At 66.1% G+C, this 45,908-nt stretch carries 44 protein-coding genes, 1 tRNA gene and 2 pseudogenes; 33 read left to right on the top strand and 14 right to left on the bottom strand.

Annotated elements, in window-relative coordinates:
* The first annotated feature begins 169 nt into the window (after nucleotides 1–169).
* From CW348_RS15665 to CW348_RS15740, 16 genes and pseudogenes are all read left to right on the top strand, one after another.
* Nucleotides 170–1,630, top strand: coding sequence for an FAD-dependent monooxygenase (locus CW348_RS15665; RefSeq protein WP_011291663.1), 1,461 nt, complete (start codon nucleotides 170–172; stop codon nucleotides 1,628–1,630).
* A 65-nt stretch (nucleotides 1,631–1,695) separates the two neighbouring features.
* A pseudogene (locus CW348_RS15670) lies at nucleotides 1,696–1,893 on the top strand (TcmI family type II polyketide cyclase); the annotation flags it as partial.
* Nucleotides 1,894–2,041: 148 nt separating this feature from the next.
* Nucleotides 2,042–3,304: a beta-ketoacyl synthase gene (locus CW348_RS15675; protein WP_104613092.1), complete on the top strand. Its 1,263-nt coding sequence runs from the start codon at nucleotides 2,042–2,044 to the stop codon at nucleotides 3,302–3,304.
* A complete protein-coding gene (locus CW348_RS15680) occupies nucleotides 3,301–4,509 on the top strand; it encodes a ketosynthase chain-length factor (RefSeq protein WP_011291666.1) in 1,209 nt (402 codons plus the stop codon). Before CW348_RS15675 ends, CW348_RS15680 begins: the two co-directional genes overlap by 4 nt.
* Nucleotides 4,510–4,554: 45 nt before the next feature.
* A complete protein-coding gene (locus CW348_RS15685; RefSeq protein WP_011291667.1) occupies nucleotides 4,555–4,815 on the top strand; it encodes an acyl carrier protein in 261 nt (86 codons plus the stop codon).
* Nucleotides 4,816–4,841: 26 nt separating this feature from the next.
* Complete coding sequence (gene fabG, locus CW348_RS15690; protein ID WP_011291668.1) at nucleotides 4,842–5,627, top strand: 3-oxoacyl-ACP reductase FabG; 786 nt, start codon at nucleotides 4,842–4,844, stop codon at nucleotides 5,625–5,627.
* A gap of 23 nt (nucleotides 5,628–5,650) precedes the next feature.
* Nucleotides 5,651–6,595, top strand: coding sequence for an aromatase/cyclase (locus tag CW348_RS15695; RefSeq protein WP_011291669.1), 945 nt, complete (start codon nucleotides 5,651–5,653; stop codon nucleotides 6,593–6,595).
* Nucleotides 6,596–6,630: 35 nt separating this feature from the next.
* Complete coding sequence (locus CW348_RS15700; RefSeq protein WP_038043592.1) at nucleotides 6,631–8,046, top strand: FAD-dependent monooxygenase; 1,416 nt, start codon at nucleotides 6,631–6,633, stop codon at nucleotides 8,044–8,046.
* On the top strand, nucleotides 8,033–8,800 hold the full coding sequence (locus CW348_RS15705) for an SDR family NAD(P)-dependent oxidoreductase (protein ID WP_011291671.1): 768 nt from the start codon (nucleotides 8,033–8,035) through the stop codon (nucleotides 8,798–8,800). The genes CW348_RS15700 and CW348_RS15705 overlap by 14 nt, the downstream gene beginning before the upstream one ends.
* A 37-nt stretch (nucleotides 8,801–8,837) precedes the next feature.
* A complete protein-coding gene (locus tag CW348_RS15710) occupies nucleotides 8,838–10,016 on the top strand; it encodes a cytochrome P450 (protein ID WP_016188547.1) in 1,179 nt (392 codons plus the stop codon).
* A 28-nt stretch (nucleotides 10,017–10,044) separates the two neighbouring features.
* Nucleotides 10,045–10,239, top strand: a complete 195-nt coding sequence (locus CW348_RS15715) for a ferredoxin (protein WP_011291673.1) — start codon at nucleotides 10,045–10,047, stop codon at nucleotides 10,237–10,239.
* Nucleotides 10,236–11,480, top strand: coding sequence for an NAD(P)/FAD-dependent oxidoreductase (locus tag CW348_RS15720; RefSeq protein WP_061783558.1), 1,245 nt, complete (start codon nucleotides 10,236–10,238; stop codon nucleotides 11,478–11,480). The genes CW348_RS15715 and CW348_RS15720 overlap by 4 nt, the downstream gene beginning before the upstream one ends.
* Nucleotides 11,473–13,242, top strand: a complete 1,770-nt coding sequence (locus CW348_RS15725; protein WP_104613090.1) for a biotin carboxylase N-terminal domain-containing protein — start codon at nucleotides 11,473–11,475, stop codon at nucleotides 13,240–13,242. The genes CW348_RS15720 and CW348_RS15725 overlap by 8 nt, the downstream gene beginning before the upstream one ends.
* The gene (locus CW348_RS15730) at nucleotides 13,206–14,273 is read left to right on the top strand and encodes a ketoacyl-ACP synthase III family protein (RefSeq protein ID WP_196794329.1); all 1,068 of its coding nucleotides are present in this window, start codon (nucleotides 13,206–13,208) and stop codon (nucleotides 14,271–14,273) included. Before CW348_RS15725 ends, CW348_RS15730 begins: the two co-directional genes overlap by 37 nt.
* 34 nt (nucleotides 14,274–14,307) lie before the next feature.
* Entirely contained in the window at nucleotides 14,308–14,943 is a 636-nt protein-coding gene (locus CW348_RS15735) for an NAD(P)-dependent oxidoreductase (protein WP_011291677.1), read from the top strand.
* Complete coding sequence (locus CW348_RS15740; RefSeq protein ID WP_011291678.1) at nucleotides 14,940–15,941, top strand: acyltransferase domain-containing protein; 1,002 nt, start codon at nucleotides 14,940–14,942, stop codon at nucleotides 15,939–15,941. Before CW348_RS15735 ends, CW348_RS15740 begins: the two co-directional genes overlap by 4 nt.
* 13 nt (nucleotides 15,942–15,954) lie before the next feature.
* Here CW348_RS15740 and CW348_RS15745 read toward each other — a convergent pair whose 3' ends face one another.
* Entirely contained in the window at nucleotides 15,955–16,611 is a 657-nt protein-coding gene (locus tag CW348_RS15745) for a TetR family transcriptional regulator (RefSeq protein ID WP_011291679.1), read from the bottom strand.
* Between the two features lie 102 nt (nucleotides 16,612–16,713).
* The gene (locus tag CW348_RS15750; RefSeq protein ID WP_193587126.1) at nucleotides 16,714–18,231 is read right to left on the bottom strand and encodes an MFS transporter; all 1,518 of its coding nucleotides are present in this window, start codon (nucleotides 18,229–18,231) and stop codon (nucleotides 16,714–16,716) included.
* A 141-nt stretch (nucleotides 18,232–18,372) separates the two neighbouring features.
* On the opposite strand from CW348_RS15750, the gene CW348_RS15755 reads away from it, so the two are divergent.
* The 5 genes from CW348_RS15755 to CW348_RS15775 all read left to right on the top strand — a co-directional run bounded on the left by CW348_RS15755 (nucleotide 18,373) and on the right by CW348_RS15775 (nucleotide 22,817).
* Nucleotides 18,373–19,491: an acyl-CoA dehydrogenase family protein gene (locus CW348_RS15755; RefSeq protein WP_287464200.1), complete on the top strand. Its 1,119-nt coding sequence runs from the start codon at nucleotides 18,373–18,375 to the stop codon at nucleotides 19,489–19,491.
* Nucleotides 19,492–19,594: 103 nt separating this feature from the next.
* Nucleotides 19,595–20,413, top strand: coding sequence for an SDR family oxidoreductase (locus tag CW348_RS15760; RefSeq protein WP_287464202.1), 819 nt, complete (start codon nucleotides 19,595–19,597; stop codon nucleotides 20,411–20,413).
* 74 nt (nucleotides 20,414–20,487) lie between these two features.
* Complete coding sequence (locus tag CW348_RS15765) at nucleotides 20,488–21,093, top strand: NADPH-dependent FMN reductase (RefSeq protein ID WP_227480850.1); 606 nt, start codon at nucleotides 20,488–20,490, stop codon at nucleotides 21,091–21,093.
* The gene (locus tag CW348_RS15770; RefSeq protein WP_011291684.1) at nucleotides 21,083–21,556 is read left to right on the top strand and encodes a hemerythrin domain-containing protein; all 474 of its coding nucleotides are present in this window, start codon (nucleotides 21,083–21,085) and stop codon (nucleotides 21,554–21,556) included. Before CW348_RS15765 ends, CW348_RS15770 begins: the two co-directional genes overlap by 11 nt.
* Nucleotides 21,557–22,142: 586 nt before the next feature.
* Complete coding sequence (locus CW348_RS15775) at nucleotides 22,143–22,817, top strand: winged helix-turn-helix domain-containing protein (RefSeq protein ID WP_227480851.1); 675 nt, start codon at nucleotides 22,143–22,145, stop codon at nucleotides 22,815–22,817.
* A gap of 2,100 nt (nucleotides 22,818–24,917) precedes the next feature.
* On the opposite strand, the gene CW348_RS15780 is transcribed toward CW348_RS15775, so the two are convergent.
* Nucleotides 24,918–25,361 carry an NUDIX hydrolase gene (locus CW348_RS15780; protein ID WP_287464207.1) on the bottom strand — a complete coding sequence of 148 codons (444 nt, stop codon included), beginning with the start codon at nucleotides 25,359–25,361 and terminating at the stop codon, nucleotides 24,918–24,920.
* Nucleotides 25,354–26,100, bottom strand: a complete 747-nt coding sequence (locus tag CW348_RS15785) for a GntR family transcriptional regulator (RefSeq protein ID WP_287464209.1) — start codon at nucleotides 26,098–26,100, stop codon at nucleotides 25,354–25,356. The genes CW348_RS15780 and CW348_RS15785 overlap by 8 nt, the downstream gene beginning before the upstream one ends.
* Nucleotides 26,101–26,268: 168 nt before the next feature.
* On the opposite strand from CW348_RS15785, the gene CW348_RS15790 reads away from it, so the two are divergent.
* The 6 genes from CW348_RS15790 to CW348_RS15815 all read left to right on the top strand — a co-directional run bounded on the left by CW348_RS15790 (nucleotide 26,269) and on the right by CW348_RS15815 (nucleotide 32,401).
* A complete protein-coding gene (locus tag CW348_RS15790) occupies nucleotides 26,269–26,601 on the top strand; it encodes a hypothetical protein (RefSeq protein ID WP_287464211.1) in 333 nt (110 codons plus the stop codon).
* Between the two features lie 552 nt (nucleotides 26,602–27,153).
* Nucleotides 27,154–28,209 (top strand): FtsK/SpoIIIE domain-containing protein, encoded by a 1,056-nt coding sequence (locus tag CW348_RS15795; RefSeq protein ID WP_353801455.1) that lies wholly within the window; start codon nucleotides 27,154–27,156, stop codon nucleotides 28,207–28,209.
* Between the two features lie 266 nt (nucleotides 28,210–28,475).
* Complete coding sequence (locus CW348_RS15800) at nucleotides 28,476–29,081, top strand: hypothetical protein (RefSeq protein ID WP_287464213.1); 606 nt, start codon at nucleotides 28,476–28,478, stop codon at nucleotides 29,079–29,081.
* Between the two features lie 552 nt (nucleotides 29,082–29,633).
* The gene (locus CW348_RS15805) at nucleotides 29,634–31,022 is read left to right on the top strand and encodes a replication initiator (RefSeq protein ID WP_341456496.1); all 1,389 of its coding nucleotides are present in this window, start codon (nucleotides 29,634–29,636) and stop codon (nucleotides 31,020–31,022) included.
* A complete protein-coding gene (locus CW348_RS15810) occupies nucleotides 31,006–31,188 on the top strand; it encodes an AlpA family transcriptional regulator (protein WP_278459824.1) in 183 nt (60 codons plus the stop codon). The genes CW348_RS15805 and CW348_RS15810 overlap by 17 nt, the downstream gene beginning before the upstream one ends.
* Nucleotides 31,189–31,672: 484 nt before the next feature.
* Entirely contained in the window at nucleotides 31,673–32,401 is a 729-nt protein-coding gene (locus CW348_RS15815) for a site-specific integrase (protein ID WP_278459825.1), read from the top strand.
* Between the two features lie 104 nt (nucleotides 32,402–32,505).
* On the opposite strand, the gene CW348_RS15820 is transcribed toward CW348_RS15815, so the two are convergent.
* The 4 genes from CW348_RS15820 to CW348_RS15835 all read right to left on the bottom strand — a co-directional run bounded on the left by CW348_RS15820 (nucleotide 32,506) and on the right by CW348_RS15835 (nucleotide 33,978).
* Nucleotides 32,506–32,579, bottom strand: a tRNA-Pro gene (locus CW348_RS15820).
* Nucleotides 32,580–32,796: 217 nt separating this feature from the next.
* On the bottom strand, nucleotides 32,797–33,204 hold the full coding sequence (locus CW348_RS15825; RefSeq protein ID WP_234351636.1) for a hypothetical protein: 408 nt from the start codon (nucleotides 33,202–33,204) through the stop codon (nucleotides 32,797–32,799).
* Complete coding sequence (locus tag CW348_RS15830) at nucleotides 33,204–33,569, bottom strand: alpha/beta fold hydrolase (RefSeq protein WP_258076932.1); 366 nt, start codon at nucleotides 33,567–33,569, stop codon at nucleotides 33,204–33,206. The genes CW348_RS15825 and CW348_RS15830 overlap by 1 nt, the downstream gene beginning before the upstream one ends.
* Complete coding sequence (locus tag CW348_RS15835; protein WP_258076933.1) at nucleotides 33,454–33,978, bottom strand: epoxide hydrolase N-terminal domain-containing protein; 525 nt, start codon at nucleotides 33,976–33,978, stop codon at nucleotides 33,454–33,456. Before CW348_RS15835 ends, CW348_RS15830 begins: the two co-directional genes overlap by 116 nt.
* A gap of 241 nt (nucleotides 33,979–34,219) precedes the next feature.
* Between CW348_RS15835 and CW348_RS15840 the strand changes: the two genes are divergently transcribed.
* A complete protein-coding gene (locus CW348_RS15840; RefSeq protein WP_104613113.1) occupies nucleotides 34,220–34,681 on the top strand; it encodes a VOC family protein in 462 nt (153 codons plus the stop codon).
* A 36-nt stretch (nucleotides 34,682–34,717) separates the two neighbouring features.
* On the opposite strand, the gene CW348_RS15845 is transcribed toward CW348_RS15840, so the two are convergent.
* Nucleotides 34,718–35,077, bottom strand: a complete 360-nt coding sequence (locus CW348_RS15845; protein WP_016188557.1) for a hypothetical protein — start codon at nucleotides 35,075–35,077, stop codon at nucleotides 34,718–34,720.
* A 617-nt stretch (nucleotides 35,078–35,694) separates the two neighbouring features.
* Between CW348_RS15845 and CW348_RS15850 the strand changes: the two are divergent.
* Nucleotides 35,695–36,622: pseudogene (locus CW348_RS15850) on the top strand (SDR family oxidoreductase).
* Between the two features lie 83 nt (nucleotides 36,623–36,705).
* Here CW348_RS15850 and CW348_RS15855 read toward each other — a convergent pair.
* Nucleotides 36,706–37,071, bottom strand: coding sequence for a DUF742 domain-containing protein (locus tag CW348_RS15855; RefSeq protein ID WP_016188559.1), 366 nt, complete (start codon nucleotides 37,069–37,071; stop codon nucleotides 36,706–36,708).
* Between the two features lie 756 nt (nucleotides 37,072–37,827).
* On the opposite strand from CW348_RS15855, the gene CW348_RS15860 reads away from it, so the two are divergent.
* A complete protein-coding gene (locus CW348_RS15860) occupies nucleotides 37,828–39,297 on the top strand; it encodes a helix-turn-helix transcriptional regulator (RefSeq protein WP_016188560.1) in 1,470 nt (489 codons plus the stop codon).
* A 61-nt stretch (nucleotides 39,298–39,358) separates the two neighbouring features.
* A complete protein-coding gene (locus tag CW348_RS15865) occupies nucleotides 39,359–39,793 on the top strand; it encodes a hypothetical protein (protein WP_173668179.1) in 435 nt (144 codons plus the stop codon).
* A gap of 181 nt (nucleotides 39,794–39,974) precedes the next feature.
* Here the strand turns inward: CW348_RS15865 and CW348_RS15870 are convergent, their stop codons facing one another.
* Complete coding sequence (locus CW348_RS15870) at nucleotides 39,975–40,124, bottom strand: hypothetical protein (protein WP_156482479.1); 150 nt, start codon at nucleotides 40,122–40,124, stop codon at nucleotides 39,975–39,977.
* A gap of 618 nt (nucleotides 40,125–40,742) precedes the next feature.
* Here CW348_RS15870 and CW348_RS15875 point away from each other — a divergent pair.
* The gene (locus CW348_RS15875) at nucleotides 40,743–41,189 is read left to right on the top strand and encodes an ATP-binding protein (RefSeq protein WP_011291694.1); all 447 of its coding nucleotides are present in this window, start codon (nucleotides 40,743–40,745) and stop codon (nucleotides 41,187–41,189) included.
* Nucleotides 41,190–41,434: 245 nt separating this feature from the next.
* Here the strand turns inward: CW348_RS15875 and CW348_RS15880 are convergent, their stop codons facing one another.
* The gene (locus tag CW348_RS15880; protein WP_338010693.1) at nucleotides 41,435–42,250 is read right to left on the bottom strand and encodes a helix-turn-helix transcriptional regulator; all 816 of its coding nucleotides are present in this window, start codon (nucleotides 42,248–42,250) and stop codon (nucleotides 41,435–41,437) included.
* 682 nt (nucleotides 42,251–42,932) lie between these two features.
* On the opposite strand from CW348_RS15880, the gene CW348_RS15885 reads away from it, so the two are divergent.
* Nucleotides 42,933–43,139 carry a hypothetical protein gene (locus CW348_RS15885; RefSeq protein ID WP_016188561.1) on the top strand — a complete coding sequence of 69 codons (207 nt, stop codon included), beginning with the start codon at nucleotides 42,933–42,935 and terminating at the stop codon, nucleotides 43,137–43,139.
* Between the two features lie 382 nt (nucleotides 43,140–43,521).
* Here CW348_RS15885 and CW348_RS15890 read toward each other — a convergent pair whose 3' ends face one another.
* Both CW348_RS15890 and CW348_RS15895 read right to left on the bottom strand, forming a co-directional pair.
* Entirely contained in the window at nucleotides 43,522–44,496 is a 975-nt protein-coding gene (locus CW348_RS15890; protein ID WP_011291697.1) for a sporulation protein, read from the bottom strand.
* A gap of 489 nt (nucleotides 44,497–44,985) precedes the next feature.
* Complete coding sequence (locus CW348_RS15895; protein WP_011291698.1) at nucleotides 44,986–45,474, bottom strand: DUF4383 domain-containing protein; 489 nt, start codon at nucleotides 45,472–45,474, stop codon at nucleotides 44,986–44,988.
* Nucleotides 45,475–45,908: the final 434 nt, after the last annotated feature.

The following is a 45,908-nucleotide window of genomic DNA, read 5'->3' on the forward strand; positions in this document are numbered from 1 at the left end:
CCGCGTGCCCCCCGACGCAGTGGCAGGGATCATCGCCCTGCTCTACACCCGGTCCACGCCACCGCCCACCCGCCACCACACCCCGGCCGAGCCCAGCCCGGCACCGTCCTGGAAGGCCCGGCGCCCCGCCCCCTGGGCCCCGCCCGGCCAGCACTGAGAGGAGCACACGTTGGACGCTTCCGTCATCGTCGTGGGCGCCGGCCCCACCGGACTCATGCTCGCCGGTGAGCTGCGGCTCGCCGGAGTGGACGTCATCGTCCTGGAACGCCTCACCGAACCCACCGGACAGTCCCGCGGACTCGGATTCACCGCCCGAACCCTCGAAGTCTTCCACCAGCGCGGACTCATGGAACGGTTCGGCGAGGTCACCACCTCCTCCGCCGGCCACTTCGGTGGACTGCCCCTCGACTTCTCCATCCTCGACGGCATCCACTTCTCCGCCAACAGCGTCCCCCAGTGGGTCACCGAGCGCATCCTCGCCGAATGGGCCGTGGAACTGGGGGCGGACATCCGCCGCGGCCACGAAGTCGTCAAAGTCGCCGACACCAACGACGCGGTCGAAGTCCTCGCCCAGACTGCCGACGGCGACGTCACCCTGCGGGCCGCCTACCTCGTGGGCTGCGACGGAGGACACAGCACCGTGCGCCGCCTCGCGGGATTCGACTTCCCAGGGGCGGAGCCGACGATGGAGATGTTCCTCGCCGATATCGTCGGCGCCGACCTGCCGCCCCGCCCCATCGGGGTGCGCACCCCCGGCGGCATGGTGATGAACGCGCCGATCGGCTCCGGCATCGACCGCATCATCGTCTGCGAACGGGGGCACACCCCGGGCCCGCGCAGCGCTCCGCCGCCCTTCTCCGAGATCAGCGCTGCCTGGCAGCGCCTCACCGGAGAGGACATCAGCACCGCCACCCCGCTGTGGACCAGCTCGTTCACTGACGCAGCACGCCAAGTCACCGAATACCGCAGAGGCCGGGTGTTCCTCGCCGGAGACGCCGCCCACGTCCACCTGCCCGCAGGAGGACAAGGGCTCAACGTGGGCGTCCAAGACGCCGTCAACCTCGGATGGAAGCTCGGCTCCGTGCTCCGCGGCACCGCCCCCGAACACCTCCTGGACACCTACCACGCCGAACGCCACCCCGTCGGCGCCCGCGTGCTGATGAACACCCAGGCCCAAGGACTGCTCTACCTCAAAGGAACCGAGGTCGAGCCGCTCCGGGAGCTCTTCGCGGAGCTCATGACCTACGACGAAGTCAACCGCCACCTGGCCGCCATGGTCAGCGGGCTCGACATCCGCTACGAGGGCGGCCCCGAAGACCACCCCCTCCTCGGCCGACGCCTCCCGCCCCGCGACCTTCTCGTGGACGGAAACCCCACCACCACCCACCGGCTCCTCCACGCCGCCCGCGGCGTCCTCCTCGACCTGGCGGACTCCCCCGACCACCAGCACACCGCGCAGCGGTGGCGCGACCGGGTGGACGTGGTCACCGCGCGCCTCGCCCCCGACAGCCAAGGACTCGAAGGAGCCCGGACCCTCCTCATCCGCCCAGACGGATACATCGCCTGGACCGACCCCGGCCGGGAAGCGCTCGCCGACGCACTCCACCGCTGGTTCGGCGACCCCGCCTAACCCACCCCCCAATCCGCGCACCGCGAAAGGACCGCACCATGCACAGCACCCTCATCGTCGGCCGGATGCGTCCGGAAGACCAAGACGACGTCGCCCGCCTCTTCGCGGCCTTCGACGCAACAGAAATGCCCCACCTGATGGGCACCCTGCGCCGGGAACTCTTCACCTACCGGGGGCTGTACTTCCACCTCCAGAACTTCGCCACCCCCGACGGCGCCGCCAACATCGCGAAAGCCCGGTCCCATCCGCTCTTCCAGCAGATCAGCAACGACCTCAGGCCTTTCATCACCGCCTACGACCCGGACACGTGGCGTTCCCCGCGGACGCTGTCGCCACCCGCTTCTACCACTGGTCCGCCTCCTCCTGAGCACGAGGCCCCCACACAGCCCGGCGAACAGCACGAGGAGCAGCATGACACGACGCGTAGTCATCACCGGCATCGGGGTGATCGCACCCGGCGGGATAGGCACGCAGGCCTTCTGGAACCTGCTGACCGAAGGCAGGACAGCGACCCGCCCCATCTCCCTGTTCGACGCGAGCGTCTTCCGGTCCCGGATCGCCGCCGAAGTCGACTTCCACCCCGAAGAGCACGGACTCACCGCCCAGCAGGCCCGCACCATGGACCGGGCCGCCCAGTTCGCTGTCGTCGCCACCCGCGAAGCCATGGCGGACAGCGGCCTGACCATCGACCGCCCAGACCGGGTCGGCGTGGTCGTAGGCAGCGCCGTCGGCGCATCCACCAGCCTGGAAAACCAGTACCGGCTGTCCAGCGACGACGGACAGCTTGACCCCGTCCGCTACGACCCCGCGGTCACCGACCTCTACCGGCACTTCGTGCCCAGCTCGTTCACTACCGACGTGGCCTGGGAGGTAGGGGCGGAAGGACCAGCCACCGTGGTGTCCACCGGGTGCACCTCTGGACTGGACTCGGTGGGCTATGCCGCCGACCTGGTCCGAGAAGGCATCGTCGACGCCGTCGTCGTCGGCAGCACCGACGCCCCCCTCACCCCCATCACCTCGGCCTGCTTCGACGCGATCAAGGCGACCTCACCCCGCAACGACACCCCCGCCACCGCGTCCCGCCCGTTCGACCGCACCCGCAACGGCTTCGTCCTCGGTGAAGGATGCGCCATGTTCGTCATCGAGGAACGCGAGCACGCCCGGGCCCGCGGCGCCCGCATATACGGCGAACTCGCAGGCTACGCCACCCGGTCCAACGCCTACCACATGACCGGGCTCCGCGCGGACGGCCACGAAATGGCGGAAGCCATCCGGGTCGCGCTGCACGAGGCACGCGTCAACCCCGACGACATCGACTACATCAACGCGCACGGCTCAGGCACCAAACAGAACGACCGCCACGAGACCGCCGCCTTCAAAAAAGCCCTCGGCAGCCACGCCTACCGGACACCGGTCAGCTCCATCAAGTCCATGATCGGCCACTCCCTCGGCGCGATCGGCTCCATCGAAATCGCCGCCTGCCTCTTGGCCATGCGGGACAACATCGTGCCGCCGACAGCCAACCTGACCGAACCCGACCCCGAGTGCGACCTCGACTATGTGCCAATCACCGCGCGTGAGCACCGAGTCGACACGGTGCTCACGGTAGGCAGCGGCTTCGGCGGCTTCCAAAGCGCGATGGTCCTCACCACAGCGGACAGGAGGCTCCCATGACCACCACAGTGGTGACCGGACTCGGAGTGATCGCCCCCACCGGCCTCGGCGTCGACGACTACTGGAAGGCCACCCTGGAAGGCCGCAACGGCATCGCGCCGATCACCAAGTTCGACGCGAGCGGATACCCCAGTTCGCTCGCGGGGCAAGTCGTCGGATTCCACGCCGCCGACCACCTGCCCGGCCGTCTCCTGCCGCAGACCGACCACATGACCAGAATGGCGCTCGCCGCCGCCCAGTGGGCATGGGACGACGCGGGCCTGGACCCCGCCCAGTTGCCGGAGTTCTCCGCCGGAGTGGTGACGGCCAGCTCCTCAGGCGGCTACGAGTTCGGTGAACGGGAACTCCGCAACCTGTGGGCCAAAGGCGCCAGCTACGTCAGCGCCTACCAGTCGTTCGCCTGGTTCTACGCGGTCAACACCGGTCAGATCTCCATCCGCCACCAGATGCGCGGCCCCACGGGAGTCCTCGTCTCCGACCAGGCCGGGGGAGCAGACGCGATCGCCCACGCCCGCCGGCAGATCCGCAAAGGCGCCCGTGTCATGCTCGCCGGGGGTGTCGACAGCTCCCTGTGCTCCTGGGGGTGGATCGCCCACCTCGCTTCGGGACGGGTCAGCACCGCGGACGACCCCCGCCGCGCCTACCTCCCGTTCTCTGCCGACGCCCGAGGGCACGTGCCCGGGGAAGGCGGAGCACTGCTGGTACTCGAAGAGGAAACCGCAGCCCGGGCCCGCGGCGCCCGCATCTACGGGGTTGTCGCGGGCCACGCCGCCACGCTCGACCCTCCTCCCGGAAGCGGCCGTCCCAGCACCCTGGAAGCGGCCCTGCGCGGCGCCCTCGCCGACGCGGACGTCCACCCCGACGAAGTCGACGTGGTCTTCTGCGACGGCGCCGCCATCCCGGAACTCGACCGGATCGAAGCCGCAGCCATCAACGCCGTCTTCGGGGAAGGGGCCGTCCCCGTCACCGTTCCCAAGACCATGACCGGACGCCTCTTCTCCGGGGCGGTCGCGCTCGACGCTGCCGCAGCCCTCCTCAGCATCCGCGACGGCGTCATCCCACCCACCATCAACGCCACCGCCGCCCCCGACCTCGGGCTGGACCTGGTCACCGAAACCCCTCGGAGCCTGCCCGTCCGCATCGCCCTGATCGTCGCCCGCGGAATCGGCGGCTTCAACTCCGCCCTCGTCCTCCGCGCGGCCTAACCCTGCCCGCCCGGATGCTCCGGGCCGTTCCCGAAGGAGACACCCATGTCCACAACCGAGTTCACCCTTGCTGACCTGTGCCGCATCCTCACCGAGGCCGCAGGAGCCGACGGAAGCACAGCCATCAGCGACGACGCCCTGGACACGGAATTCGAAGAACTGGGCTACGACTCCCTCGCCCTGATGGAAACCGGGGCGCGCATCGAACGGGCCTACGGAATCCGCATCGCTGAAGAAGACCTCGCCGCGGCACTCACCCCGCGGGCGCTCATCGACCTCGTCAACCGCATGACGGCCGCCGCCTGACCCTGATCGTTCTCGGAGGATTCAACGTGACATCCACACCTCGAACCGCGATCGTCACCGGAGCCACCAGCGGCATCGGGCTCGCTGTGGCCCGAGAACTGGCCAACCGGGGCCACCGTGTCTTCATCTGCGCCCGCAACGGGGAACGGGTAGCGGAAACCGCCAAACAACTCTCCGACAACGGGAATCTCCCCGTCGACGGCCAAGCCTGCGACGTCCGCTCCCTCGACGACATCCGGGCCATGGTCCGCGCCGCGGTCGAACGCTTCGGCACCATCGGCATCCTCGTCAACAACGCGGGACGCGGGGGAGGCGGGGTCACCGCCGACATCCCCGACGACCTGTGGGACGACGTCCTCGCCACCAACCTCACCAGTGTGTTCCGCGTAACCCGGGAAGTGCTCACCACCGGCGGAATGCGCGAAGCCTCCTGGGGACGCATCATCAACATCGCCTCGACCGCCGGCAAGCAAGGAGTGGTCCTGGGCGCGCCCTACTCCGCTTCCAAACACGGCGTCGTCGGATTCACCAAAGCCCTCGGCAACGAACTCGCGCCCACCGGGATCACCGTCAACGCCGTATGCCCCGGCTACGTGGAAACCCCCATGGCGGAAGCGGTTCGGCAGCGCTACGCCCAAGCCTGGCAGATCAGCGAGGACGAAGTCCTCGCGAAATTCCAAGCCAAAATCCCGCTCGGCCGCTACTCCACCCCCGAAGAAGTGGCCGGACTGGTCGGCTACCTCACCACCGAGACCGCAGCGTCGATCACTTCACAGGCACTCAACGTCTGCGGCGGCCTCGGCAACTTCTGACCACCACAGAGAGGACAGACACCATGCAGCCGACCGGATCCCGGGAAGACCGCCACACCATTGTCGTGCAGGCCCCCGCAGCCCGGGTCTACGAGCTCATCGCCGACGTCGAACAGTGGCCGCAGCTCTTCCCACCGACCATCCACGCCGAACGGATCGAACACTCCGGAAACCAGGAACGCATCCGCATCTGGGCGACCGCCAACGGCGACGTCAAAGGGTGGACGTCGCGCCGGACTCTCGACCCCGCCGCGCGGCGGATCGACTTCCGCCAGGAAGTCTCCGCACCCCCCGTCGCCGCCATGGGCGGATCTTGGATCCTCGAGCCCTTGGACGAGCACAGTTGCCGGGTCGTGCTCCTCCACGACTACCGGGCCGTCGACGACGACCCGGAGAAACTGGAGTGGATCAGCCAAGCCGTCGACCGCAACAGCACCGCGGAACTCGCCGCCCTCAAAACCGGGGTCGAAACCCTCGCCAGCGGCGACGACCGACTGCTCAGCTTCGAAGACAGCGTCCGCGTCCACGGGTCAGCCAAGGACCTCTTCGACTTCATCAACCGGGCCGACCTGTGGGCCGAACGCCTGCCCCACGTGGCCCGGGTGGAACTCACTGAAGACACCCCCGGCCTGCAGATCCTCGAAATGGACACCCGCAGCACCGACGGCACCACCCACACCACCCGGTCGGTGCGGGTCTGCCTCGACAACCAGCGCATCGTCTACAAACAGCTCGTCCTGCCCGCCCTGCTGTCCCTGCACACCGGGCGCTGGACCTTCGTCGAGGACGGCGACAGCACCATCGCCACCTCGCAGCACACCGTGGTGATCAACACCGACCGCATCACCGACGTGCTCGGAGCAGGAGCCGACCTGGCTCAGGCCCGGAAAGCAGTCCGGGAAGCGCTAGGCGCCAACAGCCGAGCCACTCTCGGACTGGCCAAGGCCTACGCCGAGGAACGCCGCTGAGCCGCGACCACTCGGACAGGGGACGGGACTGACACATGAGATCCACGCAGGTACTCGTAGTGGGGGCCGGGCCCGTAGGCCTGGCTCTCGCCGGCGAACTCCGCCTCGGCGGAGCCCAGGTCGAGGTGGTGGAGCAGCGCGCAACACCCATGACCGAGTCCCGCGCATCCACGGTGCACGCGCTGAGCGCGGAACTGCTCGACCAGCGCGGCCTGCTGACCGCGCTTGGTCCCCCCGACCCCGTGCGCACCGGGCACTTCGCGGGACTTCCCCTCGACCTCGGCGACGTGCCCTCGCCCCGGGCCGGCGTGTGGAAGGTCCCGCAGACCAGGCTCGAAGCGGTCCTCACCGGGTGGGTCCACGGCCTCGGGGCCGTAGTGCGCCGGGGCACCGCGCTGCGCAGCCTCCGCCAAGACGCGGACGGGGTGGAAGCCCGCCTCGAAGGCCCGTCCGGTCCGGAGACCGTGCGCGCCGACTATGTGGTGGGCTGCGACGGCCAAGACAGCACGGTGGCCCGAGTCGGCGGGTTCGACCTGGCCGGCACCGGACCCCAACGCCACCTGCTCCGCGCCGACCTCACCGGTGTCGACGTCCCCACGCGACGGTTCGAACGGCATCCCCGCGGCCTCGCCGTCTCAGCCACCGACCCCAGCGGCCTCACCCGCATCATGGTCCACCGCCGCAACTGGGGGCCCGCCAACGACGCCGGGCCCCCAGCCCTCGACGACATCATCGACGCCTGGCACGACGTCACCGGGGACGACCTGTCCGGAGCCCGCGTGGTGTGGGCCGACAGGTTCGACGACACGTGCCTGCACGCCACCCGCTACCGCAACGGGCGGATCCTCCTGGCAGGGGACGCCGCGCACCGGCAGATGCCCGTGGGCGGCCAAGCGCTCAACCTCGGCCTGCACGACGCCTTCAACCTCGGCTGGAAACTGGCGGCGCACGTGACCGGACGGGCCCCCGACTGGCTCCTCGACAGCTACGACGAGGAACGCAGACCCGAAGCGGCACGCACCCTCGCCCTCATCAGAGCGCAAACCCTGCTCCTGCTCGGCGGCCCCGAAGTGGAACCGCTGCGCACCCTCCTCGCGGAACTCATGGCATACCCGGCGGTACGCCGACAGCTCGCCCTGCGGATCAGCGGACTCCACATCCGCTACGGTTCGCCCACCCCTCCAGACCCGGCAGTCGGCCGCCGACTCCCACCCGACCTGCTCGGCCCCGCCGACCAGGAACGCCTGCGCACCCTGCTGGCGACCGGGCGGGGCGTGCTGCTCGACCGGGGCAAAGCAGGCTGGCTGCTGCTGCGCCCCGACGGGTACACGGCGGCCGCCGGAACAGCCGACACCGATCCAGCACCGGAACTCGCCCGGTGGTTCCCCGCCGACCCCCGCCCCGTCCCCACCCTCACCACCGGCCAGGAGGACTCCCATGGGCAGATGTGACGGAAAAGTCGCGCTCGTCACCGGAGCCGACCGAGGCATCGGAAAAGCCATCGCCCACCGGCTGGCCCAGGAAGGAGCGACCGTCGCCGTCCACTACGGGTTCAGCGCGGACCAAGCCGACCAAGTCGTCCACGAGATCACGGAGCGGGGAGGGACAGCCGTCGCCGTCCACACCCTCTTCGGCAGGCCGGACGACGGGGAACGCCTCCGCTCCGCCCTGACCGAACAGCTCGCCACAGTCCTCGGCGCAGCAACCGCCCCACGAGTAGACATCCTGGTCAACAACGCCGCCACCGAGGTGACCGCCCCGCCCTCCGACCTCGACCCGGCCGACGTCGACCACCTCATGCGGGTCAACGCCCAAGCACCCCTCCACATCGTGCGCGCCTTGGAACCCCTCATCCCCGACGGGGGCCGGATCATCAACATCTCCAGCGGACTCACCCGGTTCGCCAACCCGCCCGAAGTCGCCAACGCGATGGCTAAAGCCGCCTTGGAGATGGTCACTCTCCACTTCGCGAAACACCTCGGCCCGCGCGGCATCACCGTCAACACCGTCGCCCCCGGAGTCGTAGACACCGGGCATCCGGGACTAGCCGACCCCGCCGTCCGCCGCTCCCTCTCCCAGCTCTCCGTCTTCGGACGGCTCGCCACCCCCGCCGACATCGCACCGATCGTGGCCTTCCTGGCTTCCCCCGAAGCCGGATGGATCACCGGCGCCTGGATCGACGCCACCGGAGGCTCCCTTCTCTGACTCCGCATCCCTGCCCAACCACGCAGAAAGGCACCCGATGACGACCCTCGCCCCCTCCACCGACCTCGACTTCTACTCCGAAGAAGTCATCCTCAACCCGTACGACACCTACCGCAGGCTCCGCGACACCGCCCCCGCAGTGTGGCTGGAGCGCTACCAGGTGTGGGCCGTCACCCGCTACGACGACGTCTACGCGGCCCTCCACGACCACCGCACCTTCGCCTCCGGCTACGGTGTGGCGCTCAACGACCCCCTCAACGAGAAAATGAAGGGCAGCGCCCTCGTCAGCGACCCGCCCTACCACGACCATGTGCGCGGCGTGATGGGCGGCCCCCTCACCCCCAGGGCACTCCGCAAACACCACGACTACTTCCAGGAGCGCGCCGACGCCCTCATCGACCACCTCCTGGAACTCGGCCGTTTCGACGGGGTCCGCGACTTCGCCCAGATCTTCCCGCTGTCCGTCGTCCCCGACCTCCTCGGCTGGCCCGCTGAAGGACGCGAACACTTCCTCGACTGGGCCTCCGCCGGATTCCAAGCCCTCGGCCCCATGAACGAACGGGCGCTGCGCGACCTGCCCACGCTCAAAGGCATGTGGGAGTACATGGCCGAGATCGTCCGCCCAGGACGGCTCGCCCCTGGAAGCTGGGGCGCCGCCCTGGTCGAAGCCGCAGAGAAAGGAGAAGTCGACAAGCAGCTCCTCCCCGCACTCATCGGCGACTACCTGGTGCCGTCCCTCGACACCACCGTCTCCGCCCTGTCCACCATGCTGTGGCAGCTCGGCGAAAACCCCGACCAGTGGCGCATGGTCCGAGAAGACCCCTCCCTCATCCCCAACGTCCTCAACGAGTCCATCCGCTACGAAGCCCCCATCCGCGCCCTGTCCAGATACGTCACCGAAGACACCGAGATCGGCGGCATCCCCCTCGCCCGCGGCAGCCGGGCACTCATGGTCTACGCCTCAGCTAACCGGGACGAACGCCACTGGAAAGACCCCGACACCTTCGACGTCACCCGCAGCAACGCCAACACCCACGTCGGGTTCGGCCACGGCATCCACGGATGCGTCGGACAAGGACTGGCCCGCCTCGAAGGCCACTCCCTCCTCAACGCCCTCGTGCGCAAAGTCGCCCGCATCGAAGTGGGACAGCCCACGTGGCGGGTCCACAACACGATTCGCGCCATGACGACCCTGCCCGTCGAGTTTTCCGCCTGACCTGGCCGATGACGCGGAAAGGAGACCGATGGACATCCACGTCGACTACGCCCGGTGTGAAGGACACGGGCTGTGCGAGGAAGTGGCCTCCTCGCTCTTCCGCCTCGACGACGAAGGCGAACTGGTCACCCTCTTCGACGGGGAACGAGTGCCCGAAGGCTACGAGGACGACGCGATGCGCGCAGTCCGCGCCTGCCCGGTCAGCGCTCTGAGGGCACAATGACCGCGCCCGCCCGCACCAGACGGCTTGTCGTCGTCGGGGCGTCGCTGGCGGGACTGCGCGTAGTGGAGGGGGCCAGGGACGCCGGATTCGACGGCGAGCTGACCCTGATCGGCGACGAACCCGTGGCCCCCTACGACCGCACCGTGCTGTCCACCCGCTTCCTGGAAGACCGCGAAGAACCGCAGACACCGGTGTACCGCCCGGCCGACGACCTGCGCCGCGACTTGGACGTCGACCTGCGCCTGGGGGTGGCCGCCCACACGCTCGACCCCCGGTCCCGGACCGTCCACGCGGGAGGCCACACCATCCCCTACGACGCGCTCGTCATCGCCACCGGGGTGCGGCCCCGCACCCCCGGCTGGGCCGCCAACCTCGCCGGAGTGCACCTGCTGCGCACGGTCGCTGACGCCAGGGCGCTGCGGAAATCCTTGGCCCGTTCCCGCCGCGTCGTGGTCGTCGGCGGAGGCTTCATCGGTTCCGAGGTTGCCTCCAGCGCGCGAACCCTGGGCCTGCACGTCACCATCGTCGAAGCCAGGGACGTCCCCTTCGCCGCAGCATTGGGGGAGACAGCCGGACGCCTCTGCGCCGCCCTGCACCGCGCCCACGGCACCGAACTCCGCTGCGGGGTGACCGTCACCGCGCTCGACGGGACAGGACGCGTCGAGAAAGTCCTGCTCTCCGACGGATCTGTCCTCAAAGCCGACACGGTCGTCGTCGGCGTGGGCTCCCACCCCAACACGGAGTGGCTGAAAGGCTCAGGTGTCGCGTGCACCGACGGAGTGGAATGCGACGCCGCGCTGCGCACCACCGTGCCCGGGGTGTACGCGGTGGGGGACGTTGCCCGCTGGTTCAACCCGTGGCTGGGCAGGAAAGTCCGCGTCGAACACTGGACGAACGCGGCCCACCAGGCAGCCGCCGTCGCCCGCGGGATCGCCACCGGCCAACCGGACACCCCCCACGCGTCCATCCCCTACTTCTGGAGCGACTGGTACGGCCGGCGGATCCAGTTCATCGGAGAGCCGACCGCCGACGAGACCGCCGTCGTCGGCGACCCCGCCCGGGGAGAGTTCGCCTGCCTCTACCGCACAGGCGAGCGGATCACCGGGGCCCTCACCGTGGGCGGCAAAGGCGCCATCGCCAGATACCGCACCGCCATCCGCCGACGCGCTGCCTGGCAGGACGTCCTCCACACCGCCCTGGACCGCGCGAAGACCGTGCAGACAGGAGGAACACGTGCGTAGAGTCCTGATCGCCAACCGTGGAGAGATCGCGGTGCGGATCGCCCACGCGTGTCGGGAGGCAGGACTGGTCAGCATCGCCGTGTACGCTGACGCGGACCGGGACGCCCTGCACGTCCGCGCCGCCGACGAAGCCTACGCGCTGCACGGCGAGACCGCAGCCGACACCTACCTCAACATCAGCAAACTCCTTGCCGTAGCCGCCGCCAGCAAAGCAGATGCAGTCCACCCCGGGTACGGGTTCCTCGCCGAGAACGCCGCGTTCGCCCAGGCTGTGCGCGAGGCCGGACTCACCTGGATCGGTCCGAGCGCCGAAACGATCGCACTGCTCGCCGACAAGGTCGCCGCACGCCGCATCGCCTGCGACGTGGGAGTCCCCGTCATGCCGGGAACCGGTCGGCCCGTGACCACAGCAGCAGAAGTCGCCGACTTCGCCCGCAGCCACGGATACCCGGTCGCGGTCAAAGCCGCCCACGGGGGCGGCGGCCGCGGGATGCGCATCGTCCACGACACCCGGCAGATTCCCGAGCTGCTGGAAGCAGCGGTACGCGAAGCCGCCAGCGCCTTCGGCCGCGGAGACTGCTTCGTGGAACGCTACGTGGCCCGCCCGCGCCACGTAGAAACCCAGTGCCTGGCCGACGCGCACGGCAATGTCGCCGTCCTGTCCACCCGAGACTGCTCGATCCAACGCCGCCACCAGAAGCTCGTGGAGGAAGCCCCGGCGCCGGGGCTCACCCCGCACCAGTGGGAGCTCCTCCGCGAAGGGTCCGCAGCCATCCTCCGCACAACCGGATACGTGGGTGCCGCCACATGCGAGTTCCTCCTGGCGGAGGACGGCACCCTGTCCTTCCTCGAAGTCAACACCCGACTGCAGGTGGAGCACCCCGTCACCGAAGAAGTCACCGGGGTCGACCTCGTCCAGGAAATGCTCCGGATCGCCGACGGGCAGCGGCTGGAACGCACCGACTTCCCGGTGCACGGCCATGCCGTGGAGTTCCGCATCACCGCGGAAGACCCCCACCGCGGCTTCGCCCCGGTCGCGGGCCGTCTCGACCAGCTCGTCTTTCCCACCGGACCGGGAATCCGAGTGGATACCGGATACCAGCAGGGCGACACCGTCCCCCCGCACTTCGACTCGCTCATCGCGAAACTCATCGTCCGAGGGGACACTCGCGCACACGCCCTCGCCCGGGCACGGCGCGCCCTCGCCGACGTCACGGTCGCCGGCGTCCCCACCCTCCTCCCGTTCCACCGGGCCCTGCTGGACACCCCGGAATTCACGGCGGACGTGCCACGCATCCACACCCGCTGGGTGGAAACCAGCTTCCCTTTCCACCTGCTTGAAGAACTACCCCGGGGCACGGCACCCGCGCAGGCGCCCCCCAGCGAATCCCGCGAACGGGTCCTGGTCGAGGTCAACGGCCAGCGGTTCGAAGTCAGCGTGCCCACGGCACGGTCCACCACCGCTGTCCTCCCTCGCCCGCGCCGAGCAGCGAGGACCAGCCCGCCCCCGCGCGGCGGGTCCCGCGCCGGAACCGCGGTAACCGCGCCCACCCCCGCAACCGTGGTGAAGGTCGTCGTCGCCGACGGGGACGCTGTACAGCCGGGAGACACCCTCCTCCTCGTGGAAGCGATGAAAATGGAGCAGCCCATCACCGCCCACCGCGCCGGGATCGTCCGCGGGCTCGCCGTGGAAGCCGGCACACCGGTCGCGCAAGGAGACCTCGTGTGCGAGATCGTGGACGCGCCGGAGGCAGACCGGTGAGCACGGGGATCAGCATCGCCGCCAGCGCATCGTGGCTGCCGCGCCGCGTGCGGACCAAGGATGCCGAAGCCCGCGGAGAATGCCCGCCGGGCACGGAAGAACAGCTCGGCGTGGAATCCGTGACCGTGTCCGACGGGCTGTCCGGACCGGAGATGGCAGCCCGCGCCGCCCGGATCGTCATGGCGCGCTCCGGCGCCTCCCCCAGCGACATCCGGCTGGTCCTCCACGCCAGCATCTACTACCAGGGCCAAGAACTGTGGGCCCCCGCCTCCTACGTGCAGCGGGCCGCCGTAGGCAACGACTGCCCCGCCTTCTGGCTGGGCCAAGTGTCCAACGGCGGCATGGGGGCCATGGACCTCGCAGCCACCCACCTCGCAGCCGCCCCGGAATCCTCCAGCGTGCTCATCACCACCGGCGACCGCTTCTCCCCGCCGGGCTTCGACCGGTGGAACAGCGATCCCGGCACCGTCTACGCCGACGGGGGCACTGCCCTGCTCCTCACCCGGGGACGCGGGTTCGCCCGACTGCTCAGCATCGCGTCGACCTCGCGTCCCGAACTGGAGGCCATGCACCGCGGCACGGCACCCTTCGGCACGGTCCCTTTCACCTACCGGGACCGGGTCGACCTGGGCGCCTGCAAAGACGAGTTCATCGCGGAGGCCGGACGCTCCTTCACCCTCGCGCAGATGGCGGACGGGCAGCGCCAAGCGGTGAAGGATGCGCTGGCCCGCTCAGGCACCGAACTGGCCGACATCGACTGGTTCGTCCTTCCCCACCTGGGGCGACGGCGGCTGTCCGCCACTTTTTTCGTCCCCTTCGGAATCGACCCGGAGCGTTCGACCTGGCGTTGGGGCCGAACCGTGGGGCACCTCGGCGCAGGAGACCAGTTCTCCGGACTCACCTATCTGGTGGAAAGCGGGGCAGCCCAGCCTGGGCAGCGGATCCTCATGGCCGGGGTAGGCGCCGGGTTCAGTTGGACGTGCGCGGTGGTCGAGATCGAAGACCGTCCCCCGTGGGCGGTAGCGGCCTGATCCGGGGCACCGCAAAAAAGAACGGAGCAGAACCATGAAACTCATCGTGTTCGGCGCCACCGGGCGGACGGGAACCCACCTGGTGCACCAGGCGCTGGAACGAGGGCACCAGGTGACGGCAGTAGCCCGAGACCCCTCCCGAATCTCCCTGGAACACGAAGCCTTGACCACGGTCAAAGCGGACGTGACGTCGGTCGAGGCACTGCGCCCCCTGCTCTACGGACAGGACGCGGTGCTGTCCGCGCTCGGCGCGCGCCGCAACCGGGAAGCGGGGATCGTCGCCCAGGCAAGCCGGGCGGTGGTGAGCGCCATGAAGGAGAGCGGAACCCGCAGAATCCTGGTGGTGAGCGCGGCCCCGGTCGGACCGTCCCCCAAGGGAGAGAAGTTCGCTATCCGCTTCCTCCTCACCCCCCTGGTCCGTCTCGCCTTCGCCCCCCAGTACGCCGACCTGGCAGAAATGGAGGAAGAACTCGCGGCCTCAGGGCTGGATTGGACGGTGGTGCGTCCGCCGCGGCTGCTGGACGGGCCCGGCACCGGCACCTATCGGAGCGCGCTGGGATCGAACGTGCCCAACGGCACTTCGATCACCCGCGCTGATCTTGCCCGCGCCCTGCTGGACATGCTGACCAACGACGCCACGGTGGGCCAGGTCGTGGGGGTGGCGCAGTGAACCAGCATGTCCTCGCACCCCCTGTGGCGCTGCTCCTTCCCGGGCAAGGCGCCCAATACCGGAGGATGGGGGCGGCGCTCCACGGATACGACCGGGTGTTCACCGAGGTGATGGACGAGTTCCTGGAGCTGCTCGGCGCGGACGGGGAGCGGCTGCGGGAACTGTGGCTGACCGGCGAGCCCGCCGACGGTGTCCACGACGGCCTCAACGCCCAGCCCTTACTGTTCGGGGTGGCCTACGCGGCAGCGAAAAGCCTGGAGCACCGGGGCCTGCGACCAGCCGTCCTGCTCGGCCACAGCATCGGCGAATTGTGTGCGGCAACCCTCGCCGGCGTGTGGGATCTTCCCGCGGCCGCCCGGATCCTTGCGGCCCGCTCCTCGTCCCTGGGGAAGGCGCCCCGTGGCGGCATGCTGGCGGTGGCGGCAGCCCCTGACACCGTTGAACCGCTCATCCCCGCCGAGTGCGCCCGTGCGGGGGTGGCCGTCGGCGCCGTCAACGGGGCCGCCCAGACGGTCCTGGCCGGTCCGGAGGCTGAGCTCGCCGCCACCGACGCGGTCCTCAAAGCCAAAGGGATGACGACGCGTGCGGTCAGAACCGCACAGCCGTTCCACTCGCCTGCCATGGCTGAAGCGGCACGCGTGTTCCAGGAGGCTATCGCCGCCGAGCAGCGCAACAGTCCCGCGATTCCCCTCGTCTCCTCGCTGACCGCAGAACCGGTCACTGAACAACAGGCGCTCGACCCCGGATTCTGGGCGTCGCAGATGTCGCGGCCTGTCCTGTTTTGGCCGGCGTTGCAGGCGCTCGACCGGCGCGGCGCACACACCTATGTGGAAGTCGGACCGGGCAAGGGCCTTGCCGCCGCGGCACGGCGGCTGCCTACCGTGCTGGAGGGGAGCAGCCGGGTCGTCTCCACGCTTCCTTCGGAACGCGGGGACACGGTCGCCACATGGGAGTCCGCGCTGGCTGCGCTAGCGTCAGCCGGGCACCTAGCCGGGTGAGCATCGGAACAGGTCAAGTTCTGTCCTGCTTTTCTTCTGTGCTGTCTGTGCCCTCCTCGACGGCGATGAGGGCACGGATAGCGGGAGCAGCCACTCGGAGCACATCGTCCAGTTCCGCTTCGGCCAGGCCGGGAATGCGCAGCAGATAGCGGCCGCTGGCGATTCCCATCATCATGGCGGCGAAGAGTCCGGCCCGCAGCTCAGGGTCGGGTCCTTTCATGTGCTTCATCACCCGTTCCACGGAATGCGTGGTGATATGCGAGCGCAGCAGGTCAGCCGCCTCCTTGTTGGTCATGCTCACCCGCAGCAGCACCGCCATGGGACTGTGGGGGTCCCTCGCCCAAGCGGAGAGCATGGAACGCAAATAGTTCTCGGCAGACTGGTCGGGGGCGTCCGCGGTGAGTTCGTCGATGGGGATCGTCCAGTACACGCATTCGCGGAAAAGCTGCTCTTTGCTGCCGAAATACTTGATGACCGAGGATTTGTCGGAGTTCGCCTCCGCGGCGATCATGCGGAGTGTCGCCTTCTCGTAGCCGACCTCGGCGAAACACTTCCGCGCCGCGGCCAGGATCCGCCGCCGGGCGCGCAGCCCTTTGGCCGTCCACGGGCGCTTGTCAGGTGAGTCCGGTGAAGCAAGGGGATCGTGGTCCCATGACACCTGGCCAGTCATTGCGCTACCGCCTTCCGTTCTTGGAGTGTGCCTGTCCCACCTAGATACCGGTACGCGTCCTTGCAGGCCCCTGCAAGGACGCGCCGCAGGTCTTCTCCCAGGTCAGGCCTTTCTGTCCGGTCGGGCGGCGGGGCCTGGTGTGGTCATCAGGGACGCGACGAGGAGCAGGGCAAGGGCGTAAAGGCCGGCACCGACGAGGAAAGCCCAGCCGAAGCCGTGGGTGAGTGCCTCGGATGCCTGCACGACCAGAGCGATCTCTCCCTGCTGTCGCCCCTGCTGGAGAAGAGCAGTGGCGTCGGGGAGGAGCGAGTGCGTTCCGGTCAGGGCCACGGTGCTCAGCACTGCTAGGCCGAGGGCCCCGCCGACCTGCATGCCGGCGTTGAGGATACCTGAGGCGATACCCGACTGGCCGGGCTCGACGCCGCTCAACGCCCCCAAGGTGAGGGGGACGACGCTCAGTCCGAGTCCGACACTGGTGAGGACCATCGCCGGCATGAGGTGCAGCAGGTAGGAGGAACTGGGGGAGATCTGGGAGAAGACCACCATGCCGAGGGTGGCGGCAGCCAGGCCGGGCACGATCACGGTGCGGGGGGAGAACCGGCCGAGCAGCCGGGGGCCGAGGATGCCCGAGGCCACGCCCATGCCGGTCGCGAAGGGAAGGTACGCCAGGCCGGTGGTCATCGCATCCCAGCCCTGTACCTGCTGCATGAAGAGCGTGAGGAAGTAGTAGGTGGCGAACATGCCGCCGCCCACCAGCAGCATCGTGGCGTAGGCGGCTCCCCGGTTGCGGTCGCGGAGCAGACCCAAGGGCATCATCGGGTGCGGGCTGCGCGACTGGATGACGAGGAAGCAGGACAGGAGCAGCAGAGCGGCAAGGCCCGCGCCGAGGGTCACCGGGTCGGACCAGCCCGCATCCCCGCCGCGGACGATGGCGTAGACGAGGACGAGAAGCCCGAGGCTGCCGGTGAGCGCGCCGGGAAGGTCAAGCCGTCCCCGGACCCGGGAGCCTTCCACCAGGACTCCGGTCCCGGCCAGGACGGCCAGGCAGATGGGGATGTTGACGAATAGCACCCAGCGCCAGTTGAGGAATTCGGTCAGGAGGCCGCCGAGCAGCAGGCCGATGATCGAGCCGAGGCCGGACATCGCCCCGTACACGCCCATGGCCCGGTTGCGGCTGGGGCCTTCCGCAAAGGTGGTGGCGATCAGGGAGAGGGCCGTGGGCGCGGCAATAGCGGCGGCGACCCCCTGGCAGGCGCGGGCGGCGATGAGAACCGTTTCCTGGGTGGCAAGCCCGCCGGCAAGGGAGGCAGCAGCGAAGAGGGCTAGCGAGAAACGGAAGACCCTCCGCCGCCCCCAAAGGTCACCGATCCTCCCGCCGAGCAGCAGGAGGCCGCCGAAGGTCAGGGCGTAGGCGTTGACTACCCAGGACAGTCGCCCGGCCGGGATGTCGAGCGCGGTCTGCACGCTCGGCAGCGCAATGTTCATGATCGTGCCGTCCAGCACGAGCATGAGCTGCGTGGCCGCGATGAGGGTGAGAGCGATGCCGGTACGAGGCGTCTGCTGCGGACCGGCCTGCTCAGGGGCGCTTTGTGTGGACTGTGAGTGCGGCGTGGTGACCATAAAAGACTCCAGGCGTCAGGGAAGGCCGCCATGAAAAAGCGGACAGTCGGTATGCAAAAAAGCGTACAAGAGGTTGTTTTTTGGTGCCAGGCTTTCTAGCATCAACCCGTCGGCGAAAGTCGCCGCACCCTTTCCGAAGGGATGCACGATGCCCTCTGCCGCAGACCGACGCCCCCAATCGAACAGCTCACCGCCCTCGCTTCCGCTACCGCAGCCCAAACTGACCTGGATCGACGCGTACCCCCCGAGACCATCGACCTCCTCACCGACGCCGGCTTCTTCCGCTGGTCAGTGCCGGCCGACTACGGCGGAGCCGCAGGTTCCTTCACCGACCTGGCCCGCCACGTGGTCCACCTGTCCCGGCACTGCCCCTCCACCGGGTGGCTCGCCTCGCTCTTCGGGCACTCCGGCCGCTACGTCGCCTGCCTGCCTGAAGAAGGCCGGAAAGAAGTGTGGGGCAGCAGCCCCGACGTCCGGATCGTCAGCGTCGTCAAACCGCTCGGCCGCGCCACCCGCGTAGCGGGCGGCTGGCGCCTGAGCGGCCGGTGGACCTACGCCAGCGGGGTGGAGTACTCCGACTGGGCCCTCCTCGCCGGGCCCGCGCAAGGACCCGGATCCGACGGCGGCCCACCGCGCTTCTTCGCTGTCCCGCGCAGCGACTACACCTACGAGGACACGTGGCACACCCTGGGCATGCGCGGGACGGGAAGCCACGACATCGTCATCGACGACGCCTTCGTCCCCGACCACCGCACCTGTCTTCGCGAAGACGCCATGCAAGGGCGCACCGCGGAAGGGGACCGCCGCTACGCACCCACCCTGGCCGTCAACGGCCTCACCTTCGTCACCCCCGCGCTGGGGGCTGCGCTCGGCGCACTCGACGCGGCCCTGCCCCTGCTCAAAGGCCCCGCAGCCGGCCCCCGGGCAGCCTCACACCAGGCGTACCAGATCGCCTACGCCCGCGCCGCGGGACAGATCGACGCGGCACGTCTCCTTCTGGACCGGGTCGCCGAAACCGCAGACGCAGGCCGGTTCACCCCCGAACTCGTGCAGCGGAGCAGGCGAGACTCCGCCCTCGCCCTGGAAATGCTGACCTCTGCCGTCGACGCGCTCGCCCGCACCGGCGGTACCCGCGGACAGGCCGACAGCCACCCCTTGCAGAGGTACTGGCGCGACGTCCGGTCCGTGTCCGGACACGCGGTCATGCAGTTCGAACAGGCCGGTCTCGCCTACACGCAGAGCCTTCTTGCCGCAGGCTGACCCCCCTTTTCCAGCACGGGGCCGCCGCACCACAACAGCAGCATGCGGGAAGAGCGGCCCCCGTTGACGGTGCGATGAACCCACAAGGAAAGGCAGAGAGACCATGATTTTGGTGACCGGGGCGACCGGGCATGTAGGACGGCCGCTCACCCAGATGCTGGTCGACGCCGGGGCCCAGGTGCGGGCGGTGAGCCGGACCCCGGAGAAGGCGGCCCTGCCGCCTTCCGTCGAAGTTGTGCCGAATACCGACCCGCCGCTGGACGGTGTGGAAGCAGTCTTCATCAACCTCGCTGCCCTCCCGGAAGGACCGGAGAAAATCGTGGCCCGCGCCAAAGAGGCGGGGGTGCGACGCCTGGTCGGCCTCTCGTCCTACTCCGTCCTCGACGACAATCCCCGCAACGCGATCGCTGTCCGCCACCGGGAGCTCGAACGGGTCGTCGTGGACAGCGGCCTGGAATGGGTGCTGCTCCGCCCTGCGGGCGGGTTCGCCACGACCGCCCTGGAATGGCGGGACCAGATCCGCGAGCGCGGCGTGGTCCGCGGGCCGTTCGCCCGAGTCCACTCCGCCCCCCTCCACGAAAAAGACATCGCCGAGGTGGCGGCTCTTGCCCTGCTCACCGACAAGCTGCTCGGCACCCGGCCCATGTTCAGCGGCCCCGAGTCGGTGACCTATGAGGAGCGGGCACGCCTGATCGGGGAAGCCCTGGGCCGCGAGATCGTCTTCGAAGAGATCTCCGCGGAAGAGGCCGTGGAGGAGTGGGTGCGCGCAGGAATCCCTCTCGGAGCGGCCCGGGCGCGGATCCACATGTTCGCGCAGCTTGTCGACCGCCCCCACGAGATCTCCCTGCTGGAACCCATCACGGGTAAACGGGGCCGGACCTTCGCCCAGTGGGCGATCGACCACGTCGGTGATTTCAGGTGATCTCCCGGACAGGTCGGCCCACCGCGGGGCATGCCGAGGGGAGCAGACGCGAGCCTCCCCTTCGTCTCGTAGTGGTGGTGGCGAGCGCGCGCAAAGGCAGAAACGGCGGGTGCGTCGCACAGTGGTTCCTGGAGCAGACCACAGGGCGGTCCGAGCTGGAGGTCGACACGGTGGACACCGCGGTCTTCCCGCTGCCGCCTGAACCGCACCGCGACCCCGACCCCACAACAGTCCAAGTGCTCTCTCGGCTGACTCCACGGCTGCGCCGCGCAGACATGTTCGTGTTCGTCGTCCCCGAATACAACCGCAGCTTTCCCGCTTCCGTGAAGTCGCTGATCGACTGGCACACCGCAGAGTGGGAGGCCAAGCCCGTGGGTTTCGTCTCCTACGGGGGCAGGTCTGGCGGGCTGCGCGCGGTGGAGCACTTGGGACAGGTCTTCACGGAACTCCACGCCGTCACTGTCCGGAACACCGTGAGCTTCCACAGTGTCGAGGAGCAGTTCGACTCGGAGGGACGCCCCAAGTCCCCCGAGGCTTGTGCAGTCGCGGCTCAGAACCTGCTCGACCAGCTCGTGTGGTGGGGGAGGGCGCTGCGTCGCGCTAGGGAAGAGAGCCCTTACCGGGGATCCGCCCGCGATATCCGCTCACAGATGATTGAGGAACCCCAATATGTCCGATAACGCCAAGGTTCGGTTTGGCGACAAGCTCGTTCAGGTGCACAACGAGCTGCGCTCGTGGATTCGCGCCATCCAAGAAGAGATCGAGGAATTCCTCGACGAGCGCGACAAGCTGGACTCGGGAGAGAAAACCGTCCCGACCCTGGCGTACCAGTTGCGTAAGAATTGCCTCGACTTCTGCCACCAGTTGCACGGACACCACGTCACTGAAGACGAGCGGTTCTTTCCCGCGTTGGAGGAGCAGTTCCCGGAGCTTCGTCCGCAACTAGAACGGATGAGGCAGGAGCACACGGTCGTCGCCGATCTGATCTCTCGAATTAGGGCGACTGTTTCCGAGGCGGGCGACGGAGATGCCGAGAAAACGAAGAAGGAGTTGGCGTCGCTCGTAGCACTCCTGGAGGACCATCTGGACTACGAGGAGAAATACATCGTTGAAGCGATGAACAACCTTCCCTCCACCGTCTGACGACCTGCTGGGGCCGTCAAGCATCAGTAAGGGGTGCAGCTCAGCGTCCGCGCGTCCGCGCAGGCGCTGAGCTTTTCTATTCCGTTGGGGGAGAGGCCAGGAAACGGTGGGGAAGGTACACAGAAAGGCTGTAGTCGAGCGGAAGAGAGCTCGATAGAAGACGGTGTTTTCAGTGCGCGCTGCAGGTTGCTAAACATCATCGACCATTGGTCAGATTCTTGGAACTAATATCATCCACACCTGTCTGATGTTCCGACGTCCGGATCTGGTCTTCTTTCGGAAGAGCTCTGGTTTTTATTGTCTTCTTACGGTCGCTTCCCTAGCGCGCGGATAATGACCCCTTCTGGGCTTTGATTCCTCGATAGGCGCGCGAAAGATCGAGCTATTTTATCGTTCAGCCAACGTGTGTGATTTATGTCACATTTGGACTCTTCGTGATCAGGATAAGATTTCAAAAGTCCCATATATGAGTTTGGTCATCGTTTGGGTTAGTTGCGAACTTTTGAGTTGAATTTCTTGGTGTACCTCGTCCGCATTCCCTTTGTCAAGAGTGCTCTGATCCGAGGTTGTTGTGCGCGTATTGCTAGTGGACAGTGATCAGGAAATGGTAAGAGCGGTATCGAAAGATCTGCAGGAGGCCGGCTTCGACGTGCGAGCCGCTGCCACGGGAGCGGGAGCACTGGCCCGCCACAGGGAAGCCGACGTCGTCCTCTTGGAGGTCTCCCTTCCCGATCTCGACGGATTCCAGGTCTGCCAGAGGATCCGCTCTCGCTCTTCCGTGCCCATCATTTTCCACAGCGTCAAGGCCACCGAGCGGGACCGCGTGCTTGGACTGAAACTCGGCGCCGACGACTACGTGGTCAAACCCTGCGGCACCTGGGAACTGGCCGCCCGAGTAGAAGCAGTGCTCCGCAGAGCAAGGGTCGCGGAAGTCCGGATTCCCCGGCAGGACCGGGGAGGCGTTGCCGTTGTGGGACCACTGCGCGTCGACCTCAACCAGCGCCAGGTCGAAGTCGGGGGCAGAAAAGTACCGCTGACCTACAAGGAATTCGAGCTGTTACGAGTCTTGATTGAACGCCCTGGGCACGTCGTCAGCCGGGCAGAGATTATGCACAAGGTATGGGGCTACACCCCGGAAAGCGATACGAGGACCCTCGGCGTGCACATGGTCTCCCTGCGAAGAAAGCTCGCGCTGCCGTCGCTGATCGAGACAGTGCGCGGCGTGGGCTACCGGATCACCAGCGAGTTCGCGGCCGGATAGCCGACACACCCCCACCGAGCCCTACCCCTCCGCAGCGTGAAAGCCGGGCGAGCCTCCCCAAGCTTCGGAAGAGCGGTCCAGCGGATCAGCGCAGAGCCCATCGAAAAGCTCTTCCCGCCAGGCAGGGAGTGCTGAGCACACCAGGGGCAGACCCGGCAGATTCCCGAAGCACCCAGGCACGCGGCCATAGCGGAACGCACCGGCGACCAGAACAGGAGAACACGAGAGTGCCGAGCCGAGTCCGCCCCCAGACTGAAGGGGAACAGCAACGATTCCATGCGGTCCCACACCACGTTCTTCCGGCAGTTTCGATCGGACGCGCCGCGAGTGGACCGAGTATTGAGGAATCCTGCGAAGCTGCGAGACCGGGAGCAGCAGCCTCGTGACCCTCTGGCGTCCGTCTGGCGACGTGCGCGAGCGTAGCCGGGGCATCCGGTGGACACGGGCCGGGCAGCAGGGACGACAACGGGACGGCGGGCACCATGCACCGCGCTGATGGCCGCACCAGCGTAGGGTGCTCTCCACGGCAGCAGGTGCCCTCCGGCAGCACCAGGGCGGCCCAGGGCACAAGACCGACGTCTCAGAGTCACTGGTGTTCCAGGGCAGCGGAGTCCACGGCAATGCGGTTGGAAGGCACTCAGCGCCCCGAAGGCTGAGGGGACCTTGCCGTGGGGATGCCGAGGCGGAGCTGCCCGGGCTGGAATGGTGACGACGAACAGATCGGTCCACGATGCGCCTGCCGACCGCTGCGGATCACCGCCCTAGGCGAGGCCCTGGGCAGTCCACTGCCTTGGATCTCGGAAGCTGCTTGTCCCTGGGGGACGGGCGTCTCTTTCACTGCTGCCCCACCCCACCGGGCAGGAGCCCGTCACATCCAATATGTGATGTCGCTCACAAATCGTGCTGGCGGGGGAGAGAAGCCTGCTGCCTGCACAACCGGTACGCCAGACCTCCCGAACCTGCACCGACCACGAGACAACCGGGACATCCGATGCCCGAACACGTGTGAAGGCCCGCCACCAGTTCCGGTAGCGGACCTTCACACCGTGTCTTCTGTCGGGACGGCGGGATTTGAACCCACGACCCCTTGACCTTATCCAGTAGTGGGCTGGCCAGGGGGTCCATTTCTCAGATAGCTATTTACCTGGGAAGTCGTGCTTGGTGTTTCCGGCTTCGTCCGGCTTCTTCTGGGGCTTGTGTGCACTGAATGTGCAACGTCTGGATGCCTCTCTTTTTCTGGCTGTCCTTGTCATCGCCGCGAGCTCGCCGAGAGTGGGGCGGGGCGTCAAGGAGAAGCCTGAACCCTTACAGCGCTCTATTCCTCTGCCCTTCCCTCTCTTGTTCACCGCCTGGCTGCTGCGCTGTCCTGGTCCTACTTCCCAGTAGCATGGGGTGGGTCTGATGCGGTGGGTGTGGTCCTGGGCTTGGGCCTTTGCCTCGCTCGGCCTTTCTCAAGGTTGGCCCTGTTGGCCGAATCGAACGTCGTGCCGGGGCACGGCGTGGCGCGGGGAAGCCGCGCCGCGCGGAACGCTGGCGAGCGCGGGCTTCCCCGCGCCGGCGCCAACTTCCCGAGAACACCTGCGTGCTCGGAGAATGCTCGGAGCCGGACAAGGTCCACGCCTGGATGCGTGAGACGTGCAACGCTGGCCTGCCACCACCTGACCCTCTCACCCTCGCGTCTGCCCTCTTCCCTCTGCTGCTTTGGGGCTGTTGGACTTCAGGGTGGCCTGTTCACGCCGATCCCCTCGGGATCGGTTTATGACTACGAAGGAATCCTTGATCCTTGTTCTTCCTGACCCTCGCTGGGGCACCCCAGACAGTCCCGGGGGTGACCGCCCACCCGTGGCCATTACCTCAGCCACTCACCTACAGCGACCCGGTTTCTCCTGCCTCAGCCCTCGACCACCGGAGCCTCACCGCCCTCGCCAGAATTGACCCCGGCTTCGGTCGTCACCCCATGCCACCGGACAGCCCCAGACTCCAGAGAGCACAGAGGCGTCCCGCTCCGGTGCGGGACGCCCCCAGGTCACCCAGACTCGGCTTGTCCTCGGCAGCCTCCCCGCGCCGTCAGGCGCGGGCTTGAAGACGTAAAGAAACTTCTCAACACTGTGGTTGGTAGAGCTTGGTCCCGTCGTGGCATCGAATGAAAGGGCCGTCGTCCCGTAATGCGTCCAATACCCTGATTAGCCGGGCTTCCGGCATCCGCTTGCGAGCGTCCTCGATGCTTATCCATGCGGCTTCTACTGCCTCATCAGACTGGTGTGGTTCTTTAGATTCAGGGGCGACCGTGCACTTAATGGCCAGACTTACTATGCCAAGGGGAAGGTTTTTATAGACCCCGATTAACTTCTGGGGTTTTACCTTGACCCCGGTCTCCTCGAAGACCTCTCGCACGACACCGGTCATTGGATCCTCGTGGAGTTCTAGGATTCCTCCAGGAGGGACCCACCGTCCATCATCAGCCCTCTTGATTGCTAGTACTCGGCCTTCGTTGTCAAAAACCACTCCAGTAACGCTGACTGAATGGCGAGGAGGCTCAGACATTGACGGTCCATTCGTAAGACAGCTTCCATTGCGATGCTGGAAAAACGTTCACTGCTGTCTCTATGGGCGTATCGTTCTGGTTGTAGGTGATACGAACTACTTCAAGAACTGGTGCAGCCTCAGCGATGTTGAAAAACTCGACCTCGTTCGTTCGTGCAGAGCGGACTTCGATAGTCTCCACGAAGCGAGTGGCACGGTGGCCTCTAGCAGAGAGGCGTTTGAACATGCCGGTGGGGCCGGTATCGGGCACGGCAATATCCAGCGTTCCTGCGATAGACATGGGGATGTAGGAGGTTGCTAGCTGCATGGGACGCCCGTCGGCATACATCCGCCGTTTGCGGACCATGACCCGCTCGTTGCCGATCTGAAGGTAATCAGCAATCTCTGGCGGGGGGACGATTTCCTTAACTGGGTCCAATTGGGTATGAGGCTCTAGGCCAGCTCTCCTCATCTCCTCGGCGAAGCTTCCACCAGAGCCTTGATAGTTGGCACGTCGAGTCCGCTTGACGGTGGGAACTTCGAGCACGACGGCCCCACGACCGTCTTCGACTCGGACTAGGCCCTCTCGTTTGAGGAGAGCGATGGCGCGGCCAATGGACGTCTGAGCAAGTCCGTATTCACGAGCAAGCGTCGGTTGGCTGGGGAGCATCTCTCCTGGCCTATATTTGCCTCGCTTGATAGCGTCCCGCAATTGATCAGCTACCTGTTCATAGCGTGCTTTGGGTTTTTGTAGTGCCATCCAGACCCCCTTGCTGCCCTTCTGACCTTAGCGCTTAGGTGCTAGGAAAACTCTCACCTCAAGCCCTGTTGACACCTAACCTCTATGTGTTACCTTTGTGTTAGGTGGATGTATGGCCCAACGGCAACTCCTACGTCGACCTAACACCTAACTGTTAGGAGCTATTCCATGCGTTCGATTCCGGTGGACGTCTCGCGGATGGTGTTTATCGCGGCAGGGCCGGTACGGCCGAAGTTGGTGAACCGGCAGACGGGTGAGCTGAAAACCAATGCCCAGGGCGTTCAGCTGTGGCAGGTCAAGGTGTTGGCCCAGGTGGACGAGCAGGACGGGGAAGCGTTGCTGATCTCGTTTCCGGCGCAGTCGCCTCCGCATTTGCGGTTGGGGATGCCGCTGAGGGTGTCGGGGTTGACCGCGATTCCGTGGGAGGCCAGTGGCCGTCATGGGGTGGCGTTCTCGGCGGAGTCGGTTGAGGTGCTCCGGATGGCTCAGGAGGTGGTATGACGCCGTTTCACTTTGTGCTGACGGTCACGCTGCCTGGGGGGAAGCGAATCACGGCGTCTGGGAGGACGACGGTGGTGCCGGGGGCAACTCGCTCAGCTGTCGTGAGGGACCTTTTGGAGCAGGTGGCGGCGGACATGGGTGTGGGGAGACGACAGCTCACCGTCGACTTCCTCAGCTTGGAGCGGGACCAGTTGGAGGTGTCTTGACCTCCGGTCGGTGCGTGACTGGGCGGATGAGTTGGTGCGAAGGACGTTGCTGCTCGGAGAAAGGAGAGGGATGCTGCCCGAGGTGTTGTGGGTGGTGCCGCCTGCTGCTGCGGCGGTGCCTATAGGGGCTGCGGTGTGGCGGAATTGGGCGCCGCAGTCGTGGAACTACGGTCCGGGGGCAGTCGGCTCGGCGTTGCGGGTGCATCTGACGTGGTCGCACGTGGCCGAGGGGTGTGGGCTATCGCGTAAGCGGTCTCGGCTGGGGTGGGAGGACGGTCGGCCGCGGCGGCGGCAGGTGACGCGTGCTCCGAAGCTGCGGTTTCGTCCTTCGGCTCACGGTTTTCGGGTGCGGCTGCGGCTGCATGACGGTCAGACTCCCTCCGACATTGCCCGTGTGCTGGACCGGTTGGCGCATGCCTGGCGGGTACATGCGGTGCGGGTGCGGGATTGGGGCCCTGGCTGGGTAGAACTGGTGGCCACTACTCGGGATCCGCTGGTGAACCTAAAACCCGCTCCGGAGAACGAGGCCGGTCTGCTACGGGTGCAGCTGGGGCGACTGGAGACCGGTGAGCCGTGGGTCGTCGACTTCAGGGTGATCCCGCACTGGCTGGTGATCGGCGCGACTCAGTCCGGCAAAAGCACGGATATTAACGCCATGATTCGAGGGCTGGCGCCTCAGCCGGTGGCATTGGCGGGGTTTGACCTGAAAGGCGGGGTGGAGCTGACTCCATATGAGCCGAGGCTGTCGGCGCTGGCCACCACACGGGATGAGTGCGGGGCGCTGCTGGATGACCTGCTCGGCCTGCTCTCCGACCGGATGGCGCTGTGTCGTGAGCATCGGGTGCGTAATGTCTGGCGTTTGCCCGAGGAGGTCCGGGCGGTTCGGGCGATGCCGGTGGTGGTGTTCGTGGACGAGGTCGCCGAGCTGTATTTGATGGCCGATAGGTCCCAGAAAGAGGAGGTCGCCCGGGCCTCGACGGCGCTCCTGCGCATCGCTCAGCTGGGACGTGCGTTTGCTGTGTACCTGGTGGTGTGCGGGCAGCGGGTGGGTTCTGACCTTGGTCCGGGGGTGACAGCGCTGCGCTCCCAGCTCTCGGGGCGTATCTGCCACCGGGTCAACGACACCGAGACGGCGAAGATGGCACTCGGCGACCTAGCTCCGGAATCGCTGGAGGCGGCCCTGAGCATTCCGGCGGAGATGCCGGGGGTGGCGGTGACCGTGGGCGCGGACGGGCGCTGGCACCGGGCACGTAGTTTCCTGGTCACTGAGGACGAGGCGGAGCAGGCAGCGACTGAGTTCGCGCACATGGCCCCGTCCTGGGCGGAGTTGACGTCTCCGGACGCGACGGTGGTGCCGTTGCGGGATGACGAGGATGTGGCTGAGTTTGTGGAGGTGGCGTGATGGTCCATCCGGCCGGAGAGAAGCTGTCTCTGTCTGATCGCCTGGCCGATCGTCGACGCATCCGGCGAATTCGTCACCACCATGTGAGGACCGCACTCCAGGAGACCATCGCACATCAAAGTGAGATCGCCCGCATCCGGCGCAGTGGTGAAGCTGTGGCGCTCCGTCTAGAGGCCACTCGCCGCCTGGTGCTGGCGGTTCTGCTGCCAGCTTTGGTGTGTTTCGGGGCCTGGTCCACTGCTGGTGTCCAGGCTGGGGCTGTTGCCATGACCCACGCCGCCGCGGGCAGCCCGATGTGGTGGGCGCTGTGGGCGTTGGAGCCCGCACTCATCGCGATCGTGGCCGTGGTGGTGCTGGTCCGGGTCCGCCTACTAGGTGCAGTTCAGGGGGACGACGCTCACACTATCCGCGACGTTCTGACCGCCGCTGAGCGGCTGATGTGGGGAGCCCTGGCGGTATCCCTGGTGCTGAACACCGTGGGTCACTGGCCAGATACTCTGTCCGGTGCTGGCGCGCTGCTCTTCCACGCGCTGGGGCCGATCGGGGCCGCTGCGACAGTTCACCTCATCGGAGTACTCCTGGAAGGAGTCGAGGCAGTCCCGATTCCCAAAACCGAGGCTGCCGACACCCTGAACTCCAAGGACGAAGAGAACCGTAAACCCGAACCGAAACTGGTATCTGAGCTGGCCATTTCAGCCTCACCAGAGCCGGTTGCACCGGTAGTTGAGGCTGATCCATTGCTCGGCTACGCCGCACAGGTCGCCGATGTCTACCGGCAGACCTACGGTCAGCCGATCTCAGCGGAGGCGCTGCGTGACCGCCTGGGCGTGGCCGATGCGGTGGCGGCTCGACTCCATGCGCAACTCGTTTGATGAAAGGAGGTGCACTGTCACTTGGGACAACCCTAAGGAAAGGGACTCCAAGTCCGAAATGCTGACCACGTTGTCGGGTGGAGTGACGGACTGCCGTACTTGCGGTGGCCTGGGTGTGGTACCCGACGAAGAGTCGGTGCAGTTCACCTATATTGCTTGCCCCGATTGCCGCACGAGGCCGTGACTCTGAAAGTCCCGTGGCGCGGACCGCTTCCACACTGCCGCGCCACGGGGTCACCTACCCAACGAACCCAACGAGTTCGAAAGGCGCTTTCAGTATGACACCTGTCGCACGTGGAGGTGAGCGTTGATGTCGTGGTGTGCCTCATGTACCTCCTGCCTGGTTGAGGTCATCGATGACGAAACGGTCTACTGCGGCGAGTGCAGGGGTTACCGAGGGCGACTGACGTGATGCCCTAAAAGATCGCGTTCTGATGCCCTGGCGGTGGTACCGCTTCCAAACACTGACCGCTGCCAGGGCCACCTACCCACCCAACGATGACGAGGTGATCCGTGTCTGATCCTGTCCGAATCGGTCAGCTGCTTGGTCCGGTGCTGGCCGAACTCAGAGAGGACAACTCGCTTGACCGGTGGATCGATCAGGTGCGCTCGCTGCGGGGTTGTACGGCTCCGATACATCTCGCTGGCGAACGCTGTCGCGTAGATGCGTCTACCGGTGAGATTCTCAGCACGTACTCAACTGAGGAGAACGAGCCTCGCGGGGCGTTGCTGGTGCGGTGCAAGAACCGGCGCGTTTCAGTCTGCGCTTCGTGCAGTGAGGAGTATCGGGCTGACGCCTACCAGCTCATCAAAGCAGGAATTACGGGGGGCTCTAAGGGTGTGCCTTCCTCTGTTGGGGTTCATCCTCGGGTGTTCGTCACCCTGACCGCCCCATCGTTTGGTCCGGTCCACCGAGGGCCAGGCAAGGACGGGACGACCCAGCCGTGTCACCCGCGTAGGTCTGGATTGTCTTGTACGAAGTACCACAGATCCGATGATCCGCTGATCGGACAACCGCTGGACCCTGAATCCTATGACTACGTCCAGCACGTGTTGTGGCAGGCGCACTCGGGGGAACTGTGGAGACGGTTCATCATCCACCTGCGCCACCACCTGGCCTCGGCTGCCGGGCTCACTCGCACGGAATTCGCCCAACGAGTACGGGTCTCCTACGCCAAAGTGGCTGAATTCCAGGCACGGGGGGTGGTCCACTTTCATGCGGTGATCCGTCTGGATGGAGCTCGTGGTCCATCGTCGTGGCCGCTGCCTCCGGTATGGGCCTCGTTAGACATGCTGATTGCGGCGGTGCACTCGGCGGTTCGTGCTACGTCACTGGAAGTCACCGTCGGCGACGAGTGCCACCGGCTGGCATGGGGTGAGCAGTACGATGTGCGGCCGATCGGTGAGTTCGGTCCTGAGCACGGGGCGCTCTCCGATACTGCGGTGGCTGGCTACATCGCCAAATACGCCACTAAAGCCGCAGAGGAAGCGGGAGGTCTGGATCGGCGGCTGACTGATATTACCCACCTGGATCCTGAGCAGGTTCGTCCCCACGTAGCGCGGTTGATCGAGACATGCTGGCGGCTGGGTAACCGGCACGTGTATCCAGAGCTGGAGTATCTCAACCTGCGCAAATGGGCGCACATGCTCGGTTTTCGGGGTCACTTCTTGACTAAAAGCCGTAGTTACTCCACCACCCTGGGTGCCCTTCGTCAGGCACGTGCTGACTATTCGGCGGGCTATCCATGGGACCCCGAAACATGGACTCCCACTCGCCAGGATGACCAGGATGACGAGTCCACGCTCGTCCTTTCTGACTGGCGTTACCTCGGCCAGGGATTTACTCCTGGAGAACTCGCTCTGGTTTGTGTGATTACGGGTCGTTCCCCCACCACAAAGGAGGCGCACGATAAGGAGGCGCACGATGAAGTCTTCCCTTGAAGATAGGCTGTGGACCCCTAGGGAGGCGGCAGCGTTCCTGGGCGTCTCAGTCAGGACCCTCTATGACTGGCGTTACCGGGAGGTTGGCCCGCCGTCCTATCTCGTCGGCCGTCGCGTCCGCTACTTCCCCGAAGACCTGCGCGCGTGGGTGCGCGAACAGTGCTAGGAGGGCTGCAGTGGCTCGCGTGTGGATCTACGACCGACAGAACGACAAGCGCTATCGCGAAGCAGCGGCCAAGGCCAAGGCGGCTAGGCGGACTCCTCCTGGCCGCTGGCAGGTGCGTTACTACGATCCGTCCGGCAGGTTGCGAACCGAGACGTTCGCCAAACGGTCGCTGGCAGAACAGCGTAAAACTGAACTGGAGGGGCAGCTGCACTCGGGGATTTACTGTGATCCCTCGGCGGGAAAAGTCGCCTTTGGCGAGGTTGCGGAGTTGTGGCTTGATTCACGCACTGACCTGAAGAGGTCTACATGGTGGAAGTACCGGGGACTACTGGATACCCATCTCAGCCGATGGAGAGAGCTACCTCTGACCGCTATCCACACTGAGGACATCGCGGCGTGGGTGGCTCAGTTGCATCGTCCGAAGTCTGATGGAGGAGCGGGGTTAGGGGCCTCCCAGACTCGGCACGCGTACCGGGTCCTGTCGATGGTGTTGGACTGGTGTGTTCCGCGGCGGCTTCCTCGTAATCCGGCTCAGGGAGTTTCGCTTCCTCGGTGGAGTGAAGCTGAGCATGTGTACTTGACCTATGAGCAGGTTGAGCGGCTCGCTGCTGCTGCGGAGTCCCGGACGACTAGGTATGGGGTTCCTACTGCTAGTGCTGCGGTGAATGGAGCGTTGATTCGGCTGCTGGCCTATACCGGCCTGCGTTGGGGCGAAGCCTCAGCCCTTCGGGTGAAGCACGTGAACCTGGAGGCGCGGCGTATCCGAGTGGCGACCACGTTCAGCGAGGTGAAGGGTGAACTTAGGACTGAGCTTCCTAAAACCGGGGAGCGGCGGACTGTGCCGATTCCGAAGTCTCTGGTGTCTGAGCTGAGGCCTTTGCTGGAAGGGCGTGGCCCTGACGATCTAGTGTTTCGGACCTCTCGGGGAGCGCCTCTCCGGGCTCACAACTGGCGTCGGCGTGAGTTTGCTGCTGCTGTTAGGGCAGCAGGGCTGGATGGCCGTGGTCTAACTCCGCACAAGCTAAGGCACACGGCTGCATCACTGGCGATTGCAGCGGGAGCTGACGTAAAAGTTCTTCAGACGATGCTCGGCCACAGGAGTGCGGCGATGACCCTGGACATCTACGGGCATCTGTTTCCAGATCGTCTGGATGAGGTCGCTGATGCGATGGACGCGCGTAGGACTGCGATCCTGTCCGCCTGGGAGAGTTGAGACTGTTTGCGGGATCATGTGCAATAAATGTGCACTGTTGCCGCGGACGGCTTTCCTCATCGGATGAGTGACGGGCGTTCACCTGGGTGAACGCCCGTCTTCTGTCGGGACGGCGGGATTTGAACCCACGACCCCTTGACCCCCAGTCAAGTGCGCTGCCAAACTGCGCCACGTCCCGGTGGCGGTCGCTTCCGCTCGCGCCAACGGCTTTAACTGTAGCGCATTGTGCGGCATGGTCGTAACAGCATCGGGCGCGCATCGCGAAGCTGATACCGGACAGTGGCCCGCGCGGGCTGCCGAGGCCGCTCTCCTACGCCGACCCGTGCCGGTCACAGTTCCTGGGCTGCGGCACGAGAGGGCGCAGCCGGACCTGGCTGTCTTGCACGACCCAGCGCTCACCCGGCGGCGACGGCACGCAGCGACCGGAAGAATTCGCGGATGTCGTTGAGGAACAGCTCCGGCTCCTCCAACGCAGCAAAATGCCCGCCTCGGTCCGGGACATCCCGCCAGTGCACGATCGTGTTCGACTCCTCCGCAAACCGGCGGATCCCGATGTCGTGCGCGAACTGGATGGCGCCGGTGGGCACTCCCGAGTTGCGGGACGTCTCCTCTGGTGCGCCCTGGTGGGCATAGCCCACATACGCTGCGGATCCCGCGCAGCCGGTGAGCCAGTACAGGGAGGCGGTGCCGAGCACAAAGTCCCACCCGAGAACCTGCTCGGGCAGGGCTTCGGGCGGATAGGTCCAGGACCGCAGCGTGTCGATAATCCACGCGAGCTGCGCGACCGGGCTGTCGGCCGCCATCACCCCGATGAGGCCGGGCGGGCGGATTGCAGGGCCACGTAGCCGAGCCCCGAATTCAGGAACTCGCCGATGCGGCGCATCCGGTCTTGCTCCAGCGGGGAGAGGGCAGCGAAGGCCTTCTCGTCCATGTCCCTGGCGACGTTGCCGAGCGCCCCGTTGACGTGCACTCCGATGACCCGGTCCGGGGCAAGCCGTCCGATCTGCGGGGCGATCGCGGCACCGAGGTCTCCGCCTTGGACAGCGAAACGCTCATAGCCGAGCCGGTCCATGAGGGTAAGCCACGTGGCGGCGATCCGGCTGATCGTCCAGTCGGTGCTGTAGAGGGGAGTGGAGAACGTGAAGCCGGGCAGTGACGGGATCACCACGTCGAAAGCGTCCGCTGCGGTGCCGCCGTACGCTTCGGGGGTCGGTCAGCGGGCCGATCAGGTCCACGAATTCCAGGAATGAGCTCGGCCAGCCGTGGATGAGAAGCAGGGGAACCGATCCGGGCACGGGCGAGCGGGCATGGATGAAGTGGATGATCTGCCCGTCGATAGGGGTAGTGAAGTGCGGGAGGCGGTTCAGGCGGGCTTCGAAGGAGCGCCAGTCGAACTGCCGCCATTCCTCGACGAGGGCGCGTAAGTAGGAGAGCGGAACGCCGGTGCTCCAGTCGTCGCCGGGAAGGGGATGTGGATACCGAGGCGCCTGCAGTCGGAAACGCAGGTCGGACAGGGTCTCTTCGGGGATCGCGATACGGAACGGCGTGAGAGCCGACTCGTCGTGTGAAGGACGCATAGCTTTCTTCTTCCAGCGACAGCGGCCGAGCTATGTCCTGAATTGTCAAATTTTGTGAAATTCGAGCGTGGGATGGTGGCTTCAGAGCCTCTCCGCTGCGGAATTCAGGCAGGACACGCCGCACAGACCTGGGAGAACCCACAGCAGGCCAGAGGCGGCCGGCGTGCCCTCCGTCCCCGCCGGAACCCGGGCCGGGCACGGCCGCCGTTGATTGTCAGCAGCGGAGGGTAGAAAGAGGCCCATGGCCACACCGGTGCATTGGAAACTCGTCATCGACGCGCATGATCCGCACGCCCAAGCGGACTTCTGGGCGGCCGCGCTCCACTACGAGGTGGAAGACAACAGCGCACTCATCGAGCAGCTCCTCGACCAGGGCGTCGTGTCACCGGAGATCCTCACCGAGCACCACGGACGGCGCGCCTGGCGGGACGCGGCAACAATCCGGCACCCTGACGACCCTTACGATCCGCACAGCGGCACGGGGCTGGGACGCCGTGTGCTCTTCAACCGGGTGCCGCTCGCCGAGAAGAAGACCACGAAGAACCGCGTCCATATCGACCTGTACCCTCCGCGGGGAGAGCGGGATGCGGAAGTGGTGCGGCTGCGTGGCCTGGGAGCCCAGGTCTACCGGCACGTCAAAGAGGCGAGCGGCGAGTGGGTGGTGATGACCGACCCGGAAGGCAACGAATTCTGCGTGCACTAGCCCGGTGCGGGGAGCTGCCCAGTGGTGCCGGACCGGTCAGCCGTCGGGCTCTTTGCTCTTGCTCACGTGGTGGAAGGGGCACGGCACCGGCAGCGAAAAAGAGAAGTAGACGAGTCCTCCCACTGCAGTGGGAAGCGCGATGAGACCCCAGCGCCACTCCGCTGTCCACGCCCACAGGCACAGGAATGCCACGGTTGTGGCCATGAGCAGCATGGACATCCACCAGAAGGGGCCTTGCGGCCGGATTTCCGGCTCTTCTGCCTGGTTGAGCAGGAGCATCGCCCGGTCCGCGTCAGCCTGGGTGACGGGGCCGCCGTCCGCGCGCGTCACGATCAGCATGGTCGGCTGACCGTCGAATACGGGATGGACGGCCACCTGCCAGAGCAGTGGGCTCATGATGTCTCCAATGAGGATGCGGCGCAGAGGTTCATCCCCGTTGACCACTCGCTGGAGTGCGGGGTGCCAGGGTGCGTTCTTTCCCCGCAAGAAGCGATTGACGCGTAAGGTAATATCCTCCCTACTCTGCGTTAGACAATTCTTTCGGTGGCGTGGCACAAGTGTGGGGCGGAAGAGTGCAGCAGTGTCCGGATTGTCGGCACGAGCGCTGGACTGAGGGGAGTGGCCAGGGGAGTCGTGCAGGAAAGGACTGCTGGGACTGGGCTGTGCGGAGTATCGGAATGGAGCGGGCTCTTTTCCTGCCATTCGCGGGATAAAAAGGACAAATCGTGATCTACACCATAAAGGTGAAGTTTGATTGTGATCCATCCGAATATCAGACGAAGAACGTCCGTCATCCCTCACCTGCCGCCCACCACGACACGCGGACTGCGCTCCCTGTCCGGACAAGCGATCTGTCTTTACCGAGAAAAACCATGATCCCCGAGGGTGCAGTGGTCGTCCCGCTTAACAGTCCTGCCTAGGGGTAGCGGACAGGTGTCCTTTGCCGGACACCGGTGGAGGCGCCGTCCCACTCGTCAGGGAAACCCAGTCCTCCCCACCTGAAGGCAGGCCCCATGAATCACGGAACACCATCCCCGCTCCACGGAAAAGTCGCTCTCGTCGCCGGGAGCCACCCGGGGCGCGGGCCGGGGAATCGCGGTCGAACTCGGCGCCGCCGGAGCCACGGTCTACGTGACAGGGCGTACCACGCGCACCCGGCGCTCGGAGTACAACCGCCCTGAAACCATCGAGGACACCGCCGACCTGGTCACCGCCGCGGGCGGCCACGGCGTTGCGGTGCCAACCGACCACCTGGTGCCTGACCAGGTCCGCTCCCTTGTGGAGCGGATCAGTAGCGAACAAGGACGGCTTGACATCCTCGTCAACGACGTGTGGGGCGGTGAACTCCTCTTCGAATGGGATGTGCCTCTTTGGGAGCACAACCTGGACAACGGCCTGCGGATGCTGCGGCTAGGCGTGGACACCCACGCCATCACCAGCCACTATGCGCTGCCGCTGCTCTTACGCCGCCCCGGCGGCCTCGTGGTCGAGGTCACCGACGGCACTGCTGAGTACAACGGCTCCCATTACCGCAATTCATTCTTCTATGACCTTGTCAAAACGGCGGTATTGCGCATGGCCTTTGCCCTCTCCCGCGAGATTGGGTCGCGCGGGGCGACCGCGGTGGCGGTGACCCCTGGGTGGCTGCGGTCCGAGCTCATGCTGGACGCCTACGGGGTGACGGAGGAGAACTGGCGGGACGCCCTTGCCCAGGAGCCGCACTTCTGCATCTCCGAGACGCCGCGCTATGTGGGGCGGGCCATTGCTGCCTTGGCCGCTGACCCCGACGTTGCCCGCTGGAACGGGGCATCCCTGTCCAGCGGGCAATTAGCGCAGGTCTACGGCTTCACCGACCTTGACGGCAGCCAGCCGGATGCCTGGCGGTACCTGGTCGAGGTCCAGGACGCGGGAAAACCTGCTGACCCCACCGGGTACCGCTAGACCGCTGTCTCCTACCGTTCCGGAGGCACGGTCGGTCAGGCACTGCCTGGACAACCGCTGTCACCGTCGCCACGGCAGCCCGGTCACAGTCGGCGAAGGCCTTCCAGCACTCGCTCGAGCAGGCGGCGGTCGACACAGGGAGGAGGCGTGTCCACGACCAGGGCAGCCTCCCGCAGCAGCTCGACCAGCACCGTGACCTTGGCCAGCGGCATACCCGAGTCGAGCGCCAAATCCAGCACCCGGGTTCCGGCAGGACCCGCGCGCAGACAGGACGCGTACACCACGGCCGCGGGACGCGGCAGGTCGGTGGGCAGGGGCATGCGCGGATCGTGGACCCGCACCGAGTGGAGTTCGGTCACCGGGGGGCGGGTCCGGCGCCGCCGGCCCACATAGCCAGAGGCCCCGAGGGGACGGTACTCCGGGAGTCCGGTGCCGATCTCCCACCGCATCGCGGTACTCCGCCGTCTCCGAGGAAGCGAAGGCAATGGGGCGGAAGGACAACCGTTCTCCCGGTGCCACGCCACCGCAGGATGGTGGACTGGTCCGAAGAGTTCGTGGACACGGTTCCCGGTCTGGGCTTCGGGTGACCTGCCGCCGCGCATGGTTCCTCTTCCTTTTAGTCCTCGAAGAGAGCAGCGTCTGGTTTCCGGTTGCGCCGCCCTCCCTATTGAGCGGGATGCGGCCCTCCCCAGTCGAGAGGGGGGAAACAGACATCGCTCATCGTCGGAAACTCCGATTACTCGGTACGCCGGTTTCCCCGGCCCGAAACATCCCCGAACAAAACAGAACACTTTGCAACGCGTTGGACCGGGGAAGCACAGGAAACAAAGGTTCTGTAGGGCAACAGCGGCAACCCGACTGACCGTGAACCGCAGTAATCGCTGGTCCGACCCCACAACACGGAATGTCAAGAGACAAGAAGCAGCACAGAAAAAGCTGTCGCCACGGTCGAGAACCAGGCGGTAAGAAGAGACCGGGACATGCCTCGGCTTAGGAAATCTTCGAGGCCAGCACGGCACAATCAACCGGCATTAACGCTGATGAAAGGAGTGCTGCCGCCGTAGAAGCCCGATGCGGGGCCCGGAATCGGCGCTGCCCCGCTCCAGCGGGCATTCCCCACCCCTTAAGTGGACCGATTCTCCCCCAAAGGGGATCCTGAATCCGACAACGTGTCCAGCCGTCTCTCACTCGCGGAGGAGGAACCGGTGCCTCGACCCCCCAAGCCGCTGCGGCCTGAGCGGTCCCCCGCCGACTGGTTCGGCGCGGAGCTGCGGTACTGGCGTGAACACCGGAAACTGACTCAGCGGGAACTCGCGCAACGTGTATGGGTCAGCACGAGTCTGGTTGGACGCATCGAAGTCGCGGAACGCTCCTGCCCACCCGATTTAGCGCGACGTTTCGACGAAGTTCTCGAAACCGGGGGAGTGCTCAGCCGCGCGCTGCGTTTGATCAATGCAACCGAAGGGGATTCCGACACAAAGTCAGAGAAGGGCGGAAAAACGGCCGATCCCCCAGCCAGAAATCCGCTCTCCGGGTCTTCCCGTGACCTGTGCCCGGCAGCGGGAACGATCCGTGACATCGCTGAAACCACGGTGAATGACCTGATGAAACGCAGAGACGCGCTGGCAGCAGGCGGTGCGCTAGTCGTCGGAACGGCGCTGACAGAAACATTGGAACGCTGGCTGGTTCCCCTCCGCAAACCAGTCACGCGGCAATCCGGCGCCCCAGAGGAAACAGAGCTCGAACGGATCGAAGCCGGAGTAGCCGCCTTGCGGCACTGGGATGACCGGTGGCGGCTGGGCATCAGCCGCAAAGCCGTGGTGGCCCAGTTGTCCGAGGTCGCAGACATGGCTGGAGAGATCCGGTCCGCAGCAATCCAACCCCGCCTCTTCCTCGCCATGGCCGAGCTTTCCCGCATTGCGGCGGCAATGTCCTATGACGAGGGCGACCACCCCAGCGCACAGAAGTACTACACGCTCTCCCTGCGCGCCGCACACCAGGCAGGACCGGACTACGAGCTGTACGGGGTGGGAGTGCTCGCCGATATGGCCCGGCAGATGCTTGACCTGCACCGGCCCCAAGACGCGTTGGAGATCTCCCGGCTCGCGTTGGACGGGGCGCGCACCCGCAAAGCACCCCCCGCGATGATGTCCATGCTCTACACCCGGGAAGGCTGGGCCTATGCCCGGATGGGACGCGTCCAGGCCTACCGGCGGACAGTCGCGCAGGCAGAAGAAATGCTCGAAAACGACACTGCGGAGCCGCTCCCCGAATGGGTGCGGACCATCGACCGCGCAGAACTGTCCGGGGTGGTGGGCGCACGCTACCGGGATCTCGCGCAAAACCAAGATGATCCGGCAGCGAAACGGAAGAACGCCGAAGAGGCACTCCACTACATCACGCAGGCACTGGAGCTGCGGCCGCCCACCCGGCGCCGCAACCAGGCATTCGACCTCATCGGCCTGGGGCGCACCTATCTGCTGCTCAACGAGCCGGTAGAGGCCGCCAATGCGGTCTGTAATGCTGTAGCCGTCGCAGGAGGGCTGAGGTCAGGCCGGGTACGGCGGCGCCTCCAGGACTGGTATCGGGAAGCCGAACCGTTCCGCAGGGAACCGGTGGTGGCGGAACTACGCGAGGAATTGTCCCGTACGCTCCTGGCCAAGAGTCAAACGTGATGAAGGGGATGCAGGAGTGCGAATTGGGATTACCGGGCATTCCAACCTGACTGCCGACAGCATGGATCTGGTGCGCCAGGCACTGACTGAGGCGCTTACGCCTTACGCGGACGGTGAGCTTGTCGGGGTCTCCTGCCTGGCCCGCGGCGCTGACCAGCTTTTCGCTGAAGCAGTCTTGGCTGTAGGCGGGCAGTTGGAAGTAGTGCTGCCGTCCGCGGACTACCGGGAGACCAAGGTGAAACCGGACAACTTGGAACAGTTTGACCGGTTGCTGGTCCGCTCGAGCCTGGTGCGCTACATGTCGCACCTGACTGCGGGCAGACAGGCCTATGAGGATGCGAACGAGGCGGTGATCGGCAGCGTCGACCGGCTCTTCGCGGTGTGGGACGGCCAGCCCGCTTCCGGGAAAGGCGGCACCGCGGACGCGGTGGCGGCTGCCCGGGCCAGGGGCGTGCCGGTGGATGTCATCTGGCCGGAAGGAGCGCGCCGCGAGTAATCATTTTTTCGGTTGTTCGGGAGCGTTCCCACGGCCTGGAGACTCTTCGACGCGAAAAGTCAAGGCCTTGAAACCGACAATGTGCTCCCGGGCCGAGGGGTGCTGAGCGGAAACTCCGCGCCTCAGAAAGGAATGCGACGGTTTGCCGTCCGCCGCCGTGGGCGGCAAACCGTCCAGCCGCCTACGATTCCACTGTGCCGGCCGCGGTCAGCCCCAGACGGTCCTTCACGCATCTTCCGCCGCCCGGCACGCTCGCCTCCTCCCGAGTGACCGGCGAGAACGCCGCCACCAGCGTGCTCCGCCGCGACAGTTCGGCCCTACCCCGAGACATTTGCCGGGAGGTTAAAAGCCCCACGGTGGCCGAGGCCAGCACACGCACGGCCCCTACCCTGCACCAGCCGGGACAGCGGTACCTGTCCGCCATTCCCGAAACGGAAGGCTCACGTCTTCACAAAGGCTATCTGAACCCGCGCTCTCTGACCGTCGAATGGATCAGGAACTTCCGTTGCGAAGAGCTCCGGAAGCGCAGAGAAAAGATATCGGCCAGCGCATCCGCCACCCCGGACGAAAGAAAAGTCGTTTTCCCGGTTTCGGGAAAGCAATGTCAGAAAAAGGAGCTCTCTCGCTTTTCAACGAGTAAGAATACGCGTAGCGTGATAGTCGTCCTATGCGGCGGGGGAGAGCAGTGTGGCTGCGGAGATCCCACAGCCCTGCCTGCTTCCGGGAAAACCACGGAACCGGCCTAGGGCGAACCCTGCCGACCAGGGCGTCACACGACCGCAATGCCGGGGCCCCAGCCGAAGACGGCACGAGGACGCCTCGCCCCGCCTGAGCACATGATGGGGGATGCGATGGTCAAGGTTGCCTGCCACGTGTCCGAATCACCACACGCGCACCACCGAACGCTCCGTCTCCTCTCCGCCACCTCTACCGAAGGAGCGGTGGCAGGATGAACGTATCCTCCACGGCCTTCGCCGGTAGCCCGTACAGCGTGGCTGAAGCCCGCGCATTCGTCACCGCATGCTTGCGGAGCAACCCGTACACCTTCGTCCCTGACGAGGTAGTGGAACGAGCCGAACTGATCACCTCCGAACTCGCGACGAATGCGCTCCGCCATACCCGGTCCGGGGACCCGGGAGGCTCCTACGAGGTCCATGTCGCCGTGGAACACTCCGAGATCCGGGTGGAAATCCACACCCGGGAGCCCCGGCTGCCCCACACCGTGCCGCACGTGGTGTCCCGCGCGAACGATCCCACTCGGATCACCGGCCGCGGCCTCTACCTCGTCGACCTGCTCGCCACCCGCTGGGACAGCCTGGCACCCCCCTCCAAAGGCGTCTACTTCGTCCTCCACTGGAAAAACACCGTCGACTACCCTCTCGCCAGACGCGATTGAGGCTCCCAATGCCGGGGACTACCGGCAGGGAAGGACCACCCCAGCAGGGGGTGAGTCCGCTCGCGCGTGCAGGCCAGGAACCCGACGGGGGCCGCGGCCAAGCGCAAAAAGCTCCTATCACCCAACCTTTGCGCGCAGCTATCCGCGGGAGCACCCCGGGGATACAGTGCCGCAGCGGTCCGGCTGGCCGGGGAACCCTTAGGTAGTCCGTCACGGACGTACCGCAGCAGTCTGCACACTGCGCGTCACAGCTTTTCGTGGAGCTGGGCCATCAGCCTGCGGGAACAGCCCAATGGGAGGGCCGCACCCCGCAAGTCGGAGAACAGTTGGGAATAGTCCTCCACCGCTTCCGGATCGTCCGTGGGCTTTCCTGCCCGGCGAGTCTCCACGTACAGGACCGGGTTCTTCCAGGGAACCGTGAACAGCGCAAAACCGTTCGACAGCCCCGGATGGTGCTCACTGTCGTACGGCACCACCTGGATCGACACGAACGGCCGCGAACTCTCCTGCAGCAGATGGCCGATCTGGCGGCGCATGACCTCACGGCCCCCCGTGGGGCGGCGCAGCACCCCCTCGTCCACGACCACGATCAAGCGGGGCGGCCGCTCCTGGTCGAAGATCGCTTTACGTTCCATCTGCCCCCGGACCAGCTCCTCGATTTCGGCTGGAGTGGCCCGGGGATGGCTGACCCGAAGGATGTGCGCGGCATACTCTTCGGTCTGCAGCAGACCCGGCACCATGAGCGGGTGGTAGACCCAGATCTCGGAGGCCGCCCGTTCCAGGTCGGCCACCTGCTCATACCAGGGCGGCAGACCGGCCCCCCGAGACCGGTCCCACAGCTCCGTCAACGTGCCGGGTATGCCGAGCGCGGCGTCGATACGTTCCACATGGTCCCTTTTGATGCCGCGTGTGCCGCGCTCCATCGCGCTCAGCATGGTCGGCGAAAGAGCAACCAGCTTCGCCAGCTCTTCCTGGGAAAGTCCAGCGTGTTGCCGGTGCTCCCGAATCTTCTGTCCGATTTTTACCCAAGGGCCCCCGTCTTTCTGCACACCTTTCCTCACTTCTGCACTGATTCAGCACAGTTGATCGTCGTGTCGGACTTAGTGCTTCACTTTAGTCAAACTCATGGAAAGCAACTGCAGGTTTGGGAATGGTGAATAGCGAAGGCGCGAGCGGAAACGCTTTCTCCGCTCCAACCTTCGCAAACATTCCTCATTCGGAATAACGGTGACAAACCAGGAAAACTCTTCGAAAGTGTCGTCGGCTAGGGGGTGACTCGTGGATTACGACGCTGCCTGCACCAGGCCCCACCTGCCCCGCGGCCGTCGCCCGCGCGGCCCGACCCAGCACACCAAGCGGTGATGGGAACTGTCTGTCCTTGCCCTTGACCGCCGCACCTCAGTCTCCGCGCGGCAGGCAGCACACACCCACTGCGTCGAAAACAGTCCACCCACCGTCCGCTGACACCACCCGCAACCATGCCCGCCACGAATACGACCTGACCCCTGCCGGGAAGCCTCCGCTGACCCGGACTGCTCCACCGCAGCCGAGGAACTCAGCTTTCCCCTGCTGGGCCGACAACATCCCCTCCTCGTGATGGCCCGGCCAATTCCTGGACGGGCGTACCGCCTCCTCCCCGGTACGCCCGCCCGGGGCAACCGTCACCTCACCTCTGCGGGAACGGATCATCCTTCTCCCCTCCCGGCACCCGTCCCCGCCCATCGGCCCTACTCAGGCACACGTATGAACCACATCGACCACCCCGTAACCCTGTACGCCGGACCGTTAGACGGCCTCGTCATGCCCGCCGCTGAACTGGAGGAGCTCGTTCGGGAGTACTGCGGCGACCGCCTCGTCTTCCTCTCCTGCTTCGGAGTGAGCGGCCTCTACCAGGAGCAGGACGGCCAATGGGTCTACGCCGCTCCGGGACTGCTCGACAAGAAGCGGTGAACAGCATCCCCGCCCCACGCCTGGCATAGGCCCCATCCACTCCCCACAGAGACACGCCAGCGCTGCAGACCGTATTCTGGACCAAAAATGACCGGAATAGGAGCGGGCCTTGGTGGATGCCGTCGCCGCACCCACCATCGAAAGGAGAAACCCCACCACAACCACCAGGTTTCGTGGGGATTCCCAAGAGTGTTCCCCCCCTTGCGCGGGGAGGGTGGACCGGCCCCAGGCAACACCCGGTGAAGCACTCTCGCCGCTGCGAGGCCCGCACCGAGCAGACCGCCGGTCCACCCCCGCGACCTGTGGAGCGGATCAGGGTTCGACCTGATGAGGGAAAGCCGAACCCTGATGTCTGCACCCCCGAGGAAAGCGGGAACGCTTCCTAGTCGTCGTCATCGTCCTCGAAAACCTCGCCGATGGCGTCCATGATTTCACCCGCCACGTAACCGGCAGCCATACCCCCGATGACCCCCATGGCGACCCCGCCCAAGCCGCCCCCACCACTGTGGTGCTCCGGATGTCCGTAGCCCGGCGGGGGATAGTGGCCGGGATGTCCGTGGCCGTAACCACCGAAAAGGCTGCGGTGCTGGGACAACGACTGGGCAACCCACGAGTCGACCTGCGCCACCCAGTCCACGCGGTCGACATCAGCGTGTGAAGCCCGGAACCGGCCGTAGATGTCCGCACCCTCGGTGAACAGCCCACCGCGCTTGTCGAACTCGATGATCACGTCGACGCCCTCCGGGTCGGCGACGAAACTCACCTCGACCTCGTTGATCTCGTGGGCGTAGCGCGGCGAAGGGTGGAACTCGATTTCCTGGAAGAACGGGAACTGCTGCGCAGTGCCCACCAGGTGCCCCTGCTCCAAGTCCATGTGCTTGAGCACGAAACCGAGCCGGGCGAACGCGTCCAGGATCCGGTCCTGGACAGGAAGCGGATGGATGAGCACCGGGTCCAAGTCGCCCTTGTCGACGGCGTGGGCAATGGCCACATCAGTCCGCAGCCCCACCCTGGCCCCCGGAAGCGGGCCCCCGCCCGCCGCGGTGATCGGTGCCTGCCACGGCACCGGGTAACGGAACGGAATGGAATGGCGCTGCCCAGGCCCGAGCGGGAAGGCGCCGGTCACCGGGAAACGGGCGAACTCGACGCGGGAAACCCCTTCGGTGTCCCCGGCCTCCACTTCCACGGCCGAGGCGAGACACACGCTGATCTCCTCAATGAGCACCTCACTCTCGCCCCCGACCAGTTCAACAGTCCCCTCCAGAAACTCGCCGGGCCGAGTGTGGGGGGAACGCAGCACCGTGTCGACGCTGGGGCCTCCCACCCCGAAAGCCGTAAGCAAACGCCTGAAAACCATGCTGTCCTTTTCAACAGGTAGAGAAACGTTCGCGGCGATCACCGCGGCCTCACCGGGCGCGGCACCGTAACGCCATGGGAGACGTTCCGGTCCAGCGGAGAGTTCCACTAGCGTGAACGTTAAAGGAGGCCACAGAAAGCACTATGCCGACAACTCCAAGTTATTGCAGCTCAAAAGCGCTTTTATGGGGGTGAGGCAAGGGAAGGGGAGCAGAGCGCCCCGGTGCAGCGAGACACCCGCTCCCTTTTTCTGCAGGACCGTTATACGGTATTGGGCCTAGCGCTATCAGACAAACTGCGGCCGGACGAAGAACAGAAGCCGTGGACAACGGCCAACAGTATTCCCTCGCCGGTGCTGCTCAATACCCCGTGACCCCACGTCGCCGGCACAGCGCACCCTCGGTTGAGGACATCCCCACCCCGGTCAGAGCGGTGGGCACACTGCTGTCCCACTGGTGGATGCGCTCGAAGAACCCCGAACAGTCACCGGCTACTCCGGAACGCCGCGCCCGGGCCGCACCACGAAGTAGAACGAGAGCATCAACGTGCTCACCAGGAACCGCATCCAGTCGTCGATCCCGTTGAAGGAAATGAAGTTCGCCCAAAACGGGATCGGGCCGAACAGCTTGTCCACAGTCGTGAAGTCAAGCAGTACCCCGAAGAACCACAGGGCCAGGTAGACCAGACCGCCGAGCAGCAGGTACAGGCGCGAAAAACGCGCCCCTTTCCACGCTGCGGCCAACCCGGCAACACCCAAAAACAGGTGCAACAGGTTGTGCAGCACCGACACCTGGAACACGCCGAGCAGTCTCGCTTCCGAGTAGTGCCCGGACAAGGCCATCGAAGAGTAGTCGCTGGTGACACCTGGGATGAACCCGAGAATCCCGGCCAGGAGGAACAAGCCGCCCATCACACCAGCGGCAATCCGGGCGGGGCGCCGTGTTGCGTCAGCAACTTCCCGTGTCCGTTCCAGCAGCATGGCGACCTCCCATGTCGACTAGCCTTCCCTCTACCCGGCGGCCACGCTGAAACACGGTCGTCCCAGGGCTGGCCTTTCGGAGGCGAGACCAGGACGTCTGCGGACAGCAGACAGTCCCAGGAGCATTGCGAGGATGCCAACGTCGCTTTCCCCGCCAGTGATCTGGCGGCAGGCAGAACGACGCGCTTCCACCGGACAGTCGGTTGCCGTCGCCGCAGGCCGATGGGTTTGCACCCCGCCTCAACCTAGAAAGACTGTCCCGGTCCTGCTGTGATGAATCCCAGCGGAGGGCAAGGCCCGGCCAGTGTCAGGCAATTGGCTGCCCAGAGCAGAGATTCCGGCTAAATTGACCTATGCGAGCGGTGGGCCGAACCTCCTGATACCCAGAAGATTGATAACGAGAAGATAACGCCCTCTAAAACTGCAGGTCATCT

The sequence above is a fragment of the Thermobifida sp. genome, assembly GCF_017577275.1.
Lineage (GTDB): Bacteria > Actinomycetota > Actinomycetes > Streptosporangiales > Streptosporangiaceae > Thermobifida > Thermobifida fusca.

Excerpts from the sequence above, each read along its gene's own strand:
- CW348_RS15835 (WP_258076933.1), bottom strand. The coding sequence starts at position 33,978 with ATGCGTCCTTCACACGACGAGTCGGCTCTCACGCCGTTCCGTATCGCG.
- CW348_RS15865 (WP_173668179.1), top strand. The coding sequence starts at position 39,359 with ATGGATCTGGTGCGCCAGGCACTGACTGAGGCGCTTACGCCTTACGCG.
- CW348_RS15790 (WP_287464211.1), top strand. The coding sequence starts at position 26,269 with ATGCGTTCGATTCCGGTGGACGTCTCGCGGATGGTGTTTATCGCGGCA.
- CW348_RS15845 (WP_016188557.1), bottom strand. The coding sequence starts at position 35,077 with ATGAGCCCACTGCTCTGGCAGGTGGCCGTCCATCCCGTATTCGACGGT.
- CW348_RS15890 (WP_011291697.1), bottom strand. The coding sequence starts at position 44,496 with ATGGTTTTCAGGCGTTTGCTTACGGCTTTCGGGGTGGGAGGCCCCAGC.
- CW348_RS15710 (WP_016188547.1), top strand. The coding sequence starts at position 8,838 with ATGACGACCCTCGCCCCCTCCACCGACCTCGACTTCTACTCCGAAGAA.
- CW348_RS15685 (WP_011291667.1), top strand. The coding sequence starts at position 4,555 with ATGTCCACAACCGAGTTCACCCTTGCTGACCTGTGCCGCATCCTCACC.
- CW348_RS15785 (WP_287464209.1), bottom strand. The coding sequence starts at position 26,100 with ATGGCACTACAAAAACCCAAAGCACGCTATGAACAGGTAGCTGATCAA.
- CW348_RS15735 (WP_011291677.1), top strand. The coding sequence starts at position 14,308 with ATGAAACTCATCGTGTTCGGCGCCACCGGGCGGACGGGAACCCACCTG.
- CW348_RS15770 (WP_011291684.1), top strand. The coding sequence starts at position 21,083 with ATGTCCGATAACGCCAAGGTTCGGTTTGGCGACAAGCTCGTTCAGGTG.
- CW348_RS15895 (WP_011291698.1), bottom strand. The coding sequence starts at position 45,474 with ATGCTGCTGGAACGGACACGGGAAGTTGCTGACGCAACACGGCGCCCC.
- CW348_RS15755 (WP_287464200.1), top strand. The coding sequence starts at position 18,373 with ATGCACGATGCCCTCTGCCGCAGACCGACGCCCCCAATCGAACAGCTC.
- CW348_RS15825 (WP_234351636.1), bottom strand. The coding sequence starts at position 33,204 with ATGGCGGCCGACAGCCCGGTCGCGCAGCTCGCGTGGATTATCGACACG.
- CW348_RS15705 (WP_011291671.1), top strand. The coding sequence starts at position 8,033 with ATGGGCAGATGTGACGGAAAAGTCGCGCTCGTCACCGGAGCCGACCGA.
- CW348_RS15815 (WP_278459825.1), top strand. The coding sequence starts at position 31,673 with ATGGTGTTGGACTGGTGTGTTCCGCGGCGGCTTCCTCGTAATCCGGCT.
- CW348_RS15855 (WP_016188559.1), bottom strand. The coding sequence starts at position 37,071 with ATGCGGTGGGAGATCGGCACCGGACTCCCGGAGTACCGTCCCCTCGGG.
- CW348_RS15745 (WP_011291679.1), bottom strand. The coding sequence starts at position 16,611 with ATGACTGGCCAGGTGTCATGGGACCACGATCCCCTTGCTTCACCGGAC.
- CW348_RS15700 (WP_038043592.1), top strand. The coding sequence starts at position 6,631 with ATGAGATCCACGCAGGTACTCGTAGTGGGGGCCGGGCCCGTAGGCCTG.
- CW348_RS15760 (WP_287464202.1), top strand. The coding sequence starts at position 19,595 with ATGATTTTGGTGACCGGGGCGACCGGGCATGTAGGACGGCCGCTCACC.
- CW348_RS15885 (WP_016188561.1), top strand. The coding sequence starts at position 42,933 with ATGAACCACATCGACCACCCCGTAACCCTGTACGCCGGACCGTTAGAC.
- CW348_RS15800 (WP_287464213.1), top strand. The coding sequence starts at position 28,476 with ATGACCCACGCCGCCGCGGGCAGCCCGATGTGGTGGGCGCTGTGGGCG.
- CW348_RS15680 (WP_011291666.1), top strand. The coding sequence starts at position 3,301 with ATGACCACCACAGTGGTGACCGGACTCGGAGTGATCGCCCCCACCGGC.
- CW348_RS15870 (WP_156482479.1), bottom strand. The coding sequence starts at position 40,124 with ATGTCTCGGGGTAGGGCCGAACTGTCGCGGCGGAGCACGCTGGTGGCG.
- CW348_RS15875 (WP_011291694.1), top strand. The coding sequence starts at position 40,743 with ATGAACGTATCCTCCACGGCCTTCGCCGGTAGCCCGTACAGCGTGGCT.
- CW348_RS15810 (WP_278459824.1), top strand. The coding sequence starts at position 31,006 with ATGAAGTCTTCCCTTGAAGATAGGCTGTGGACCCCTAGGGAGGCGGCA.
- CW348_RS15695 (WP_011291669.1), top strand. The coding sequence starts at position 5,651 with ATGCAGCCGACCGGATCCCGGGAAGACCGCCACACCATTGTCGTGCAG.
- CW348_RS15750 (WP_193587126.1), bottom strand. The coding sequence starts at position 18,231 with ATGGTCACCACGCCGCACTCACAGTCCACACAAAGCGCCCCTGAGCAG.
- CW348_RS15840 (WP_104613113.1), top strand. The coding sequence starts at position 34,220 with ATGGCCACACCGGTGCATTGGAAACTCGTCATCGACGCGCATGATCCG.
- CW348_RS15675 (WP_104613092.1), top strand. The coding sequence starts at position 2,042 with ATGACACGACGCGTAGTCATCACCGGCATCGGGGTGATCGCACCCGGC.
- CW348_RS15780 (WP_287464207.1), bottom strand. The coding sequence starts at position 25,361 with ATGTCTGAGCCTCCTCGCCATTCAGTCAGCGTTACTGGAGTGGTTTTT.
- CW348_RS15715 (WP_011291673.1), top strand. The coding sequence starts at position 10,045 with ATGGACATCCACGTCGACTACGCCCGGTGTGAAGGACACGGGCTGTGC.
- CW348_RS15720 (WP_061783558.1), top strand. The coding sequence starts at position 10,236 with ATGACCGCGCCCGCCCGCACCAGACGGCTTGTCGTCGTCGGGGCGTCG.